Below are 55,939 nucleotides of genomic sequence, written 5' to 3'. Positions count from 1 at the left end.
GCCGCCCGAGCGCACCCGAACCGGCCAACGCCGGTACACCCACCGCGACGTCGCCAGGGTTCGCATCATCCGCCAACTCTTAGCCCTAGGTCTCACCATCGACGACGTGCGCTCTAGCGCTGACCGCCTGCACCTCATCGAGGGCGACACCCTGCCCGACTACGGCACCGGCGTCTGCGCCAGCACGAGCCCGGTCATCCGCCAACGACTCGCGGCCATGGACGCCGAGATCGAACGCCTCACCGACCGCCGCGACCGACTCGCCGCCCAGACCGCCAGGGCTACCGGGGGTAGAGCTTGATCACCTTGCCGTCCGGGTTGGCGATCAGGTAGCCGGCGCCGTACTCGTCGGTCAGGTAGAGCTTCAGCGCCGGGGTGCCGTCGATGATGCTGGTGTCGACGATGATGTAGCGCAGGTCGGGCTTCTCGATGCCGAGTTCCTTGTTCGCCCGCTCCCACAGCCCGGGCAGCGCGTCCCAGTTGACCTTGTTGAGGTCGATCACCGCGCGGTCGGCGTCCACCCCGTCGGCGCCGGACTTGGTGGCGACGCCCTTGCGGTACTGGAAGTTGTCGAACCCGTTCTTGACCGCCGTGGTCGGCGCGGTCGCGTTCGCGTAGTCGGGGTAGATGGTCAGGTCGGACACCTTGGAGGTGCCCATCACCTCGCTGAGCGCGGCGACCACCTTCCGCGCGCCCGCCGGGGTGTGCAGGTCGTCCGTCGCCGCGGCGGTGGTCGTCTTCGGGGGCGCCTTGGTGGGGGTGTTGGCGGTCGGCGAGTTCGCGGTCTTCGGGGGGTTGACCGTCGAGGTGGCCGGTCCGTCGACGCCCTGGGTCGTGGTCGGGCCGGACGAGCCCGCGCCCAGGTCGGTCGGGGTCTCGGAGGACGTCAAGACTCGGACGAGGACCAGCGTGAGCACGAGGACCAGGGCCGCACCGACCCACGCCGACACCACGACGCCGGTGCGCTTGCCCGCAGGCACCTTGACCGGGCCGGAGATGGGGTTGGCCTGCTGGTACGCCGGGTAGTGCGGCTGGTGCTGCGGCTGCTGCCAGGACGCGGTGGGCTGCGGTCGGGGACCGGTGTGGTGCTGCTGCGGCTGCACCGGGAACGCGGGTCCGGCCGGGGTGGGCGGTCCAAGTGGGACGTGCGCGCCGTGCTCGGCGGCACCGAGCATCCGGTCGAGCGCGTCGCCGGTGGGGCGGGCGAGCGGGTCCGGGATGAGCACCGCGCTGAGCACCGGCCCGAGCGCGCCCGCGCGACGCGGCGGCGGGACCGGCTCGGTCATCACCGCGGCGAGAGTGGCCATTGTGGTCGCGCGGCGCAGCGGGTGGTAGCCCTCGACCGCCACGTACAGCAGCATCGCCAACGACCAGAAGTCCGACGCGGTCTTCGTCTCGTCGCCCAGCAGCCGCTCCGGGGCGATGTACTCGGGCGACCCGATGACCTCGCCGGTCGCGGTGAGCTGCCCGGAGTCGTGCAGCGCGGCGATGCCGAAGTCGGTGAGCACGGCGCTGCCGTCCGCTCGCAACAGGACGTTGCCCGGCTTCACGTCCCGGTGCAGGATGCCCGCCGCGTGCGCCGCCCGCAGCGCCCGCAGCACGTCACGACCCAGGCGGGCGGCCTCGGCCGGGGAGAGCACACCGGCGTTGAGCCGCGCGTCCAGGGAGGTGCCCTGGACCAGCTCCATCACGATCCACGGGTACGGCGAGTCCTCGGACTCGATGATCTGGTAGATCGACACGACGTTCGGGTGCTGCAACCGGGCCAGCGCCCGCGACTCGCGCAGCACCCGCTCCCGCTGCTGCGCCGCCAACGCCGGGTTGTGCTCGAACAACGCCGCGTCCGCCGGGCGCACCTCCTTGATGGCGACCTCGCGCTGCAGCCCGACATCCCGGGCCCGCCACACGGTCCCCATCCCACCGCTACCCAGCGGCTCCACCAGCTCGAACCGGCCACCCACCACGCGCCCGGTCTGCCCTCGCTCCGACACCGCGCACACGGTAGCAACCAACCCCCCGGCCCAACCCCGGCGACCTCGCACAGCCACACCACCCGCTGCACGGGGTCACCGGCCGGTCACACACCATCAACAAGGCGGGTCGGCAGGCGGCGCCTCGCCCGGCTTCAGCGGGGCGGGCAGGGTCGTGGGGAGGCCGGTTTGCACAGTGGTGAGTTGGCCCTCGGGCCCGATCTCGATCAAGGGGACGATCGACCCGGTCGGACTGTGCTCCTCGTTGACCGGGTCCTCGTACCGGATCCACCCGGACGCCCCGAACATCGTGTTCGCCGAACTCCCCGCCCCGAGACCGCACTTGACCTGGCTCAGGGTGCCCAGCTGCCCGAGCCGGTCCTGCAGGACACCCGCCGTCCCGATGCGGCGGGCGGCGTGGATCGCCAGGCCGACCGCGTCGTGCGCGATCATCGCCTGCCCGGTCGCCAAGGCCCCCTGCGGGAAGTCCAACGGCTTCGGCTTGGTGTCGGGCGCGAGCGTGGCCGGGTCGACGCCGCAGCTGGTGTCCCCGGTGAACGCCGCCTCGAACATCCGGTACTCGGCGAGGATCTCGGCGGCATGCGCGACGGGCGGCTTGGGGACCACGCCACCGCACGACCCCCACTTGTCCGGACTGGCCAGAGCGGTGTACCTGACCTTGACGGTCCCCTTCTTCACGGCCGTGGTCACCCTCGTGTCGGTACTCGCCTTGACCCCGTCATCCCCGGTGATCAGGAACAGCGGTTTCGTCGAGCAGTTCCCCGAGTCCGTCCAGGTCTGGACGAACGCCGCCAGGTCTGCGCCTCGGCCCGCGAAGAAGACCACCTTGGGTGGTGCCGGGCACAACGCGTCCCGCACACCTGCGAGCTGGCCGAGGATCGTGCTGTCCCGGTTCGTGATCGGCACTGTCGGGTCCGAGGATCGGTAGGGCAGGTCTTTGGCCCCTGGCAAGTGGACCAGGGCGGCTTCGTGGAGGGTCTTGACGTAATCGTCTGTGGCCGACTGGTCCCAGACGATCGCCACGTCGCCGAACGACCCCTGGTTCGGGTTGAACTCCGGGAGCTTCTTGATGTACTCCGCGGCGGCCGTGACGAGGCCCCTGTTCGTCGGGGCTATTCGGTAGAAGCCGTCGAGCTGTTTCTCGTCGAACACGTTGTTGTCCATGTTGTCACCGGTGACCGATCCGCCGATGACGGGCAGGTGGTACGTGGTGGTCAGCCGAGTCACCGCGTTTCGGGTCTCCTTGTTGCTCTGGCTGAGCCCGGCAACGGCGGTGATGTGGTGCTCTTCCTTGGCCGCGTTGATCTGGTCCACTGCGGGTTCCCAGTCCAGGTTGCGGCTCCCGGTGTTGGCGAGCAAGAGCTTCACCCTGGGCACGGGGTCCGCGCCCTTGCCGAAGGCGGAGGTGTGGTTCGCGCGCCACACGGCGGTGATCGCGCCCTGGATGCTGCGGGTGACGTCCGCGAAGGACGCGGTGTCGACGTTGGGGACCGGGGTCATGTTGAGCAGCAGCACGATGGTGACGTAGTTGTCGCCGGTGATCGCGTCGTTGTACTCGGCCACCTGGTCGACCAGGTCGGTCAGCTCCTGCGGCTGGTCCGGGCTGAACTTCTCGCCCGCCAGGTTGATGCCCACGCAGGCCTCGTCGTTCTGGCTGCGTTCCATCCCCTCGCCGCAGCTGAGCCAGCTGACGACGACGAACACGCCCGCCGCGACGAGGGCGACGACGAGCACCGCCGCTGTGCCGGTCAGGACCGGATGCCTCCGCCACCAGGGCGCTGTCTCCACTACGGGCACGATGCTCCTCGATCGGTGGTAGGGGCTCAGAACCGGCGGGCCGCGGCTTCCAGCGCGCTGATGTCGGCTCGGCCGGAGTTGCTGATGAGCCTGCCGAAATCACCGCGGACACGGGCGTGCCAGCGGGCCTCGGCGGCGGTGTACGGGTCGCGCAGCAGCCACAGCAGGGCGGTCAGGTTGGACACGGCGACCTCGATCGGTCCGCGCCCGGGTTGGTGCTCGGGGATGAGCCGCCGGTAGGCCTCGTCGATGGGCTCGGGCCGCCTGCGGGGAGCGCTGGTCGCGGCGTCGAGCAGGCGCACCCAGGCCCCGTGGTCGATCTGGTCGAACTGGGTGACCAGGTTCTGGACGACGTCGTCGAACTTGCCGAGCGCGAGGTCGCGGTACAGGTCGTCCCCGACACCGGGCTTCGTCCTCGCCGTGTGCGCGGTGGTGAACAGCTCGTCCCACAGGCCGGACGAGCCGCTCTCCTGGGCCAGACCGGTCATGAGGCAGCGCGCCAACCACGGGTGCAGCGCGGCGGGGTGCGGCTGGGTGGGGTCCTGGCCGATGCCCCACAACAGGGACTGCGGAGCCGAGAAGGTGCTGATCCACAGGTGCCTGCGCAGACCACGCAGAGTTCGCGCCGCGTCCTTGAACACCGCGGGGGAGAGGTCGTCGCCCGCTCGTGCCCGACCGTCGAGGTGCGCGGCGAACGCCACGGCGACCGGGATTTCCGCCCACGGGCGGCTCGGCGGGATCAGGTCGTCCGGCGGAGTTGCTCGCAGAGTCCGCTCCCACAAAGGAGCTTCACCGTCGACAGTGTCGATGAGGACCCGACTGGGGGCGTCTTCCCGCTCGGCGGACAACTCGGCGATCTGGGCGCGCAGGTGGATCTCGGCCAGCGGATGCCCAGCGGCCAACCGGGACACCAGTTCCCGGGCGCCGGTCCCGGTCAGCCCAGGAGACCCGAGCAGGCGGCGGTCGACTGGCGTGTCGAGCCACACCGGGTACCAATAGGGATTCTCGGCGCCTGCCACGTGCGCGAGCCAGCCGTCCCGGCTTGCCTTGGACCACACCGGGATGGTCGGCCTCCCCGCTGCCTGCGTCCCGCTGTACCAGGGCTCGCACCACGCCGCCCAGTCGGAGCTCCACTCGGACGCGGCGGAGACCACGAGCAGCGGGTCACGGCCGGACCTGCTGTCCGGGGCCTCGTCCACCCGCTCCCGCCGGGCGGTGACCAGTCCGGCCAGGAACCGCCGCGCCACATCGGTGTGCGCGTGGTCGAGCAGCAGCACCCACGCGTGGTCGTGCGCAGCCGCTCGGTCGGCGGGGACCAGGCACCCGCAGCGGCCGCGCGCCGCCCGGTGCTGGCGGTCGAAGGCGTCGATGTCGGCCAGCAGTGCCTTGATCACGTGGACCAGGGCCTGGCCCCGGTCGTGCGTGCTCAACCGGATCAACCAGTCGACCGCCGTCGCCGCCTCGGCCTCGGGAACCGCGCTGTGCCAGCGTTTCGCCTTGCGCAGCGAGAGCCCGGCCAGGCCCCGCACGAGGGCGCCGATGACCGGCTTGGCCTGCTGGGTGATCTGGCTGACCTCGTTGCTGATGCCGTTGACGGCAGTGGCCACGTCGGCGACCGAGAACAGCAGGTTCGCCCCGCCCCGGCCTGCTTTCCCGGTCCGGGTCCGGCTGGCGTACTCGGTGATCCGCTGCTGGATCTGCTCCTCGGCGGTGCGGCGGTCGTGGTCGAGCGGCTCGTTGAGCGCGAGCAGGGCCAGGCCTAGTCGGTGGAAGGTCGGCTTGACCCGCAGGTTCGTCCAGTCCCGCATCAGCAGGAACGCCACGGAGGCGACCGCCGCGATCGGGTCGTCGAGCTGCTCGTCGCCGAAGTCCAGTTGCGCGTGCACGACCGTGCCGCCGCACTCCCGCGACACTGCGGTGAGTGCCGTGCTCTTGCCTGCCCCGCGCGGACCGAGCACAACCACAATCGGCTCCGGCGCGACCGAGTCCCGCTCGCGCCACACCACCCGCCGCAAGAACTGCCGCGCGGCCTCAGCCAACCCGGTCGACGTGGTCATCCACCCCTCCAGACCCATCCCGAGGCGGTCCCCGCACCGACCATCCAGTCGTACACGCTACGCCCGCCCGGCTCCCCGCGAGCCCGGAACGCGCACGAGGAACGACAACGGTTTCATCAAGGCGCGCCGCGAAAGGCGTTGGTACATTCGGGTAATCGCACAGGTTTCGTGTCGGTGCCATTCGCGGCACCGACCATCGAATTCGACTCGTTCGCACAACCCGCCGTCGCGCGTCGAGGGTCCCCGGTAGGTTCATCCCATGGCGGAAAGCGCGGGTGTTCAGACCTTCACGGCCAAGGAGGGCTGGCCCGCCCTGCGTGGCCAGTGGGCGGATCGCCTGTCGGAAGCCGATCTCGCGGCGCTGGACGAGGCGACGGCGTTCGCGGTCGAGTGGCACGGTGGCCAGACCCGGCCCGCGGGCGAGCCGTACCTGGAGCACCTGCTCGAAGCGACGCGTGTGCTCGTCGAGGCCATCGGCATCACCGACGTGGACGTCCTGCGCGCCGCCGTGCTGCACGACGTCGTCGAGGACACCGCCTGCACCCTGGACGAGGTCCGCGACCGTTTCGGTGCCCGCGTCGCAACCCTGGTCGACTGGGTCACCAAACCCCCGCGCCCCGAAGGCTGGACCCGCGAACAATCCCGAGTCGCCTACCTCACCCGCCTCCAGGACGCCCCCGCCGACGCCATCCTGATCAAACTCGCCGACCGCCTCAGCAACGTCCAGCGCCTCGACACCCACCCCAAACCCGAGAAACGCGGCTCCTACTACAACGAGACCATCCGCGCGATCCTTCCGTTCGCCACGCGCCACGCCTGGTTCCACGAGTGGTTCGACACCTGGCGCGCAGAGTTCCGCCACCTCGATTCCACAAACACCCTGGCCCCGTAAGCAAGTTCCCCACATGTCCGGCCGATTGTGGCGTTCCCACCGGGGGAGTGGAAAGCGTCGCCCCGGGGGATGGATCATGAACGGTGGACGACGCCGGGGGGATCTTGAGGTGATCTTGGTCCGCGGCCCGGTGTGGGTGCGGTAGTACCGGGGGCGGAGGCCACGGTCCTCCGGCGAGGGTTCACGCGGGAACGGGACGGAGGCGTCGTCCATACCATCGGACCGTCGAGTGCGCCTCGGGCTTGCGGACCTTCGGGAGTGGACGGGTGCGGGACGAAACGGGCCGGTACCGGATCGAGCGCAAGCTCGGCGAGGGCGGCATGGGTGTGGTGTACCTGGCCAGGGACACGCTGCTCAACGACCGGCCGGTCGCGCTGAAGGTGTTGTCGCCCGCGGCGTTGGCCAACCCGGACCTCAGGGAGCGGTTCGTGCGGGAGTGCGAGGTCGCCGCGAACATCGACCACCCCAACGTGCTGCCCGTGCACGACTACTCCGTGGGCGACCACCCCTACATCGCCATGCGCTACGTCGAGGGCGTGAACCTGCACGCGGAGCTCGAGCGGGTCGGGTCGCTGCCCCCGCGGCGGGCGGTGGACATCGTCGAACAGGTGGCCGCCGGGTTGGACGCCGCGCACCGGCGGGAGTTGCGCCACCGCGACGTCAAGCCGTCCAACATCCTGCTCGAGGCCGGGGCGCGGCGGGGCAGCGACCACGCCTGGCTCTTCGACTGGGGGATCGCCCAGACCATCGAGGCGCAGCCGCTGACCAGGGCGGACGTGATCGTCGGGACCGTGCACTACGTCGCCCCCGAACGGTTGCGGGACGGCGCTTCGGACCACCGCGCGGACATCTACGCGCTCGCCGTCGTGCTCTACGAGTGCCTCGCGGGCCGTCGCCCGTTCGTGGGCCGGGACGTCGCCGTCCTGATGGCCCACCTCGGCCAACAACCACCGCCCCTGCCCCCGCACATCGGGCCGGAGCTGCGGGCGGTCGTGTTCAAGGGGTTGGCCAAGGACCCCGACGACCGGTTCCAGTCCGCCGGTGACTTCGCCGCCGCCGCGCACGCCGCGCTGGAGGCCGAGCGCGAGCGCGAGTTCCAGGGCCACGACAGGTCCGACCGGGCGCGCTCGCGGCGGGCGATCACGTGGACGGAGATCGCGGCCGCGCTCGCGGGTCTGCTCGCCGGGGTCGTGCTCGGTCTGGCAGGCGTGATCCCGACGGCCCAACTCGCCTTGGTGCTCCCCGTGTTGGCCGTCGGTGGCGCGCTGATCGCGTTCGGGTCGCGCGGTCTGACCGCGTCGGACGAGCACGACACTCCACCGGACGCACCACCCCGGCCGGACGACGGGACCTGGACGGGAGGGGTCCCGGACCACCGCCCCTAACGTAGGTCCAAGGGCCACACCAGGAGGGAACCAGCCATGGGGAGATCACCGGGGATGCACGTGCTGGACGCCCACACCCCCAGCCTGTCCCACCACGAACCACTGCTCGACGGACGGCCCGCCCCCGCGCGCACGCTGTTCGTGCTCGGCGAGGAAGGCGGCTACGCGGCGGCTCCGCGCCCCGACACCCGCCTCGTCCTCGGCCGCAACACCCCCGACGTGCACGTCTCCATCGGCGCCCGGGACTGGCACGTCAGCAGGGAACACGCCGTGCTGCGCTGCCAGTCGGACGGCAGTTGGGTGCTGCGCAACGGCGGCAGGCTCCCGATCCGCATCCCGGACGCCCCGGCGCTGCTGCGCGAGCACGAGGCCCCGCTGCCCGGCGGCTACACGCCCCTCTACATCCAGGGAACCCGGCTGCACGTGGTCGAACTGCTGATCAGCACCGGCCACCAGGCGGCCGACGAGGCGCGTCCGGACGCCGGGACCCGGGACCTGAGCTGGCCGCTCAACCCGCGCGAGCGGCTCGTGCTCGTCGCCCTGTTCCAGTCGTACCTGCTGCGCGCCGACGAGGCGCACCCGTTGTCCTGGAGGGAGACCAGCCGGTGGCTCAACGAGGTCCCCGGCCAACGGGGGTGGACCGACCGCAAGGCCGAGCACGTGGTGGACACCGTGCGCCGCCGCTTGGTCGCCGGCGGGGTCGGCGGCATCACCGCGGACTCGGCGCACCCCGAGGCCATCAAGCACAACCTGCTGCGGGTGCTGACCGAGTCGGCCACCATCACCCCGCCGGACCTGCGGCTGCTCGACACCGGGATCGGAGAATGAGGCACAGATGAGCACCCACCCCCGTCCACGCCGCCGCGCCGGTCGCGGCCCGCAGGTGGCCGCGCTGGTCATCGGCGTGCTGCTGATCGTCGCCGTGGTGGTCTACGGCCTCAGCAGCACCACCACCGGGGTGTCCGGGGCGAGCGACTGCGTCGACGACGTCGTCCCGGTGCACGCCATCATCGGCTCCGAGAAGCGCGTCTACTTCGAGGACAGCGCCGTACGGGATCGGCTCAGGTGCCTCGGGTTCACAGTGGACACCGAGGACGCCGGTTCGCTGGAGATGGCCAAGCGCGCCAAGGAGCAGAGCGGGAAGGTCGACGTCGCCTTCCCCGGCAGCGACGCCGCCGCCGACAACATCAAGTCCGAGCTGCGCACCGCCGACGACTTCGCGGTGTTCTCCTCGCCCATGGTGATCGTCAGCGACAACGCGACGGTGGCCGCGCTGCGCGCCGACAAGTCGGCCGAGGTGGTGGGCGGTGTGGCCGTCGTCCGGCTCGAGAAGATCATCGACCTGGTGGCGGCGAACAAGACCTGGGCGGACCTGGTCGGTGATGCGAACGGAACCGACCGCACCAGGCTCGTGCTCAGGTCGACCAATCCGGCCGCGTCCAACTCCGGTCTACAACTGTTGGCCCTCGCGGCCGTCGTGGTCAGCGGCGACGCCGGTCAGGTCACCCCGGCCCAGGTGCCCGACATCGCCAAGAAGGTGTGCCCGCTGTTCTGGGAGCAGGGCGGCAAGCAGATCAAGAGCGACGAGCTGTTCCGCGAGTGGGTCGGCCAGAACAGCAGGATCAGGCTCGCCTTCGTCTACGAGGCGCAGTACCTGGCCGAGCGCAACCTCCCGCAGGACAACGCGCGGCTCTACCCGAACCCCGGCATCTCGTCGGTGCACCGCGTCATCGCCTTCACCGACGCGGGCAAGCGCTTCGGCGGCGCGCTGCGCTCCGACAAGGGCCTGGCCGACCTGATGATCAAGCACGGCTTCCGGCCGATGGGCAACCCGGCCCGACCGTCCGGCGCGGTCGACACGGCCGTCACCCAGGTGACCGCGCCCACGTTCGAGGTCCTGCGCGAACTCAACAACCAGATCACGACGTTGCTCGACAAGGGGAACGGGTGTCCGAAGTGAAGCACCGGGCGTTGACCATCGCACTGCTGCTGTCGTTGGCCGCCTGCACGACGCAGCCCACGCAGCCCACGCCGAGCAGGCAGCCCGTCACCGTGACCCCCGGTCCGGCGACCACGCTCAAGGTGCTCGCGGGCAGCGAACTGCAGGGTATGACCGGCGTGCTCGACCGGGCCAGGGCGGCCACCGGCGTGACCGTGGAGCCGACGTTCACCGGCAGCCTGGACGGCGTCCAGCAGGTCGCGGCGGGCGCGGCCTACGACGCGGCGTGGTTCTCCTCCAGCAACTACCTGCGGACCTACCCGGGGACCCGCGACCGGCTGTCCACATCGGAGCAGATCATGACCTCGCCGGTCGTGCTCGGTCTGCGTGCCGCCAAGGCCAAGGAACTCGGCTGGGACTCCCGGCCGGTGAGCTGGCAGGACATCACCGAGGCGGCCAGGCAGAACCGGTTCACCTTCGCGATGACCGACCCCAACAAGTCGAACTCAGGCTTCTCCGCGCTGCTGGCCATCACCTCCGCTGTGGACGGTGCGAAGCGCGCGCTGACCAAGGACGCCATCGCCGGGGTCGCCCCGCAGGTGTCGACGTTCTTCTCCGTGGAACGGCTCACCGCGACGTCCTCGGAGTGGCTGACCGACGCGTTCGTGGCGCGGGACAAGGAGCCCGCGGGGACGAAGGTCGACGGGCTGGTCAACTACGAGGCGTCCCTGCTGGCGCTCAACCGCGACAAGCGGCTGGGTGAGCCGCTCACCCTGGTGTACCCGACAGACGGCGTCGTCATGGGCGACTACCCGTTGACCCTGTTGGACTCCGCGTCGCCGACCGCCAGGGACGCGTACAAGCGCCTGGTTGAGTACCTGCGCCTGCCGCAGGTGCAACAGGAGATCGTCGCCGAGACGCTGCACCGCTCCGTGCTGCCCGACGTGCCGCGCGCCGACGCCATGCCCGCGGACCTGGCGCAGATCCCGTTCCCGGACAGCTGGGCGGTGGTCGAGGCACTGCTGCACGCGTACAACGACCACCTGCGCCGCCCGTCCCGCGTGGTGTACGTGCTGGACGTGTCGGGGTCGATGGGGGAGGACCCGACCCGGATCGCCGGTCTGAAGAAGGCGCTGCACGACCTCACCGGGACCAGCACGACGCTGTCCGGCGAGTTCTGCGGCTTCCACAAGCGGGAAGAGATCGTGTTCCTGCCGTTCAGCTCGCGCCCTGGCAAGCCGGAGACCTTCACCATCGACGAGAGCGACCCGGAGCGGTCCTTGGCGCGGGTGCGGCGCGCGATCGACGCCCTGACGCCGGCGGGGAACACGGCCATCTACGACAGCCTGATGGTCGCGCACGAACTGGCCAAGCCGACCCCCGACCGCTTCACCAGCATCGTCCTGATGACCGACGGGGTGCGCACTGACGGCGCCGAGGTGCCGGACTACCTGAAGTTCGTGGCCGAGCGCGCCAAGGGAACCACGGCCCAGGTGTTCCCCGTCCTGTTCGCCGATTCCGCCGACCAGGAGATGAAGCAGGTCGCTGACGCCACCGGGGGCACGTTCATCGACGGTCGGTCGGGCCTGTCCGAGGCGTTCTGCAAGATCCGCGGCTACCAGTGACGCGCTACAAGATCTGTAGGGCGTGCCCTAGGATCCAGCGATGGCAACCTATAGCGGACCGGATGACCTGAGCGGCACCGAGTTCATCGAGACGAACTTCGCGGGCAGCGTGTTTCGCGAGGTGGATCTGAGCGGTGTCCGGATCCGCGGTGCCCTGCTCAACGGCGCCAGCCTCGACGGGGTGATCGACGGGTTGCGGGTCAACGGCGTCGAGGTCGCACCGCTGGTCGAGGCCGAGCTGGACCGTCTGCACCCGGAGCGCACGCGACTGCGTCCGTCCACACCGGACGGTACGCGGATCGCGTGGGAGACGGTCGAGGCGTTCTGGGCGCCGACGATGGCGCGGGCGGGATCGATGCCGGAGCACGACGTTCACCGGTCGGTGGACGGGGAGTGGTCGTTCGTGCAGACGCTGCGGCACCTGGTGATGGTCACCGACCTGTGGTTCGGCCAGGCGGTGCTGGGGCGGGACCGGCCGTACCATCCGCTCGGGCTGCCCGCGGCGTACATCACCAACGGCGCGGACCTCGGCATGGACCTGGCTGCCGAGCCGAGCCTCGCCGAGGTGGCGGCGGTCCGGGCCGCCCGTGTGGCCGAGGTGCGGGAGTTTCTCGCCACCGCCACCCAGGAGGACCTGGACCGGGTCCGTGAGCCGGAGGTGCCGTCCGGCTGGCCCTCGCCTGCCCCTCGTGCCGCCTCCGCGTGCCTGCGGGTCATCCTCAACGAGGAGTGGGCACACCACAGCTTCGCCGTCCGCGACCTCGACACGATGGGAGACCCGAAGAGCGTGATCTGACGTCGGCTGCAGATCTTGAATGGCTGGGGATCCGGGCGGATCTCGATCGCCGGTCTGGTGTGCGTCAAGCCCGGGCAGCGATCCCGGCGCATCCACCGCATGACCGTCCACCATGGATGGAAACGCGAACGGCCGCCCACCGGCAACTCGGCGGTCCGGTCGTGCTGAACTGGGACAACCTCGATACGCATATCAGCGTTGCGATGCGGCAACTGATCGCCGCTCGGGACTGGCTACGTCAACAGGGGTGGAGCCTGCTGGGCCGCGGCGCTCGAGGAGGACGGTGTCGCGCCAGGTGCCGTGGTGTTGGGCGATGCGTTCGCGGACCCCTACAGTGCGGAAGCCCGCTGAGTGGTGCAGGGCGATGCTGGCGCGGTTCTCCGGGAAGATCGACGTCTGCAGTGTCCACAGGCGACTCGCATCCGCCGCGGTGACCTGCTTGTGCAGTAGGGCTTTGCCGACGCCGCGGCCCCGGTGGCCGTCGCCCACGTAGACCGAGGTCTCGGCGACGCCCGCGTAGCAGTCGCGGGTGGACGTTGGGGTGGCTGACGCCCAGCCGACGACCTCGCCGTCGATCTCGGCGACCCAGCGGTGGTCGTGCAGCCACTTGGCGTCGAGGGAGCGGCGGCTGGGGGTCTCGGTCTCGAAGGTGGCGTTGCCGGTGGCGATGCCCTCGGTGTAGATCCGGCGGACGTCGGACCAGTCGTCGTCGGTCATGGCGCGCACGGTGACATCGACGGGCAGGTCGCTGGGGCAGCAGGGACGGGTGACGACGGTGCCCATCACCGCGTCGGCGGCGTGGGGCAGGCCCGTGCAGCACGCGGCGTTGACCGACACCAGCGTGGCGGTGCCCTCCTTGCGCAGACGGACGAATCCGACGTCGGCAAGCTTGCGCAGGTGGTGCGAGCAGGTCGGCTGGGTGACCCCGATGACCTCGGCCAAGGCGCCGACGGCGATCTCCCCTGGCGCGGTGGCCACGGCGTGCAGCAGCCGCACCCGCGTCGGGTCGGCCAAGCACGCGAACCACGCGGCGTAGGCCTCGGCGTCCTGGTCCAGCAGTCCGGTTGACGTCACCAACGCAGTGTATAGATCCCCGTCGATGGTTGCATCAATAGAAGCTGGTCGATACAGTCCAGCCTTGTTGATAGACGACTCTCGATGAAATGAGGTCCGCGATGGACGGGTTGCCGGTGGTCGTGGTCGGTGCGGGTCCGATCGGGTTGGCCGCTGCCGCGCACTTGGTGGAGCGCGGGGTGCCGACGGTGGTGCTGGAGGCGGGGGAGTCCGCGGGGTCGGCGGTGGCGCAGTGGAACCACGTGCGGTTGTTCTCGCCCTGGTCGGAGCTGGTGGACTCGGCGGCCCGTCGGCTCTTGGAGGCTGATGGCTGGGTCGCCCCCGAGGCCGACCTGTACCCGACGGGAGCGGAGTGGGCGGCGGAGTACTTGCGGCCGCTGGCTTCGGCGCTCGGCTCGACGGTCCGCTTCGGCTCTCGGGTGGTCGGTGTGGCCAGGCGCGGACGGGACCGGCTGGTGGACTCGGGGCGCGACACCGAGCCGTTGACCGTGCACGTGCGTACCACCGCGGGTGAGGAGCGGATCACTGCCCGCGCGGTCATCGACGCGTCTGGCACCTGGGGGACGCCGAATCCCCTTGGTAGCGAAGGACTTCCGGCGATCGGTGAACGTGAGGTTGGCGACCGGATCGTCTACCGCGTGCCGGACTTGGCGGTAGAGGGTGAACGGTATGCGGGCAAGCGCGTCGCTGTCGCGGGTAGCGGCCACTCGGCGTTGACCGCACTGTCCGGCTTGGTCGATCGGGGCGCGCACGTCACTTGGCTACTCCGACGCGGCGCTGCGGCTTTCGGCGGCGGTGAGGCCGACCAGCTTCCGGCGCGGGGCGCTCTCGGGCTGCGGGCGCAGGAGGCGGTCCGGGCTGGGCGGGTGGAGGTGGTCACCGGGTTCCGCACGGAGTCGGTCGAGCGCGCGGGGGAGCGGGTGGTGCTGGTCGCCCAGGACGGTCGGCGGCTGGACGCGGTGGACGAGGTGGTGGTGCTGACCGGTTTCCGCCCGGACCTCACCTGGCTGTCCGAACTCCGCCTGGACCTGGACCCCGTCCTGCAGGCGCCCACGCGCCTCGCCCCCCTGATCGACCCCAACACCCACTCCTGCGGCACCGTCTACCCCCACGGCGCCGCCGAACTGAGCCACCCAGAACCGAACGTCTACCTGGTCGGCATGAAGTCCTACGGCCGCGCCCCCACCTTCCTGGCCCTGACCGGCTACGAGCAAACCCGCAGCATCGCCGCCCACCTGGCAGGCGACCACACCGCCGCCGCCCAAATAGCCCTAACCCTCCCCACCTCCGGCACCTGCGGCGGCTCAGGCCTGTTCGACGACCCCACAACCCCCCAACCCGCCGGCTGCTGCACCCCCACGACCACCCTCTAGGCCCTGACCTGCGGATCCTTCCCCGCCCCACCCTCAAAGTTCCCTCTTCTGGGCGACAAAAGTTATCCACATGTGGATCTCTGCGGGGCCTGTTTCAAGATCGCCCGTGGGTGGGTCCCGGTAGACTGGCCCAGGGACGCCCCCCGGAGAGGGTGGGGGCCGGGCCCAGGCTTGGGGAGGGCCCCCGGTGACGTCAAGGCGCTTCGCCCGAAGGTGTGACGGGCAGGGTTTGGTGGGGGCGCGGTGGGCCGATGGGTGGCGGTTGACCTGCCTGGGTTGCCGAGTGGCGCGCCAAGGCCACAGTGATCCTTTCCGCAACCCCTGGAACACTGCCGCAGGTGCTCTCATCGCCGCGAAGCCGGGGTGCTCGTCACCGGCCTCGGCGGGTCCGTCGGTCGGCAACGACCGTTGCTGCGCCCCAGAAAGCCGCTGGCGAGCTTGTTGGGGCTGCTGCACGTCAACCGGTACGCCCGCATGAGTCCTTGATCGCGTGGCCCAGCAAGGGAGCCGCGAGAATGGCAGAGACTCGAGTCGTGAAGTGGGTCGATCCGGCCGACCTCGACGGGCCTTGGATCCACCCCTCGACCACGCCTTGGATCCGAGCCGCGCCAGCCCTTACCTGAGCTGAGGACCGTCGATGAGGTCGGCAATCAGGGCCTCGACCAGGGCTTTGATCTCGTCGCGGATGGTGCGGACGCTGGCGACGTCCTGGCCCGCGGGATCGGGGAGTTGCCAGTCTAGGTACCGCTTGCCCGGGAAGACCGGGCAGGCGTCGCCGCAGCCCATGGTGATGCAGATGTCGGTGGTTGCGACGGCGTCGTAGGTCAGCAGTACCGGGGTGTTGGCGGAGATGTCGATGCCAACCTCGCGCATCGCGGCGACCACCGCGGGGTTCACCGTGTCGGCCGGGGCGGAACCGGCGGAGCGGACCTCGATGCGGTCGCCTGCCAGGTGTGACAGCCACGCGGCGGCCATCTGGGAGCGGCCCGCGTTGTGCACGCAGACGAACAGCACCGAAGGGCGAGCGCTCATGGATTACTCCGATGTGGATAGAGGAAGCTCAACAACGGCAACGCAATGACAGCCGCCACGACTTGGGCGAGAACGAAGCTTGGGACCGACGAGGGCGCGATCCCGGCGAAGCTGTCACTGAAAGCGCGTCCAACGGTGATCGCAGGGTTGGCGAAGCTCGTGGAACTCGTGAACCAGTACGCGGCAGCGATGTAGGCGCCCACCGCCGCAGCGGCCTTCTCCGCGCGGCCGGTCCGACTCAAGGAGAAAATCACCAGCAGCAACCCGAGAGTCGCGACAACCTCGGAGATCCCATGGGCCCACGTGGCACGAGACGTCGTGGCAATGCTGACAGGCGCGGCATCGAACAAGACATTGGCCACGACCGCCCCCGACACGCAGCCAACGACCTGCACCGGCACATACACCAAGAAGTGCCGCCAGGAAAGGCCACCCAACACCGCATCCACAAAGGACACCACGGGGTTGAAGTGCGCACCACTGACCGGCCCGAACACCAGGATCAGCGCGTAGAGCCCAACCCCGGTCGCCCCGGCGTTCTCCAGCAACTGCAAGCCGGTATCGGTAGGCGAAAGCCGTTGAGCCGCGATGCCGGAGCCGATCACCAGCGCCGCCAACAGCAAGCTGCCCAGGAACTCCGCGACCACCGCCCGCGGCAGCGACCGCGTCATCCCGGAATCCGCACGGCAGGCGCCAGCCGTTCGACACGGTCAGCAAGGTCCCGATAAGCCAGGTCAAACGCGTCAAGGGTATCGACGGCAGCAGGGTCGGAAACAGACCAATGCAACCGATCCGCAGGCGGAAGTTCCTCGTGAGCGTTGTCGCACACCGCAACCACCAGGTCGTCAGGTCGCGCGACGTCGTCAATGTGGTGGGTGCGGGCGCGGGTCAGTGACAGTCCGTGCGCCTCGGCCGTGGCCACCGCCAACGGGTGCACCGCCGCTGCGGGCCGGGTCCCTGCCGACGCCGACGGCACGCCGCTGCGCTTGGTCCACAACGCCGCCGCGAGTTGCGATCGCGCCGAGTTCCGGGAGCACACGAACACCACCCGGTTCGCCAGTCGCGCCTCCGACGGCACCAGCCCGGTCAACGCCGCGACCCGCAGCCGCAGGTACGTCCGCCGCGCGTCACCCTCCGACCTGGACCGCTCGACCAGCCCCGCCTGACCCAGCAGCTTCACGTGGTGGCTCAACAGGTTGCTCGGCATCCCCAACTCCCGCCCCAGCTCACCCGGCGAGGCGTCACCCAGCACCAACCGGTCCACGATCGCCAACCGCGCGGGCTCGCCCAGCGCCGCGTGCACCCGAGCCCGCGACACCAGGTCGGCAGGCCACTCAGCTTCCATTGAGTCAGTATCTATTGAGGTAACTCGGTGAGTCAAGCGGCTCGCCCAGGTGGAGCTCGTCGGTTCCGCCCCGGGGCCGCGTTCCGGTGTGGAACGATCACGGAATGTCGGACCGACCCAAGTGGCTGCGCTTCGCCGCCCTGATCGCGGCCATCGCCGTGGTGGTGACGGTGGGTGTCGCGGTGTGGTGGGAGCAGGTGCCCACCGAGGACGAACTCAAGGAGGCCGCGGGGCTGCGCGGCCGGGCCGAGCTGCTGGTCGGCATCAAGACCGACATGCCGGGCATCGGCTACCGCGACGAGTCGGGGGAGATCACCGGCTTCGACGTCGAGATGGCCTACCTGATCGGCGCCGACCTGGGGTTCGAGCCGCGCAAGGTGCGGCTGGTGGAGATCGAGAACGAGGACCGCTCCAAGATGCGCGGCGTCAACGGCGAGCGCGTCGACCTGGTCATCGCCACCTACAGCGCCACCCCCGAGCGCGCGGCGGTCGCGGGCGTCACCTTCTCCCAGCCCTACCTGGAGACCGAGCAGTCCGTCGCCACCCGGGTGGGTCACCGCCCGGTGCTCGACCTGACCGAGCTCAAGGGCGAGCGGGTCTGCACGCTGACCACGTCCACCTCGGTGTCGGCTGCCGAACGGGCGGGCGCGCAGATCGTCTACCGGCAGACCATTGCCGCCTGCGTCGAGGCGATGCGCGCGAACGAGGCAGACGCGGTCACCACCGACGCCGCGATCCTGGCCGGGTTCGTGCAGAAGTACCCGACCGAGCTGCTGCACCACGACATCGCCCTGGAAGCCAAGGAGATGTGGGCGGTCAACACCGGCGGCAACGACGCGCTGCGCAAGCTGGTCGACCTGTCGCTCTACCGCTCCGCCAACGACCCCGAGGACAAGCGCTGGGAGGACGCGTTCGCGAAGCACCTGCTGCCGATGGCCAAGCACAGCCTGCCGCAGCTGATCCCGCCGGACCGGCAGCCCGACGTGACAGAGGTGGAGGTGCGCCGATGGCCGTGGGAAAGGCTGGCGGGTCTGATGACGCCCCCGGGTTCCAGTGGACCCTGACGCTGCTGCCCGCCTTCCCGATCGTCCTGCTCGTCCTGCGGCTCTGGCAGCTCAGCGGTCAGGACCTCAACACCATGCTGCTGCTGGTCCAGCACGTGCACGCGCTGGAGCTGGCCAGCTCGCTGGTGATCAGCCTGCTGGAGGTCCCGCCCGCCATCCTGCTCACCGCGCACCTGCTCGGCCTGATGTCGCTGGTCAGCGGCGACCGGGGCCGCACGTCCCGGCTGGAGCGGGCGGCTGAGCGGACCCCGAACTGGCTGGTCGCGGCCTCGGTGCTGTGGTCGCTGCTGGTCTGGGAGCTGCGGTTCGTGCCCACGTTGTTGCTGTTGGGGTGCGCTATCGCCGGTCTGACGGTCCGCAAGCGCGGCCGGGCCGACCTGGTGTTCCCGGTGTGCGTTGTACTCCCGGTGGCCGTGGGCGTGCTCGAGTACCTGTGGTTCTTCCCGGCCATCCTCGACGCCATCGGCACGGGTGACGTCGCGTCCGCCTTGCTGCTGATCGCGCCGCCGCTGCTCGCCCCGTTCCTCACCGGCCCTCTGCCTGAACGCGTCGCCTGGGCGGGCACGCATGGTGTAGCCACCCTGGGCGCCCTGGTCACCCCGTTCGCCCTGCTGGCCATGTTCCTCAACGTCCCGGTCCTCCCCTCCGTAGCCCTCGTCCTCGGCGACGCCGACCGGAAACCGACCGAGGTAGCCCTGGGCAACGTCGTCACCGTCGACGACACCATGACCACCCTCCTCGACAGCCACCGCGACGTCCGCTTCGTCCCCAACGACCGCCTCCTCGACAAAGTCCTCTGCCCCGGCCCCGCCCAGATCCCCCACACCCTCACAACCGCCCACGGCTGGCTCCTCGAAGACGCCGCCCTCGACTGGCTCCTCCCCGCCAAATCCCCCCAAGGCACCACCGACCCCCGCTGCGACGGCCGCATCCCCTGACCGGGCATTTCTGGCCTGGGCAGGTCAGTGGTCGTACACGCTGAGTTCGCCGTAGGTTGAGAGAGTGCCTGCCAGGTCACCGGATCCGTTGCGCAGGACGGTGTCCAGGAACGCGAGACTGGTGGTGGCGACGACGTGCGGTCCCTCACTGCGGCCCAGTGAGCCGACGATTGAGGGGACCGGGGGCAGGAACAGCGGGCCGTCCATGAAGGTGAGGTGGGCGGTGTCGGGGATGGTGAGGCGGTAGTTGGTTGCTGTGCCGTGGGTGAGCACGTCGGTGAGTTGGGGTAGGTAGCGCGGGTCGGTGTCCGGGGTGATGGCCTGGGTGAGTGCGAGCGTCGGCTGGGTGAGGGTGGGGGACAGGGGGCCGCGGGGGTAGCCGTCCAGGTCGATGACGGCGTCGACGCGGCGGTCCTGCCTGGCGGCCTGCAGTGCGGCGGCGCCGCCCATGGAGTGGCCGGTCGCGGCGACGCGGGTGGTGTCCAGGCGTCCGGCCAAGGGGTCGGGGCCCTGGTCGAGAGCCTCCAGCCGGGTCAGCACGAAGCCGAGGTCGGCGGCCCGGATCGCCGTCCAGTCCTCGGCCAGTCGGTCGTCCTCGTCCCGGTCGCCGGTGGAGACGGTCGCGCTGGTGATCGTGCGGCCGTCGTCGAGGACCACCGCGGCGGAGTCGTACGGGTGGTCGAGCGCGGCGACGACGTAGCCGTGGCTGGCGAGGTCCTCCGCCCACGCGGTGTTCTGGGTGCGCACTCCGCTGGACCCCGGCGAGAACAGCACCACCGGGAACCGCCCGTCGGCCACCGGGGCGTCGGCAACCGAGTGGGTCCGGGCGCGCGGAACACCGTCGAACAGGAAGCCCGGCAGGCCGACTCCGCTGGCGAGTGCTTCGGAGACGGTGCGCGCCTCGTCCTCGGTCCGTCCGAGGTACTGGGCACGCGGCACGTCGGCCGGGCTGTTCTGAGCGGGGTACCAGAGCTGGACCACGACCGTGCGCCGGTCCTGCGGGTCAGGGGTGAAGGTCTCGGGGCGGTCCTGGTCGGTCCACTGCAGCACGCGGGTGCCGACCGCATACCTGCCGGAGGGTTCCGGGAGGACGGGAATGGGGAACGCCCAAGCCGCCAGCGGGCCCGTGATGATCAGGCAGGCGCAGGCCACCGTACCCGGCAACGCCAGCCACCAGCGGACCCGTCGAGCATGGCCTCGCACCAGCGGAGAGACTGCGAACGGCGCCGCGACGATCGCCCCCGCCAGCACCGGCAGCAGCTGCCAGCGGAGCCCCGTCACGCAGAGCACCACCACGGACAGCAAGAACACCGCCCCGGCCGCGATGGTGACGCGCGGGCGGGCGTCGGCAGGCAGCCAACGCGCCACAACCAGCGCGAGGGCACTCAGCAAAGTCAGGATTTCCAGCGGGGACAGGTTCAGTCCCGTGATGATGTCAGTCACCAGGCAATATTCGGTTCCGGCCCCGCGCGCCCACATCGCTCCCCAGACGCGACCTCGTGCCGCCTCCAGTGGCAATCGCGCACCCCGGATCAGCGGCCGGACTACGACCGCAGGAGGTATCGGGACTCCTCCCGTGGTCGTAATCCGGCCCGCCGCAGTCAGACGCCAGGCTCATGTGCGCGGCGCGACCGTCGACCTACCATCGCCCTGTGATGACCGAGCGGCGCTGGGCGTCCCGGCTGCCGCAGGCGGTGTGGGACTCGCTGCTGCCTGCGCTTCTCCTGCTGAACGTCCTGACCATGTGGACACCCGCCGAGTTGCCGTTGGCCGCCGCACTCACCGTCGCACTCGCGCTCCCGTTGGTCTGGCGGCGCCGGGCCCCGCTCGCGGTGTTCGGCGCGGTGGCGACCGCTGCCTTCGTCCAGTTGCTGGTGGACATCCAGTTGCCAGCGGCCATCGCACTGCTGGTCGCTCTGTACACAGTGGCCGCGACCTCGAGCAGGCGCGTCACGCTCGTCGCCGTCACCGTCGTGGAGATCGGGGCCGCCTTCGCCTGCCTGCGCTGGGCGACGGATGGCGCGTTCCTGACCCCGTTCGCCGCGCTCACCGCCGTGGTCGTCGCCGCGGCCGTCCTCGGTGTGAACGCCCGAACCACCCGCGCCTACCTGGAAGCCGTGCGGGACCGGGCCGTTGCCGAGGAGAGAGCCAGGATCACCCGGGAGATGCACGACATCGTCACCCACAACCTGTCCGTCATGGTCGCGCTCACCGACGCCGCCGTCCACGCGCAACACCGGTCGCCGGACAAGGCCACCACCGCGATGCTCCAGGTCTCCGAGACCGGCAGGCAGGCACTGACCGACATGCGGCGCTCACTCGGCGTCCTGCGCACCGACGAACCGGACGCGGCGCGCCACCCGTTGCCCGGCATCGCGCAACTGGAGACCCTCGCGGGCCAGATGTGCGCCGCCGGACTCCCGACCAGCCTCGACATCGACGGCGGCCACGCGCACATACCCGCGACCGCGCAACTGACCGTCTACCGCCTGGTGCAGGAAGCGTTGACCAACACCCTCAAGCACACACCGACCGGCACGCAGGCGAAGGTCCGGATCGAGTGCGGTGCCGAGACCGTGACAGTCGACGTCACGGACACGGGCCCGGCTTCCCTCGCGACCCCTGCTGGCCACGGCATCACCGGCATGCGCGAGCGTTCGGCGGGCTATGGGGGGACGGTGCTTGCCGGACCGCTTCCCGGTGGCGGCTGGGGCGTGCACACCCGCCTCGTGCTCGGCGGCGATCTAGCGGTGTCCGCATGACGATCCGCGTCCTGATCGCCGACGACGAGGCACTGCTGCGCATGGCGTTCAGCATGATCTTGGAGGCCGAACCGGACCTGGTGCCGGTCGGCGAGGCAGTGGACGGCGCCACCGCCATCCGCCTGGCCGCCGACCTGCGCCCCGACGTCGTCCTCATGGACGTCCGCATGCCGGGAACCGACGGGATCGAGGCGACCCGGGAGATCACCCGGACCTGTCCGCAGACCAAGGTGCTGATCCTCACCACCTTCGACCTGGACGAGTACGCCTTCGCCGGGCTCAAGGCCGGGGCCTCGGGCTTCCTGCTGAAGAACACCCGCCCCCAGGAACTCCTCACCGCGATCCGCACCGTGGCCGCGGGCAACTCGGTGGTCTCCCCGCGCATCACCCACCGCCTACTGGAGAAGTTCCGACCCCACATCCCCGACCCCACCACCACCGCCCGCGACGCGCGCCTGAACCGACTCAGCACCCGCGAACGCGAGGTGCTCATCCAGGTCGCCTCCGGCCTATCCAACGCCGAGATCGCCACCACCCTGAACCTCGCCGAAGCAACCGTGAAATCCCACCTGGGCCGCATCCTCCCCAAACTAGAACTCCGCGACCGCATCCAGGCCGTCATCTTCGCCTACGAAACCGGCCTCATCCACCCGGCTTGACGTTCACGTGATGAAGCAGCGCCTTCATCGCAGCGGTCTCGATAGGCTCGGACCATGGGGTACTCCGATGTTCGACGGCAGGACGTGCTCAACGCCATCGCGCGATGTGACAACATGGGACGTACTGCCTTCCTTGCCCACTACGGGTTTCATCCCGCTCGCGAGTACGTGCTGGTCCACGGCAGCGGGGAGTACGACTCGAAGGCGATTGTCGGGGTCGCTCACGAGTTCTTGGACGGGAAGGTGCTGGCATCCGACCAGTTCAGCGGGGGGCGTGCGACCGTGGGGCGGCACCTGGAGAGTCTGGGCTTCCTGGTGCGGAGCAAGGAGCCGCACGCTGCTCCCGAAGGTGACGGCGGTAGGCGTACCCCGGAGCAGCGTGAGAGATCGCGGGCGAAGTTCACCGGACAGCTGAGAAAACTCAACCGTCACCATCTTGGCGGACGGGCGAGCAGGCACCAGCCGCTGAGCCTGCTCTGGGCGATCGGCAGGCTGGCCGCGGGTGCGCCTCGGATGCATGCCTGGGTGGACTTCCGTCGCGAGGTGGGCGCACTTCTCCGTGCCTTCGGCGGCGAGCACGCCGCGACACCGGAGTACCCGTTCTGGCACCTGCACAAAACCGGGTTCTGGGAAGTGGACGGCGTCGAGGCGACGCCGGGATACAAGCCGCGGGCGACCAGGTTCGACGAGTTGCGGCCCAGTGCCGGATTCACCGAGGAGACCTTCCAGCTGCTGCGCGCTGACACCGCCCTGCGTACGAGGGCCGTCAACATCCTGCTTGCCGAGTACCTCGACGACATCGTGGACCGCTCGCCGCTGCTGGTGGCCGTCGGGCTCGCCGATCAGGAGACCGCTGCCGGAAGTGTTTCCGACAACGGGACGAGTGAGCCCGCGGGGAGGCGGTCGACCACCCGGTCGGTCATCATTCGCAACTCGGTGCTCGTCCGCGAAGTGAAGGCGTTGCACGACGACAGGTGCCAGCTGTGCGGCGACCGACTGCGCACAGCCGTCGGGTACTACAGCGAAGCGGCTCACATCCGAGGGCTCGGCGCTCCGCACCACGGACCCGACGAGCTGTCCAACCTGTTGTGCCTGTGTCCGCGTTGCCACATCCTGTTCGACACATTCACCATCTACATCGACGAAGAAGAAACGGTCCGGTTCATCTGGGATGGGCACGTTCTCGGGACGCTGCGCCGGAACACGAACCATTCGCTCGACGAATCCCATATCGAATACCACCGCGCCGCCTGCGCTATTTCTGTAGGCGACACACTGCACTAGGTCAGTCTGCGGCGCTACGAAGACACTCGCGGGCCAGTGTGGGCAGGCGCTGCTGACTCGTCGGGGTGTCACCGCGACGGCGTGGCCTCCGCCGGTTCGCGCTTGGCGGTCTGGTCGACCCGGGCTCGGATGGTCACGAAGTACAGGCCCGCGAGCACGACCAGTGCGCCTGCCAGCATGGGCAGGGTGATGACGTCGCCTTCGACCAGCCAGCCGGTGGGGATGCCGACGACGGGGATCAGCAGGGCGAACGGCACGACCTTGTGTGCGGGGTAGCGGCCGAGCAGCATCGACCAGACGCCGAGGGCGAGGATGGTGGCGAACACGACGACGTATCCGAGGGCGAGCCAGGTGGTGATGTCGGCGTCGGCGATCGCCGTGAGGCCGCGGTCGGCGCCCTCGGCCGCGATCGAGAGCAGGAACAGCGGGACGGGCGGGATGAGGCACGACCAGATGGTGAGGCGGAATCCGTCGTCGGGTTGGGCGATCCGGGTGCAGACGTTGCCGATCGCCCAGCTCCCGGCCGCGGCGAGTACCAGCAGGAGCGCCACCAGCGGCACGGTGCCACCGCGGTCGAGCGCCCGGTTGGTCGACGGTGACTTGGTGATCGGTGGGGTGCCCGCCACCCGGCTGGCGGCGCGGTTCGGCACGCCGTGCCAGGTCGTGGACGAGGCCGAGGTCCGGCGCCGGGTTCGCGCGTTCCGGGAAGTGCTGCCGGAGGCCGAGGTCGTGTTCGCGGGCAAGTCCCTGCCGTGTCGCGCGGTGTACGGGTGGATGGCGTCGGAAGGCTTGTCGCTGGACGTGTGCTCGGCGGGTGAGTTGGCGGTGGCGCGGTCGGTGGGTTTCCCGGCTGAGCGGGTCGTGCTGCATGACAACGTCAAGATCGCCGAGGACCTGAAGGCCGCCTTGGCGTACGGGGTGGGCAGGATCGTCGTGGACTCGTTCGACGAGATCGCCCAGTTGGGTGCGTTGGCAGGCCCTGGGCAGCGCGTGATGGTCCGGGTGACCCCCGGCGTCGACGCGCACACCCACCGCGCGATCGCGACCGGTGTGGAGGACCAGAAGTTCGGGTTCTCCCTGGCCTCCGGTGCCGCGCTGGAGGCCGTGCGGTGCGTGCTGGAGCAGCCCGGCCTGCGGTTGGCGGGCCTGCACTGCCACATCGGCTCGCAGGTCCGCCGGGTCGCCGCGTACGAGGAGGCGGTCCGCCGGATGGTGGGTCTCATCGCCGCGGTCCGGTCCTCGCACGGTGTCGAGGTCGCCGAACTCGACCTCGGCGGCGGCTTCGCGGTGCCCTACCTGCCGGGGGAGGACACGTTCGACCTGGTCGGCTTCGCGCACCGGCTGCGTGTGGCGCTGAACTATGAGTGCGCCGCCCACCGCGTCCCGGTGCCGCGGGTCCTCGTCGAGCCCGGTCGGTCCCTCGTGGCCAACGCGGGCGTGACGCTCTACCGCGTCATCACCGTCAAACGAGGGGTCTCGCGCACGTTCGTCGCCGTCGACGGCGGGATGAGCGACAACCCGCGCCCCGCGCTCTACGGGGCCCGCTACGCGGTGCGCGTGGTCGGCAGGCCCACGCCGCTTCGACGAGCCCCGGCCACCGTCGTCGGGCGGCACTGCGAAGCCGGGGACGTGCTGGCGGAGGACGTGTCGCTGCCTGCCGACATCCACGCGGGCGACCTGCTCGCCGTGCCGGTCACCGGCGCCTACCACCACGCGCTGGCCTCGAACTACAACCTCGTCGGCAGGCCACCGATCGTCGGCGTCCTGAACGGCGAGACGCGACTGCTCGTCCGCCGCGAAACCGAGGAAGACCTGCTGCGCCGCGACATGTAGCCGAACCCGCACAGCTGAGGCGTTCCCGCGTGTGGGGAACGCCTCAGCTGTGCGCGGGGTCAGCGTCAGGTCCCAGCAGGGGTCGGCTGGCGCTGCGCGGAATTGTGCACGCCCCTCTCGCACCTCACCACCGTCGGAGCCGGTCCGTCCTTGACGGAACCTCAACAGGCGCGGCCCGATCCAGTGCGCTGTCTTGAGATCAGAGCTCGAACCGGTAGCCCATGCCGGGCTCGGTGATCAGGTGCCGCGGCTTCGACGGAACGGGCTCCAGCTTGCGTCGAAGCTGGGCCAGGTACACGCGCAGGTAGTGGGTTTCGGTGGTGTAGTCCTCGCCCCAGACCTGGTGCAGCAGTTGCTTCTGGGTCACCAGTTTGCCGTTGCTGCGAGCCAGGACTTCCAGCATCCCCCACTCCGTGGGCGTCAGGTGGACCTCGACCCCGTCGCGGTGGACGCGTTTGGCGGTCAGGTCGATGCTGAACGACGCCGTGCGCACGACCGGCTGGTCGATCTCGTGCTGCGCGGAGCGGCGGAGCGCGGCCCGGAGCCGGGCGAGGAGTTCGTCCATTCCGAACGGTTTGGTGATGTAGTCGTCGGCTCCGGCGTCCAGCGCGCGGACCTTGCCCTCTGAACCGGAGCGCGCGGAGAGCACGACGATGGGCACTCTGGTCCAGCCGCGCAGCCCGGCGATGACGTCGGTGCCGTCCATGTCGGGCAGGCCGAGGTCGAGTACGACGAGGTCCGGTTTGCCCTCGGCCGCCTGGTGCAGGGCGGTGGCGCCGTCGTGGGCGGTGAGGATGTCGTAGCCGCGGGCCGTGAGGTTGATGCGCAGGGCGCGGACGATCTGGGGCTCGTCGTCGACGATGAGCACGGTTGTCACTGTGCCGCCTGGTCGTTCGGGGCTGCCACTGGCAGCGAGATGACGATGGTGAGGCCACCGCCGGGGGTGTCCTCGGCGGTGATCGTGCCGCCCATGGCGTCGGTGAAGCCCTTGGCGACGCTGAGGCCCAGGCCGACACCGGGGATGTTGTCGCGGTCGCCGAGGCGTTGGAACGGGGCGAACACCGCGCTCGCGGCGTTCTTCGGTAGGCCGTGGCCGTGGTCGACGACACGGAGTTCGACGCGGTCGAGGTAGGTGCTGGCGCGGATGGCGATCTCGGGTTCGTCGGCGGTGACGATCCCGTCGCCGTCCACGTCGACCTCGCGGCGCGGGCTCAGGCGGCCGTGGCGCAGGGCGTTGTCGATGACGTTGGCCACGACGCGTTCGAGCAGGCCGATGTCGGCGATGACCGGGGGCAGGTGTTCGGGGACGTCCACGGCCAAGACGTCGCGCTCGTCGATGCCTGCCAACGCGCGCGCGACGGCTTCGTCGTAGGTGACCGGCCGCAGCCGCGGTGAGACAGCGCCGGTGGCCAGCCGAGAGGAGTCGAGCAGGTTGTCGACCAGTCCGGTCAGCCGGTCGACGGAGATCTCGACTGTCTCCAGCAGATCCGCGGTGTCCTGCTCGGACAGCACCAGGTCGGGCGTGCGCAGGCTGCCGACCGCGGCCTTGATCGAGGTCAGCGGGGTGCGCAGGTCGTGCCCGACGGCGGAGAGCAGCGCGGTCCGCAGTTCGGTGGTCTCGGCCCGTTGCCGCGCTTGTCTGGTCTCGGCGGCCATGCGTTGCTGTCGCAAAGCCAGCAGTGCCTGCCCGGCGGCGGCCTCCAGGGCGCGTTGGTCGCTGGCGGGCAGCGCGCGTCCGCGCAGCGCGAGTTGGACGTCGGCGGTGACCGGCACGGTGACATCGGCGTCGTCGGGTTCGCCGCACGGTCGCGGCCCGACGCACGCGACTCGATGCCATTCGCCGTCGCCGCGTTCGAGCAGGGCGACGGACTCCAGGGCGAAGTTCTCCCGGACCTTGTCCAGCAGCCGGTCCAACGGGTGCGGGTGGGTCAGCACCGTGCGGGCGTAGGAGGCGAGCAGTTCCGCCTCGGTGCGGGTCCGGGCGCCCTGCTCGGCCAGTCGTGCGGCCCGGTCGACGACGAGCGCGACCAGGACGGCGACGATGAGCATCGCTACGAGGGTGACCAGGTTCTCCGGGGTGTTGACCGCGAGGCTGTAGTAGGGCTCCGTGAAGAAGTAGTTCAACAGTCCCGCCCCGAGCAGCGCGGCTCCGACCGCGGGGCCGAGGCCGCCGACGAGGGCGACGATGACGGTGGCGAGGAAGAATCCGATGAGGTCGGTGGAGAAGGCCACCTCGCTGCGGGTGATCAGCCCGATGCCGGTGACCACGAGGGGGAGGATCACCGCCGACGCCCAGCCTGAGACCTTCCGCCGCGGGGTCAGCGCGTTGTGGCCGACCTCCCTGCGGCGGGCCCCGCGGGCCTCGTCGTGGGTGACCATGTGCACGTCGATCGGGCCGGACTCCCGCACGACGGCAGAACCGATGCCTTCGTCGAAGACACGGGCCAGCCGGGACCGGCGAGAGGTGCCGAGGACGAGCTGGGTGGCGTTCACACCGCGGGCGAAGTCGAGCAGCGCGCTGGGGACGTCGTCGCCGACGACGCTGTGGAAGGTCGCGCCGACGTCCTCGGTGGTCTTGCGGAACCTGGCGACTGATTCGGCGGGCGGTCCGGTGAGTCCGTCGCCCCGCATGATGTGGACGACCATCAGCTCCGCCCCGGCTCGGAGGGCGATCCGCCGGGCGCGGCGGATGAGGGTCTCGCTCTCGGGGCCGCCGGTGATGGCGGCGACGACGCGTTCGCGGGCTTCCCAGGTGTCGGTGATGCGCTGCTCGGCCCGGTAGCGCTGCAGGGCGACGTCGACCTGGTCGGCGACCCACAGCAGCGCCAGCTCGCGCAGCGCGGTGAGGTTCCCGACGCGGAAGTAGTTGCCCAGGGCGGCGTCGATCTTGTGGGCGGCGTAGACGTTGCCGTGCGCGAGGCGTCTGCGCAGTGCTTCCGGGGTGAGGTCCACGAGTTCGACCTGTTCGGCGCGGCGCACCACCTCGTCGGGCACGGTCTCGTGCTGCTCGACGCCGGTGATGCGCGCGACGACGTCGTTGAGCGACTCCAGGTGCTGCACGTTCACCGTGGACAGCACGTCGATCCCGGCGGCCAGCAGCTCCTCGACGTCCTCCCAGCGTTTGGCGTTGCGGGAGCCGGGGACGTTGGTGTGCGCGAGCTCGTCGACCACGGCGACCTCGGGGGCGCGGGCGAGCAGGGCGTCGATGTCCATCTCGGTGAGGTCGAGGCCGCGGTGGTGCACTCGCGCCAGGGGCAGCACGTCCAGCCCGGCCACGAGCTGAGCGGTCTTCTCCCTGCCGTGGGTCTCGACCAGGCCGACGACCACGTCGGTGCCGCGTTCCCGGCGGCGGTGGGCCTCGCCGAGCATCGCGAACGTCTTGCCGACGCCGGGGGCGGCGCCGAGGTAGATCCGCAGTTCGCCGCGTTTGCGCTCGTCCATCGTGTCCATCTCCCGAAGCGGGCGGGTCGCCGGTGGGCGACCCGCCCGCGTTTGTCACTTCGCGGTCTCGTCGAGCGCGCGGTTGAGCGCGGTGACGTTGACACCCGGTTCACCGAGGATGCCGAGGCCGCGGCCGTCGGTGTGCTCGGCGACGAGCGCGCGGACCGCATCGTCGGACAATCCGTTCGCGCGTGCCACCCGGGACACCTGCAGCTGCGCGTAGGCGTCGCTGATGTGCGGGTCCAGCCCCGAGGCGGACGCGGTGACCGCGTCTTGGGGCACGAGGTCCTCCGCGACCCCTTCCCGCTGGGCGACCTCCGCGCGGCGCTCGGCGATGACCGCGGTGTAGTCCTCGTTCAGCTCGCCCTTGTTGGAGCCCCCGGACGCCGGGAGGGTTGCCGCCGACGGCCGGGGGAAGAACCACCCGTCACCTTCCCGGGTGACTGCGACCAGCGTGGTGTCCACCGCCTCGGCGTTGGCCTGCAGCCCCGGTAGCCGGGAGACCGCCCACACCGCGGCCGGGTAGAGGATGCCGGTGATGAGAGTGAGGACCAGCAACACGCGCAGCCCCGCGAGTGCCTGCTTGCCGAAGTTGGTCATGTCAGCCGATCCCGGGGATGAGTCGTACGAGCAGGTCGATGAGCCAGATCCCGGCGAACGGGGTGACGATGCCGCCGAGACCGTAGACGAGCAGGTTGCGCCGCAGCAGCGCCGAGGCGCTGGAGGGCTTGTAGCGGACGCCGCGCAGGGCGAGCGGGATGAGCACCACGATGATCAGCGCGTTGAAGATGACCGCGGACAGGATCGCCGAGTTGGGCGAGTGCAGCCCCATGACGTTGAGCCCGCCGAGCTGCGGGTAGATGGCGGCGAACATGGCCGGGAGGATCGCGAAGTACTTCGCGAGGTCGTTGGCGACGCTGAAGGTGGTCAGCGCGCCGCGGGTGATCAGCAGCTGCTTGCCGATCTCCACGATCTCGATGAGCTTGGTCGGGTCGGAGTCGAGGTCGACCATGTTCCCGGCCTCTTTGGCCGCCGAGGTGCCGGTGTTCATCGCGACGCCGACGTCGGACTGGGCCAGGGCGGGGGCGTCGTTGGTGCCGTCGCCGGTCATCGCGACCAGCTTGCCGCCCTCTTGCTCGGCGCGGATCAGGGCCATCTTGTCCTCGGGCTTGGCCTCGGCGAGGAAGTCGTCCACTCCGGCCTCGGCCGCGATCGCCTTCGCGGTCAGCGGGTTGTCGCCGGTGACCATCACCGTGCGGATGCCCATGGCGCGCAGCTCGGCGAACCGGTCCTTCATGCCGGGCTTGACCACGTCGGACAGGCGGATGACGCCGAGCACCGCGTCGTTCTCCGCGACCACCAGCGGCGTGCCGCCCTGGGCGCTGATCTCGTCGACCACCCGGCGGGTCTCGTCGGAGGTGACGAACCCGCTGGCCGCGCCCTTGCGGATCCGGCGGTCGCCGAGGTCGATGCCGCTCATCCTGGTCTGCGCGGTGAACGGGACGAACTCGCCCGTCTTCTCCCGGTCGGTGGGCTCGGCGGCGCGGCCGTACTCGGTCACGCACAGGTCGACGATGCTGCGCCCCTCCGGGGTGCCGTCGGCCAGACTGGCGAGCCGGACCGCGTCGACCAGGGTGTCCACCGACGTCCCGCCGACCGGGATGAACCCGGTGGCCCGGCGGTTGCCCCAGGTGATGGTGCCGGTCTTGTCCAACAGGAGGGTGTCGATGTCGCCCGCGGCTTCCACCGCCTTGCCCGAGGTCGCGAGGACGTTGCGCTGCACGAGCCGGTCCATGCCCGCGATGCCGATCGCCGAGAGCAGGGCGCCGATGGTGGTGGGGATCAGGCAGACCAGCAGCGCGGTCAGCACGATCACCGACTGCTCGCCGCCGGAGAAGATCGCGAACGGCTGCAACGCGACCACGGCGAGCAGGAAGATGATCGTGAGGGTCGACAGCAGGATGGTCAGGGCGATCTCGTTGGGCGTCTTCTGCCGTTCGGCGCCTTCGACCAACGCGATCATCCGGTCCACGAAGGACTCGCCGGGTGTGGTGGTGATCCGCACGATGATCCGGTCGGACAGCACGGTCGTGCCGCCGGTCACCGCTGAGCGGTCACCGCCGGACTCCCGGATGACCGGGGCCGACTCGCCGGTGATCGCCGACTCGTCGACAGTGGCGATGCCCTCGACCACGTCGCCGTCGCCGGGGATCACCTCGCCCGCCTCGACCACGACCAGGTCACCGATCTTCAACTCGGTGCCGGGCACCGTCTCGCCGGTCGTGCGCCGCGCGACAGCGTCCTTCTTGGTCTTGCGCAGCGACTCCGCCTGCGCCTTGCCGCGCCCCTCGGCGACGGCCTCGGCCAGGTTGGCGAACAGGACGGTCGCCCACAGCCACACCGCGACCGCGGTGGTGAAGACGCTCGGGTCACCGACAGCGAACACCGTGACCAGGATCGACCCGACCCAGACCACGAACATGACCGGGTTGCGGAGCTGGTGGCGGGGGTGGAACTTGCGCAGCGCGTCCGGGAAGGACACGAGCAACTGCCGGGGGTTGAAGATGCCCGCGGACACCTGGTGGCCCAGGTTGGCGGCGTGGCGGTCGCGGATCTGTTCGGGAGTCCGCCGGGTTGTTGTCGGAGTGGTCACAGCAGGGCCTCCGCGATGGGACCGAGAGCGAGAGCGGGAACGAAGGTCAACGCGGCGACCAGCACGATCGCCCCGGTCAACAGGGTCGCGAACAGCGGACCCGTCGTGGGCAGCGTGCCCGCCGTCGCGGGCACCTTCTTCTGCTTGGCCAGCGACCCGGCCAGGCACAGCACCGCGATGATGGGGATGAACCGGCCCAGCGCCATGCAGACGCCGAGCGAGGCCTGGAACCAGTCGTTGGTGACGGTGATGCCCGCGAACGCGCTGCCGTTGTTGTTCGAGGCCGAGGCGTAGGCGTAGAGGATCTCCGAGAGCCCGTGCGAGCCGTGGTTGTTCAACGCGCCTTGCGTGGCGGGAACGACGGCCGCGATACCGGCACCGATGAGCACCACCGTCGGCATCGCCAGGATCGAGATCGCCGCCGCGGTCACCTCGCGCTTGCCGAGTTTCTTGCCCAGGTACTCCGGGGTGCGCCCGACCATGAGCCCCGCCAGGAACATCGCGATGATCGCCATGACCAGGATGCTGTAGAGGCCGGTACCGACACCGCCCGGTGTCATCTCGCCGAAGAGCATGTTCAGCAACGTCCCACCGCCGCCCAGGCCGGTGAAGCTGTCGTGCATCGCGTTCACCGCACCGGTGGAGGTCGCGGTGGTCGTGTCGGCGAACAGCGCGCTCGACGGGATGCCGAAGCGGGTTTCCTTGCCCTCCAAGGGGCGCAGGCCGTTCGCCTCGGCGGTCCAGATCACCGCGAGCATCGCCGACCACAGCACACCCATGACGCCGAGCAGGACGTAGCCCTGCTTGCGGTTGCCGACCATCGTGCCGAACGTGCGGGTCAGGCAGACCGGGATGAGCAGGATCAAGAAGATCTCGATCAGGTTCGACCAGCCGTTCGGGTTCTCGAACGGGTGCGCCGAGTTCGCGTTCAGGACGCCGCCGCCGTTGGTGCCCAGCTCCTTGATCGCCTCTTGCGACGCGACCGGCGCGGTCGCGACCGTCTGACCGTCCACAGTGACCCCGGACCTCAGGCTCATCACGACACCCGTGGCCACCAGCACGACGGCGAAGACACCGGCCACCGGCAACAGGATCCGGATGGTTCCCCTGGTGAGGTCGACCCAGAAGTTGCCCAACCGGTCGCTCTGGTCGCGGGTGAACCCGCGCACCAACGCGACGGCAACCGCCATGCCCACGGCGCCGGAGACGAAGTTCTGCACCGTGAGCCCCACCATCTGCACGGTGTGGCCCAGGACGGACTCGGGGACGTAGGACTGCCAGTTCGTGTTGGTCACGAAGCTGATCGCGGTGTTGAACGCCATCCCCGGCGACACGGTGCCACGACCGTAGTCGAACGGCAGGATCGACTGGACCCGTTGCAGGATGATCAGCAGGACCACGCTGACGAACGAGAACCCGATCACGGCTTGGGCGTAGGTGCCCCACCGCTGCTCGGAGTCCGGGTCGACCCGCGCGGCGCGGTAGACGGCGTGCTCCACCCGGGAGTGCTTGGTGCTGGTGTACACCCGCGCCATGTAGTCGCCGAACGGCCGGTACACCACGGCCAAGGCGACCACCAACACGCCGACCTGGAGCAGGCCTGCCACAGTCGAGGGCATCAGAACTTCTCCGGCCTGATCAGCGCGACGAACAGATACCCGATCAACACCAGGGCGAGGACGCCACCGACGACGTTCGCCACGACACCCGTGCCGCTCACAACTTCTCCAGACCGCGCACCGTCAACGCCAACACCAGGAACACACCAACCAGCAGCAACGCGTAACCGAGATCCGCCACGGCGCGCTCCTCTCCGACCTCAAGCGGTCCACCGGATGGACCGCGACGCCGGAAGAGTGCACGAGAAAACGCCCCGTTCAGCGATGCCTGACGACTCCTTGACGCGCGCGACCGGGTCCTTTACGCGATGTTGACGGCGCTGCGACCCACGTCTCCTCCGGCGACCCGGTCGTGACCACCTAGGAGAGCTGAACGACTACACGTCGTGGTCATGACGACGCGTTCCTGCGTGCGGCGGTTCCGGCAGAATCGGCTCAGCCGTGCCGGTGGGGTGATGGAGCTTGGTCCAGTCGTGGACTCGGGTATTCGGTTGGGGGCGGGGGAGTGGGTGGCCTAGAAGGCTGTGATCGTGGTTGGGGCTCGTTCGGCGCGGGTGAGGGCTCGGATTAGGGCTACTGGGCCGTGTTTGCGGGTGGACAGGGCGGTGAGGAGGTCGATGACGACGGTGTTGGTGTGGTCGGGGAAGGGTGGGGTTGGGGTGCCGACGCTCACCGCTAGGTCGTCGGCGTGGACGACGAGTTCCATGGTGCGGGTGATGAGCAGGTCGGACAGGGCGAGTGACCAGGGGCCCCACAGTCGCATTCGGACAGTGCGGTCGGGGAGGGCGGGGAGGGTTTCCGCGAGCGAGTCCAGGGTGGTCTCGAACCGGTCCGCCAGGGCCGCGAGGCCGTCGGCGGCTAGTTGGTCGCCGCCTGCGCGGATGTTGGTGTTGATGGGGCTGTCGACGCCGGAGTCGACCCAGGCGGCGCGGCTGTAGTGGTCGAGCAGGGAGATCCGCGGCTCCTCCGGCGGCGGGTCTGCCAGCACCTCGGCGACCACCAGCACCTCGTAGGCCAGGTGGCCCGCCAGACCGGCGACGCCGAACTTGGGCAGGGCGCTCGGTTTGTCCCACGCCGCTGCCACTGCCGGGTCGCGGAGCAGGGCGAGGGATACCTGGGCGGCGTCCAGGAAGGCCTGTGTGCTCATTCCTCGATCGCCCCGCCCACGGTGCGGAGGTGTTCGCGGAAGGAGACTGGTGGGTCGGTGGCTAGGTAGCGGCTGAAGTCGACCTGGGAGCGGAGGCTTGTGCCCGCGCGGATGCGGTCGGCTTGGGCGCGTTCGGTGTCGCGGATGGACTCGGCCAGGTCGAACAGGTCCTCGGCGTGGGTGGCGGGGATGAAGAGGATGCCGTCGTCGTCGCCGAGGACCAGGTCGTCACGCGTCACGGTCCACGGGCCGACATCCGCCGACTCGAGGGCGTCAGGGCGGCGGACCTCGGGCACCAAGGGGCCGGTCGGGATGGAGCCGAGGCTGAACACGGGGAGGCCGATGACGCGGATGTCGGCGGTGTCGCGGTGCAGGCCCCAGATGACCACCCCGGCGATCCCGGCGCCCTTCCCCTCCAGCACGACCAGGTCACCCACGCAGGCGTGGTCCCGTCGGCCGCCGTTGTCGACCACGAGGACGTCACCGGGCTGGGCGGACTCGAAGGCCTCCAGGAAGATGTCCACGCTGCCCGCGTGTCGAGCAGGCAGGACCCGCCCGAAGACGCGGTCGGCCGGGTGCACCCCCACCAGTGAGACCGTCCGCACCTCGACGCCCGCGCGCACGCACGCGTCGGTGAAGTGGGCCGTGGTCAGTTGCGCGAACCGGTCGGCGAGGTCGCTCACGTCAGCTCCAGGGCGTGGCCGGTGGTGGCGTCGACGTGGTCGGGGACCTCGTCGTGGTCGTCGCCGACCGAGAGGGTGCCGGTGGGCTCGACCAGCAGGACCTGGGCGCCACCAGCGGACGACGGCTTGTGGAAGGTGCCGCGCGGGACGACGAACAGCGAGCCCTGCGGCAGCACCACGGTCCGCTCGTCCGGGTCGCGCAGGGCGATCTCGATCTCGCCCGCGATCACCAGGAAGAACTCGTCGGTGTCGTTGTGCACGTGCCAGACGTGCTCACCGGCGAACCGGGCCAGCCGGATGTCGTAGTCGTTGACCTTCGCCGCCAGTCGGGGGCTCCAGGCCTGGTCGAACGCCGCGAAGGCCGTGGCGAGGTCGATCGGTGTGTTCACCCCGCCCATGGTGGTGGTGCGCGCGGGGGTCGGCGAGTGCTAGTAATCGCACATGTCGAAAGGATCCTCGCACCGGGTGGTGGCCATCGTCGACGCGGGCTCCAACCCGTTCGAGCTGGGCGTGGCCACGGAGTTGTTCGGTCTGCGCAGGCCGGAGCTGGAGCGGCCGTGGTACGAGTTCGAGCTGTGCGCGGCCGAGCCGACCGTCCGGATGCACCTGGGTATGTTCACCCTGTCGGGGGTCGCGGGGCTCGACGCGGTGGACCGGGCGGACACGGTGATCGTGCCGAACCGGCCGGACCCGGTGGTGCCCGTGCGACCCGAGGTGCACGCCGCGATCCGCCGGGCCGCCGACCGGGGTGCCCGGCTGCTGAGCTTCTGCACCGGCGCGTTCACCCTTGCCGAGGCGGGGGTGATCGAGGGGCGGCGGGTGACCACGCACTGGCGGTGGGTGGAGGAGTTCGCGCGCCGCCACCCGGGGGTGCTGCTGGAGCCGGACGTGCTGTTCGTCGACGACGGGGACGTGCTCACCGCCGCCGGGAGCGCCGCCGCGCTGGACCTGGGGCTGCACGTCATCCGCCGCGACCACGGCGCCGAGATCGCCAACATCGTCAGCCGCAGGCTCATCTTCGCGGGCCACCGTGACGGCGGCCAACGCCAGTTCGTCGACCGCCCCCTCCCGCCCCGCCTGGACACCTCCCTCGCCCCGGTCCTGACCTGGGCCCGCGCCCGCCTCGGCGACCCCATCACCGTCGCCGCCCTCGCCGCCACGGCCGCCACCAGCCAAGCCACCCTGCACCGCCGCTTCCAGGCCGAACTCGGCACCACCCCCCTGGCCTGGCTCACCACCGAACGCATCACCCTCGCCTGCCGCCTCCTCGAGAACGACTCCCTCTCCCTCGACCACGTAGCCGCCGCTGCGGGCCTGGGCACGGCCACCAACCTCCGCACCCAACTCCGCCGCCACACCGGCCTCACCCCCTCCGCCTACCGCCGCCGCTTCGGCCCCCGCCGCTGACACCCATGCTGCGGGCCTACCTGGCTTGGGCGGCGGCGGAGGGCGAGCCGCGAGGCATCGAGGGGTGATCGGGGTGAGGCGGGACACGGGTGGGAGCAGGGGCGGGGGTTTCGGCGTTGTAGTCGGTGATGAGCACATTCCACTTTGCCGTTCTTGGGGACTCGCTGGCCGCTGGGGTTGGGTGCAGTCATCCCAGTCAGACGTTGGGGCACCGCCTGGCTGCGGTGGTGCGGGGCACGGGGCGCCAGGTCGCGCTCAACGTCCGTGCGGTGTCCCGGGCGCGTTCGGCTGACCTCGCTGCTCAGGTGCCTGCGGGGCCGGTAGATCTCGCCCTGATTGTCGTCGGCGCCAATGACCTGACCTCCTTCACCCCGCCGCAGGTGGGGGCCAGGTTGCTCGGACAAATCGTGGCGAGTCTGGTCCACAAGGGAGCGCGGGTGGTGGTCGCCACCGCCCCGGATCTGAGCATCGTCTCCGGGGTGCCGCCCGCCTATCGCGACTTCGTCCGGCAAGCCAGCGCGCTCTACGCCCAGGCCCAAGCCGATGCCGTCCGGGCCGCAGGTGGGATTGTCGCCGACATCGATCCGGCGCTGTTCGACCGGTTCCGCGCGGACCCCAGCCTCTTCTCCGCCGACCGCTTCCACCCCTCGCCCGCCGGGTACGCCCTCATCGCCGAAGCGTTAGCGCCGAGCGTCAGTGCTCCACTCAGGACGGAACGGTTGTAGACGCGTACTTGCTCAGGGCGATGCGGTTCGGCTCCCCGGTCTTCGCGATGAGGCTCGAGACGTGCTTCTCCACGGTGCGCGGGGAAAGGTGAAGTGCGTCGGCGATTTCGCGGTTGCACAGGCGGTCCACGAGTAATCGGAGGACCTCGTACTCCCGCACGGTCACCCCAGCGGACCGCAGTGCGGCCGGGATCTCGTCCGTGCCCTCCCGGCGCTGGCTCACCGTCGCGCCGCCCTTGCGCAGCAACGTTCGGCAGGCGCCCGCGACCGCTGGAACACCGGTGCGGTGGAAGTGTTCCTCCGCCGCCCGCAGCCAGTCGATGGGCTGACCCCAGTTCCCGGTCAACGCGATCGGGGCGACCAGACGCAACCCGAGATGCCGTGCCATCGCATACGGAGCACCAGTAGCGATCGCCCGGGCCGCGGCGGCGCTAGCGTCCTCCGGACGACCCGCGCGCGAAGCCAGCACAGCCGCCGCGAAGTCAGAAAACACCCGGTCCCACCGTAACCGACTAGCCGGAGCCGACGTCTTGGTGGCGAACTCCTCGGCGGTCAGATCGCCGGAAACCGCGCGTAGCAACAGGTCCAGGCCATAGCGGCCCGAGAGGTGGAACGTGGTCGGGTTCCGGTTCTCAGCGTGGATCGCGGCCGCACACTCCGACCGGGCCAGGTCGTGGTTTTCCTCCATCAACGCGCAAAAAGCACCCGCCAGGCCGTGGATGCGCGGCGCGTGGTGGGCCTGGTCGCCGCCCCAGTGCCGCACCTGTGCCAGCGCCTCGTCCATGTCCGCGCGTCGGCCCCGGTGCGCGGAGAGAACCGTGCGGTGCAACAACATGTACTGCGTCGTCTCGACCAGCTTGAGCCGCGTGGTCGCCGTCAACACCTGCGCCGTCAGCCGGTCCGCCTCGTCGAAGTCACCGCGCAGGATCAGTTGCAGCGCGATGTTGACCTCGGCCTGGTACCGGGCGGTCACCGCGCCGATGCGGGACGCCGAGTCGCGGGCCACCTCCAGCCGCTCGATGCCGCCGTCGCGCAGCGCGTCGTCGTGGCCGAGGCGAACAAGCGCGTGCACCTCCCAGATCGGCAGGTTGTGCTCCACCGCGATCACCCGGCTGCGCTCCAGCAACGCCGTCGCCTCGGCCGGGTCCCGCTGCCGGGTCAACGCCCCGACCAACTGCCACGCCTGACACGCGACGGCGGGCAACCCGGCGGACTCCGCCACGACCGCCGCCCGGCGCGCCATCTCCTCCGCCTTGTCGAGTTGGTTGGGCCCGGGCACGTCGATCTCCAGGTGCGCGGCGACCACATCGATGGCAGCCGTGTCCGCGTCCGGCGCGCCCGACCCCAGCAACGCCCGCGCGGCCGCCACGGACTGCAACCCCACTTCCGGGCGGCCGGCGTGCACCGCCACCCACGCCAACCGCGTGTGCAGTCGGGCGCGGCGGTCCGGCGGGAGCCCGGTGACCTCGTCGAGCAGGTACACCATCGCCAACGCGCGGTCGACCTCGCCTGCCTCGGCCAACGCGTGCAGCTGCGACTCCAACGCCGCCGCCCGCTCACCGGTGTCCGGCGCCAACAAGTCGCACGCACGCGCCAACAACGCCACCGCGGACTGCGCGGCGCCCTGCCCGAGCGCGCGTTTGCCTGCCATGGCCCACAATCGGCCTGCCGCGACCGCCTGACCGGAGTCCAACCGCAGCGCGGCGGTGACTTGGCACCACTCGCCGGGCAGCCCCGGGTACACCGACTCGACCGCGTCGGCGACCTTCCCGCTGAGCGCGGCGCGTTCCGCGGCGGGCACGAGCGTCAACAGCGCGTCGACGATCAGCGCGTGCTGGAAGGCGTACCAGTCCGGGGTTTGCTCGTCCGGGGCGACCAGGTGCGCCGCGTTGTCGCCGTGCAGGTGGCTGAGCAGGTCGCGGTACGTCAGTCCCGTCGCCTCTTGCAGCACCGTGAGCGGGAACCGCTTGCCCAGCACCGCGCAGGTGAACAGGACCTCGCGGGCGGTCGGTTCCACGGACTCGAGCCGGGCGCCGACGGTGCGCAGCAGGGTCGCCGGGGGAGTGGGCCGGTTCGAGTCGGTGACCCGCCAGCCCGCCTCGGTGCGCGCCAAGAGCCCGCTGTCGACCATGCCGTCGAGCATTTCCTCCACGCGGAACGGGTTCCCGCCGCTGCCCGCCCACAGCAGGTCGGCCACCGCGTCGGGCACCTGGGTCGGTTCGACCGACAACCGCGCCGCGGCCAACCGCCGGACGTCGGTCCGGTCCAGCCGCCCGAGTTCCAGCAGCGCGCATGCGCCGCGCACCCCAGCGGCCCTGGCGAAGCTGAGCGCCTGCCCTTGGTCGGCGCGGATCGTGCCGACGAGCAGCGTGCCCTGCCCGGCGAGGTTGTCGGTCAGGTAGTCCACGACCGCCAGCGTCTCCAGGTCGGCGTCCTGCAGGTCGTCGAGGATCAGCAGGGCGCCGCGGCCCTCACCGGCCAGCGCGGTCAGCCGCAGCACCGCCTCGGCCAGGATCACCAGCGAGCCCGGTTCTTGGTCGGCCGGAGCCGGACCGAGGTCCGGCACGAGCGCGGCCAGGATGGGCCGGTACGGGCCGAGCGCGTCGAGGTCGATCGGGCCGCCGGTGCGCACCAACGACAGCAGCGCCTCGGTCAGCGACCGGTAGGGCACGGTGGGTCCGAGCACGCTGCCGCGGCCGCGCAGCAACCGCATCCCGGCGCTGTAGCCGATGTCCGCGGCGGCGGCGGCGAGCCGGGTCTTGCCGATGCCGCTCTCGCCGACCAGGAACACCGCGCCACCACGCCCGTCGCGGGCGGCGGCCACCGCGTTCTCGATCGTCCTGAGCTCATCGTCGCGACCCACGACCAGCGACGACCGATTCACCACGAGCCGTGACAGTAGCGGCGAGCCGATTTCCGGTCTATCCACCAAACGGCAGTGCGAATGCTCATCACGGCCCCCGATAATCGCGTGGCGCGGTCACCGGCGGATCGGTAGCGACCACCGAGAGTTCCGCCGGTCGCGCCACGCGAGTGATCGGCACCCGTTTCTCTAGTTGGGGAGCTCCGGGCAGCAGGTAGTGCTACCCGGCCAGTTGGCCGCCACGGCGGCGGGGTCGTCGAACGCCCCGAACGCCACCGCCGACGCCGCTCCCGCGGTGATCACCAGACCGGCCAGCGCGGCCGCCCGGACACCGAAGGTCACCGCGGGCAGTGCCCGCCACGACCCGCCGCGGACCTGGTCGAGGAAATCGCCGTCACCCATATCCGTCCACTCCCCTTCGTCACGTGCCATTGCCAACCACCGGAACCCCTGGTTCCAGCGTCACCACCGAGGGCACCCGGTCGGCGAAAGCCAACCGCAGCAGCCCGTAGCCCACACCGGCGACCCCACGCAGCAGGCCGGGTGTGCTGACCCCGCCCGGTGTGCCGCACACCGGGCCGTGCCGTTCGAGCGCGTCGAGCAGCAGCGCGGCGCGCCCCCGCAGGGTCGAGCGCGGGCACCGGTCGGCCGAGGCGAGCACCAGCAGCGCTTCGGTGATCCCCGACTCGCCGTGGCACAGGCTCAGGTCGGCCGGTACCGCCCGCTCGGTCCCGCCGAGCAGCGACAGCACATCACACCCGATCCCGGCCGCCGCTGCCCCCACGGCCATCCCCGCGGCCCCCTGGCACCACCCGACGTCGTCGGTGGGTGCCGCCGCGGTCGCCACGACCTGCCTCGCCGCCGCCATCGCCGCAGCTGAGGCCGCCTGGTCGGGCTCCCACGCCGCGTACCTGGACAGGGCCAGCGCCATGCCCGCCGCGCCGTCGGCGAACCCCACGCGTTGGGGTTCGTCGACCACCGCCAGGTACCGCTGGAGCGTCGCGGCGCGGGCTGCCCCAACCCGCGCCGCCTCCGGCAGTCCCAGTTCGGTGTGCACGGCGAGCATGGCGGCCAGGCAACCCGCGGTGCCGGCGTCCCAGCCGTGCGGGTCACCCGGCGTGGTGGCGTGCGCGGTCAACCCGACCGCGTGCGCCGCCCAGCCGCGTACCTCGTCGTCGTCGAGCAGCCGCGCCAGCCGCGCCAGGGCGTAGGCGATGCCACCCAGCCCCTGCTGTGCGCCGCCACCGATCGCCGCGACGAGGTGCGGCGCCCCAGCCAGGGTGTCGAGGAGCCCGGGCACCGCGGTGATCGCCTCCGCCGCGACCTCCCGGTACCGGGCGATGCCGCTGGTCTCGGCCAGCTGCGCCAGGAACAGCGCGACCCCGAGGTAGCCGCTGCCCAGCGCGGCGCCCATCGGCAGCACCAGCCACTGCCGCTCGTCGACCAGGTCGAGCCCGAGCCAGTTGACCCGGCCCTGGCGGGCGTGGCTGGCGGCGATGAGCTGGTCGCCGAGCCCGCACGCGGCCGCGAGCAGCCGTTCCGGGTCCGCGGCCGTGCCGACCAGCGGACCGATCGACGGCGCGGGGCAGTGGTGGTCGGTCCCGGGGTGCGTGGTCGCCATGGTCGCGGCGATGACCCACGCCTGGTCGCGCCGGTCGGTCTCGCTCATCGCGGCGACCTTGTCCAGCGCGCAGTCCAGGCCGGTCCTGGTGATGGCCCCCGTGATCACCGAGCCGTCGGTCGCGGTGATCTCCCGGTCGCCCGCGCGGCAGGTGAACAGCGGGATGTCACCCGCGAGCAGGTCGGCGCGCTCGGACGGCAGGAGCCCGGGGGCGGCGAACGCCTGCTCCCAGCTCGCCGCGTCGCGCAGCAGCGCCGGGTCCGTGGTCTCGGCCAGCAGCGCCGCGTAGGACCGGGTCGGGCGGGCCACGACGCGGATCGGCAGGTCGGCGCACGCGGTGATCAGCCGCACGTAGTCGGCGCGGTGGCGCAGGACGGCGTCGTAGGCCAGCCGGAACCCGGCGACGATGGCCGGTTCGTGCGGCAGCGGGTCGAGCTGGCGGCCCGCGTGGGTCGGCCGGTTGTCGCCACCGGCGAAGACGAGGGGGCGGCGGACGGGGCGCATGGCGTCGGTGCCCGGGTCGGCCCAGTCGAGTCCGGTGCCCGGCCAGAACCCGCCCCGGGCGGCGCCGATGCCGGAGATGTCGATCGTGCCCTGGTCGCCGACGGTCGGGACGGGCAGCAGCGCGGTGCGGTGCACCGAGTCGGTCAGCGTCGCGGCCGCCGGGCAGCCGGTGTCCTGCTGGCCGATGACGGGGTGCAGCAGCGTCTCGACGTCGACCATGACCGGCTGGTCGCCGCAGGCCACGACGTTGCCGTAGTGCAGGTCGGTGGCGTGCAACAGGTGCAGCAGGGCCAGCAGCGCGCCTTGTCGGCGGTAGAACACCGTGGCGGCGTCGGGGTCCGGCAGCGGGGCTGGGCTGACGTGCTCGACCCAGCCGTAGTCGGCGCGCACGACCGTGTTCAGGGCGCGTAGGCCGAGGTCGGGCAGGTGCGCGTTGAGCTGGTCGACGAACCGCTTGAACGTGACGTGCGTGCCGACCTCGCGCGGCCGGTAGATCACGGCGCGGCCATCGGCGAAGACGAGTTCGGCGACCGTCCGGCCGCCGCGGTGCGGGTCGCCGAGGCCGGGGCGCAGCCGGACCAACTGGCCGGGATCGGCGCCGCCGAGCAGGTGCTCGACGATGTCGTCGCGGTCGCGGGCGAACCTGACGAGCAGCTCGGTGGTCGCCTCCCGTGCCGCCGCGCAGGTCTGGGCGAGCAGCCGGGCGAGGACGGGGTAGGCGGTGAACAATTCGGCTAGTCCGGTCGGCGTAGACAGCTCCCGGACGAACTGGACGAACCGCTCACGGCCGTCAGTGCCGATGAGCCGCTTGGCGTGCATTGTGTCGACCACCGCGCGGCTGGACAGCGTGACGAGGCGTCGACCGAGCCAGTCGGCGTACGCGGAACCCACCGCACCAGCGTCGACGTACTGGTTGGTCAGCGACGGGGTGGCGGCGTTGACCAGGGGGTGCAACGCCCCGGCGATCGCGGCGCGCCAGTCGGGATCGACCGTCGCGCGGGGTGCCGCGGCGCGGGTCACGACCTCGATGGCGGACACCCACGGTGGTCGCTCCGACTCGCCAGGCGCGGCCGGGAGCCACCAGTTCGGCGTGTACTCCTGCGCCGACTGGCGGGTGCCCGGTTCGGCCGCCTGTCTCATCACCCGTGCACCCTGACACGGTCAAGGGGAGCCGATATAGGTAGAACCTACCTAATTTCTCGCTCCCAGCCGGTGGGCACGGGGACGTCCCCCTCGTCCTCGTCGGCGAACTCGGCGAGCTGGTCGTCGGTCACCTCGGGTAACGCGGCGGCCGTGGGGGTGAGGTCCACCGGGACCGCCCGCGCCGCCAGCAGCGCGATGGTCTGGTGCTCGAAGACATCTCGCACGGTGATCGCCAGACCCGCCTCGTGCGCGCGGGCGACGACCTGCAGCGCCAACACACTGTCCCCGCCGGCGTCGAAGAACCCCTCGTGCGCGCCGACCCCCGGTTTGCCGAGCACGGCCGCGAAGACACCGGTGAACACGCGCTCCCGGTCCTCGGTCATCGGTTCCCCTTTCGTCTGCCCGCGACAGTCCCAGATATTCCTGATCACCCGCTGACGCGCCGGTGATCCCCTTTCGGTGTCAGCGGAATGCGGGTGCTTTGTCAGCGCGGTCGGGCAGGGTTGTCCTCAGCGGGCCGGAACTCGAAGGCCCGAGGAGAGGTGCCCGGAGCGGATTATCGGGGCCGGTCTCGACCGGCGGGCGCGAGCCCACGCAGGTTCGAATCCTGCCTTCTCCGCGAGGAATGTACTGGGAGAGGTGTCCCGGAGTGGCTTATCGGGGCTCGCTGTGCGCGAGCGGGGTGACACCCACGCAGGTTCGAATCCTGCCCTCTCCGCTGGAGCAGCAGCGAACGGAAAGACCGGGGTCCGATGACGACTGACCGACTGGAATCCACCCTGTCGCGCTACCCGGGCGTCGCCCGCGCCCGGGTGGACCGCGCGCCCGACGGGCGGCTGACCGCGCGGGTGCTGCCGTGGTCGGTCCAGGACAGCGTGCACGGCCTCGCGGAGGTCTCACCCACCGAGACCCGCTTCCTGCACGACGAGATCTTCCTCGGCGAGACCTACCTGCAGGGCGGCATCGTCCTGCGCGCGAACGCCGTGGTCTTCGACGTCGGCGCCAACATCGGCATGTTCGCCCTGTTCGTCGCCGCCCGCTGCCCCTCGGCCACGGTGCACGCGTTCGAACCGGTCCCCGAGGTCTTCGCCAAGCTCCGCGCCAACGTCGACAGGTACGGGGTCACGGCCCACCTGCACGAGATCGGCCTGTCAGCCCGCGACGAACGCATCCGCTTCAACTACTACCCCGAGATCTCCATCATGTCCTGCCGCACGGACTACGCGGCCTTCGACAACGAGAAGCACCTGATCAAGAACTACATCGACCACCAGCGCGTCTCCGGCCCCCAGGGCCGCGAGGACCACCTGGCGGCGGTGGAGGCCATCCTGGCCAAGGAGTTCGAGTACGACTACCGCACCTGCCAGCTCCGCCGCACCTCGTCGCTCATCACGGAGAGCGGGGTGCCGGTGATCGACCTGCTGAAGATCGACGTGCAGCGCGCGGAGCTGGACGTCCTGCGGGGCATCGACTCCACGCAGTGGGACCTGGTCCAACAGGTGGTGATGGAGGTCCACGACGAGGACGGCTTACCTACCGCGGGCCGCGTCGGTGTGGTGCGAACCTTGTTGGAGGAGCACGGGTTTGACGTCACAGTGTCGGAGTCGGAGATCTTGACAGGTGCGGGCCGGTTCGCGGTCCAGGCCATCCGCCCCTCGTACGCCGCGGATCCCCGGCCGGTGGTGGCGGCATTGGGGAATGCGGGGGAGCTGAACGGCGCGGCGATCATGGCCTGGCTGAGGGAAAACAGCGACGAGCTCCCGGACGCCGTGACCGTGGTGTCGTCCCTGTAGTGGATGTCTTGTCACCGCGCCCCCACGGGCTCGCAGTGGTCCGACTAGGGTGCTGGCCATGGATCGTGTCGCGGGGTCGTTGTACGGGTTGGCTTTTGGGGACGCTTTGGCGCGGCCCACGGAGTTCCTCACGGTCGCCAAGATCGAGGAGTGGTACGGGCCCACCGGTCCCAGCGACTTAGAGGGCGATCCTGCCCTGGTCACCGACGACACCCAGATGGCGCTGGCCGTGGCGTGGTCTCTGCGCGACATCGCCCCGAACTACACCGCGGCGGCGTTGGAACCCCGGCTGCGCGAACGGTTCGTGGAGTGGGCCTACAGCCCGGACAACAACCGGGCGCCGGGCAACACTTGTATGCGAGCGTGTGCGGGGTTGCGAGCCGGGCTTCCCTGGGGCGAGGCCACCGTCGTGAGCTCCAAGGGGTGCGGCGCCAACATGCGCGTCACGCCCATTGGCCTCATCCCGGACCTGCCGTACGAGCAGTTGGCTGCTATGTCCCAACTCCAGGCCGCCATGACCCACGGCCACCCCACCGCGCTCGCCGCGTCCGAGCTGACCGCGCTGGCGACCAGGCTCCTCATCGACGGGATGCAGTTGTCCGACATCCCCACCACCCTCCTGCACCGCTGCGCCCTCCGCCGCGAGGTCTACCTGCACGACTGGCTCGGCTCCCTCTGGCAGACCGCCCCCACGCCGTCCGCGTTCATCACCCAAGGCTGGGACGAGTGCGCCGCCGCGCTGCACCGCCTCCAGGAAGCCCTCACCCACCCCGACGACAACACCGACGCCTGCCTGGCCACCGGCGAGGGCTGGATCGCCGAGGAAGCCCTGGCCACGGCCCTCTACTGCGCCATCCGCCACCACGACAACCCCGTCGCCGCCATCACCCGAGCCGCCCGAACCAGCGGCGACTCCGACTCGATCGCCGCCCTGGCAGGCGCCTTCCTCGGCGCCACCCACGGCCTGGCCGCCTGGCCCACCACCTGGGTCAACCGCATCGAGTACGCGGACCAACTGGCCGCCTTGAGCCAGCCCGTGTGATCTTCGCGGTACGCCAGCGGGCTGGTCCGTGGTTACGGTGAACGCCATGAGCAGGCGACCTCTTGCGTTGATCACTGGTGCGTCGCGTGGCATTGGCGCTGCTGTCGCACGCGCGCTCGGGCACAGTCACGAGTTGCTGCTTGGCGGCCGGGATGGCGACGCGTTGCGGGAGCTGGCGGAGGAGTTGCCTGCGGCCACGCCGTGGGCGGTGGATCTCGCTGATGGGGCCGCGGTTGCCGCGGCGACGCGGGACATCGAGACGTTGGACGTACTCGTGCACTCGGCTGGGATCGTCGAACTGGGGGCGATCGCGGATGCCGGGGCGGAGGTGTGGCGGCGGCACTTCGAGGTCAACGTCATCGCGGTGGCCGAGTTGACCCGGTTGGTGCTGCCCGCACTGCGTGCCGCGAGGGGGCACGTCGTGGTGATCAACTCGGGCTCCGGGCGCTCCGCGAACCCGGGGCGAGGACCCTACGCGGCGAGCAAGTTCGCGGTGCGCGCGTTCGCGGACGTCTTGCGGGCCGAGGAACCGGAACTGCGGGTCACGACCGTTTACCCGGGCCAGACCGCCACCGACATGCAGCGGGGGATGCGCGCCGCCGAGGGCCGCGAGTTCGAGCCGGACAAGTACCTACGACCCGAATCCGTCGCGACAGCAGTGCACAACGCCATCACCACCACCGACGACGCGCATCCCACCGAACTCATCCTGCGCCCGCGCGCACACTGACCCGCGCCAAGGCCTCGGTTGGCTGACGTCGGTGGTGGTGTTGCCGCTGCCGACGGTCGCCAGCAGGGGGTAGGTCAGCTGGGAGTCGGGATAGTACTTCCACTGCCACGGCACCCAGTCGGCGCCGTTGGGGACCGCGGAGAACCTATGCTCCCGGCTGAGCCAGTAGGTCTTGGTGAAACCTCGTTGTGGGAGCGGGGATCACTTGCCGGAGTGGTCGATCACGTTGCCGTTGGAGCAGTTGTTGACGTGGTCGCTGACGTAGTCGCCCAGGACGGGGACGACGGCGACCTCCTGGAGGCAGACCGCGGCGGCTGTGAAGTTCCAGTTGTTGGCCGCGTTGACGCCGCCGCCGAAGTTGGTGTCGAGGTCGACGCCGACTGTGGGGCCGGACGCCATGGCTGGGGTGGTGATCAGCGCGGACAGGCCCGCGGCGAAAACAGCGGCGGCGGCGAAAGTCGTGCGTGCGGACACGAGACTCCTCTGAGTTCATCTGTTGTCACTGAGAGTAGCTGGCCCTCCGACCTCCGGACGACCTCCCGCGAACGGTCTACCGGTGGACGACAGGATCGCGTCGTAGCGACAGGCGAGGTTCAGCCGATCGGGAGTGGTCTCACCGATCGGGTGATGTCCCGCTCTTGCGTGGGGCCGCGCCGCCCCGGCTTGAACTGGTCTGAGTGCCGGGCAAGGTCGAGCAGCATGGCGTCCCGCTGAACACCAGGGACGCGACCCGATCCGGCGCCCGCTGGGTGAGCACCTCGGCGAGCATGCCGCCCGCCGACTGCCCCACCACGTGCGCCCGGTCGACCCCCTCGGCGTCCAAGAGCGCGACCAGGTCGTCGGCCAGCGAGGCCAAGGTCATGGCGGTGGGCGGGTAGTCGAGCGTGATCGTCCGGTACTCGCCGCGCAGGGCGAGCGCGAGATCCACCCAGCTGACCCCGACCCCCGCCCCTCCGGGCAACATAAACACGGACTCGCCCGCGCCGCCCGTGTAGTACCGCAGCCCGGCCAACTCCTTGGTGCCGTGGACCCGCCCGAACTCCGCCGCCCGCTGCTCAATCGTGCGCATTCCCCACCCTCCCAGACCACCCGCGGCGCGGTCCAAGAGTGCAAGGGTCGCGGCAGCAGGCTCCGCTACCTCTCTCTCGCCACGACCCTGTCCTCGCTCGCCGACCGGCTGGTCGCGCCCAGGGGCGCCGACGGTGCGGTGCGGGGCCAGGTCCAGGCCCAGCGCAGGATGATGACGAGAAGGATCACTTCCAGCGCGACGCCGAGGCCGTAGAAGAGGGTCCAGGGCTCGCCCACCACGTTGAACCCCGCGTAGGGGATCTGCACCGAGGCCACGACGAGGTTCGTGACCCGGTTGGCCCGGGCGGGCAGCGTCATCGACAGGACGACCATGAGGATTGGGATCGCCATGAGCACCAGGAACGTGGTCAACAGCGCCTGGCTGACCTCGAACTCCCAGACGCGGCCCGCCAGGATGTTGTCGACGACGCCGGGCTTGAAGAAGGCGATGATGTCCACATAGGCGTACAGGAACATGATGCTCGTCCACGCCGCGGCGATCTTGGCCTTCACCGGGATCCGAGGGTCATCCAGTGTGGATTGTGGTGTTCTCATCGTGGGCTCCGTTGTCGTGGTGAAAATCGGTAGGCCAACGATCTCCGAGCCTGGCGGCGGGCACATCGTTGTCGAGGCCGGACCCATCTCCGCCTTTGGGAGGGGCGGCGTCTCGTTCTTTCGGTCGGTACCCGGCGCCTCGGCGGTCCCTAGGCTGGGTGGGTGACCACCAACGCCCTGACCTCTCTGTGGACCGAGCCCCGCGCCACGGCCGCTCCCAAACGGGTGTCGCGTGACTGGGTGCTGGTCGGGGTGGCGGTGGTGGCGGCGCTACTTGAGGGAGTCCTCCGGGACGACGTCGCCTGGCGGCCGGTGGCGACGATCGTCGCGGTAGGACTCGCGCCGGTGCTGCTGTGGCGGCGTACCCACCCGTTGGCGTGCGTCCTGGTGGCCTTCGGCACCGCGATGGCGTTGGGACTGGCGAACCTGCTCGGCGTGGTCCCGAGGCTGGGGCTCGACACGATGGTCTACGTCCTCGTGCTCGTCTACGCGCTGGTCCGCTGGGGCTCGGGGCGCGAGATCGTGATCGGGCTGGCGGTGGTGGCGGTCGCCGCGGTGATCGGTACGGTCGCCGACTACACCGGGCCTGCCGACGTCATCGGCGGGTTCGCCGTCGTGGCGGCCGCGGCGGGCGGAGCGGCGTACCGCTACCGCGCCGAGAGCTGGCGCCGGGCGCTGGACCAGAGCCGCAGCGAGGAGCGGGTCGGCCTCGCGCGCGAGCTGCACGACATCGTGGCCCACCACGTCTCCGCGATCGCCGTGCAGGCGCAGGCGGGCCGGGCGATGGCCGGGCAGCGACCCGAGGCGGCGCTCGACGCGCTGGCGGCCATCGAGGGGGAGGCGTCGCGGACGCTCGCGGAGATGCGGGCGATGGTCCGGGTGCTGCGCGACGGGGCGCCCGCGGGGTACGCCCCGCAGCCCGGCGTCGCCGACCTGGTGTCCCTCGCCCGACGCGCCCCGGTCCCGGTCATCGACGTAGAGTTGCCGGATGACCTGGCCGAACTCCCGCCCCAGGTCGACGCGGCGGTCTACCGGCTGGCGCAAGAGGCGCTGACCAACGCCCTGCGGCACGCCCGCGACGCCTCGCGCGTGGAGATCCGGGTGGTAGCGGGTGCGGGAAGGCTGCGACTGCGCGTGACCGACGACGGACGGATCGACCCGGCACGGACGGTGAAACACGGCTTCGGGCTGCTGGGGATGACCGAGCGCGCGCACCTGCTCGGCGGCACGCTGCGTGCCGGGCCCGCGCCCGAGGGCGGGTGGGCGGTCGACGCCGAACTACCGACGGAGGTACCCCGATGACAGTGCGCGTGCTGGTGGCCGACGACCAGGACCTGGTGCGCACCGGCTTGTCGATGATCCTCGACGCGCAGCCCGACATCGAGGTCGTCGCCCAGGCCGCCGACGGCCACACCGCCGTCGAGCTGGCGCACCGGCTCCGCCCCGACGTGTGCCTGGTCGACATCCAGATGCCCGGGCTCGACGGCATCGAGGTGACCAAGCTCCTCGCGGGCCGCGCCGTCCCGGACCCGATCGCGGTAGTGGTGATCACGACCTTCGACCTCGACGAGTACATCCACGGCGCGCTCCGAGCAGGCGCCCGCGGCTTCCTGCTCAAGGACGCCGGGCCAGCGCTGCTCGTCCAAGCCGTCCACGCCGCAGCCATCGGCGACGCCCTGATCGCCCCGAACGTCACCCGACGGCTACTGGCCACCCTCGCCGCCAGAGAACCGTCAAGCCGACGGCCCCAACCGATCGAGCCACTCACCGAACGCGAGGAAGAGGTGCTGTCCCTGGTTGCCCGCGGCCGCACCAACGCCGAAATCGCCGCCGACCTGTTCATCGGCCTCACCACCGCCAAGACCCACGTCGCCAGCCTGCTGACCAAGATCGGCGCCCGGAACAGGGTCGAGATCGCGATGTGGGCCTACGACACCGGCCGCGTGGGGGACTGACCCGAACCTGGTCGGGCAGGCGCGGTCATCCTCCCACCGCCCTGGCCACGACCCGGCTTCACCGGGTGTCGCGGGCATCGACCGCCGACACCGCGACCCGCAGCGCCACCCACCCCAGTCACCACCACTAGGACCGGCGACGGCGCGGGGACCGTGCTGCCGAGTAGCCGCCAGAACTCACCGCTGGCGTCGGTGGGCACGCTCACGTGCACCGGTTGCGCCGCACGACGGGTGTGGATCATCCGACCGGTCGGGTGGGATCCGGGCAAGCTGGGTGGGTGGACGTGGAAGAGGTCAGCAGGCGGTTCGGGGTGGGCGCGGGCGTGTGGCTCGCGGGGCTGGGGGCGAGGTGGGGGCTTGAGGTGGGGGAGGTCTTCGCCAGTGGGGGGTCGTCTGTTGTGTTGCGGTGCCGGTGGGGTGACGGGCGGCGGGCGGTGCTCAAGGTGAGTCCGGATCGGGCGTTGTTGGGCAGGCAGGCGGAGATGCTGCGGGTGTTCGGGGCGTCGGGGCGGGTGCCTGCGGTGTTGGCGGTCGACGCGGAGGTGGGGGCGATGGTGCTGGAGGAGGTCGTCCCCGGTGCCGAGGCCGTGGACACGCCGTTGCTGCCGGGGCTGTGGGGGGACCTGCTTGCCGCGCTGCACGCCGTCAAGCCGCCCACGCGGTGGCCGTGGGACCTGCGTGGGCGGCTCGATGAGGCTTTCGTCCGGATCGGCAAGCGGCTGGCGGAACCGGAGATCGGGGCGCGGGTCGGCCTGGCCGCGTGGGAGCGGGCGGCACGGCGTTGTGGGGAGTTGCTGGACACCCAGACCCGCACGGTGCTGCTGCACGGCGATCTGCACCTCGGCAACGCGTTGGACGGCGGGACACGGGGGCTCGTCGCGATCGATCCGAAGGCGTGCGTGGGTGATCCGTGCTTCGATGCCGTCGACTACGTGGTGGACGGTGCCGGGCACGACGGCGTCGCGGCTCGCTGTGAGCGGGTGGCGAGCGCGTGTGGGCTTGATGGGGACAGGTTGTACGCCTGGAGTCGGGTGGTCGCGCCGATGTTGGTCATCTCGTACCTCACCCATGGCGGTCCGGAACGGGCGATCGACGAGCTGATCGGGCTCACGGCTTGCTGAGGACCAGGACCGCGTTCTGGCCGCCGAAGCCGAAGGAGTTGCTGACGGCCACCTCGGGGTTCGCCGAGCGAGCGGAACGGGCGACGTCGATGTCGATGGCCGGGTCGAGTGCTGTGAGGCCCGCGGTCGGGGGGATGACGCCGTGGTGGAGGGTAAGCGCGGTGAGGCAAGCCTCGATGGCCCCCGAGGCGCCAAGGGTGTGACCGGTGACGCCCTTGGTGGAGGTGACCACCGGCCGGGTTCCGAAGATCTTGCGGAGGGTCGTGGCCTCGGTGACGTCGCCTACAGGTGTAGACGTCGCGTGCGCATTGACGTGGTCCACCTCGTCCGGAAGGACTCCCGCGTCAGCCAAAGCAGTGTGGATGGCGGCAGCAGCACCGATGCCGTCGGGATGGGGTGTGGTGGCATGGTGAGCGTCAGCGGTGGCGCCGTGGCCGCGCAAGCGGGACCAGACCCGGGCGCCACGGGCGGTGGCGTCGGCCAACCGTTCCAGCACAAGGACTCCAGCGCCCTCCGCGATCACGAAGCCATCGCGAGACACGTCAAACGGACGAGAGGTTCCGCTGCGGGACAGGGCCTTCATCTTGGCGAACGACGAAACGATCGTAGGCGTCAAGCTGGCCTCAGCGCCCCCGGTGATGACGACATCGCAGGCACCAGAGCGGAGCAACGACATCGCGACACCGATGGCGGTGGCTCCGGAGGCGCAGGCGGTGGCGGTGGCGAAGTTGGGGCCGCGCGCGTTGTGGTCGATGGCGACGTACCCGGCCGCCATGTTCACCCCGAGCATGGGGATCAGCAGCGACGACACCTCGTTCGCCCCACCGTCGAACAGGTTGCGGTGCTCGCGCTCGAACGTCCCGATACCCCCGATCGCCGTCCCCAGCACCACGCCGACCCGGGCCCCGTCCCACGTCTTCGGGTCCAGCCCCGAGTCCGCGACCGCCGCCCGCGCCGCCGCCATGGCGAGTTGCTCGTACCGGTCGAGCCGCCACGCCAACCGCCTGCCGATCTCAGTGTCCACATCGAACCCCGGCACCCGGCAGTCGACGTCCACCGGCAGCCCGGCCAGCGCCGGGTCTGGTGCCGCCACCGACCGCCCCGCGAGCACGCCCGCCCACGTGCTCGCCACGTCCAGACCGGCGGGGGTGATCAACCCCATCCCGGTGATCGCCACCTCGGTCATCAGACGTGTGCTCTCTTGCCCGCGATGAGCGAGACGACGTCCTCCAGGGTGAAGTCCTTGGTGATCTCCTCCTCGTCGATGGCGACGCCGAACTCCTTCTCGGCGATCAGCGCGAACTCGACCAGGGCCAACGAGTCCACGTCCAGCTCGGCCAGGGTGACCCCGGGGCCGACCTCCTCCGCGGCGACGCCGAAGCTCGCCACCAGCACGGCGCGGACCTTCTCCAGGGTGATGGTCATGGGTGTCTCCTTCAGGCTTGGCCGACGGCGGGCCAGCGCAGGGCGGTGGAGCCCCAGGCCAGACCGCCGCCGAACGCGGTGAGCAGGACGTTGTCACCCGGCGCCAACGGGCCGCCGGACGAAGTGGGATCAGGGGCCAGGGCGTCGGCGATGGCCAGCGGGATGGACGCGGCGGAGGTGTTGCCGACCCGGTCGATGTTGCTGACCAGCCGCTGCCGGGGCAGGTCGACGGCGTCGGCGAGCGCGTCGAGGATGCGGCGGTTGGCCTGGTGCCCGACGAGCCAGTCCACGTCGTCGGCCCGCCACCCGCGCGCCTCGAGCACGGCCTGCGACGAGGTGGCCATCCGGCGCACCGCGTGCTGGAACGTCGCCTTGCCCTGCATGGCGAAGTACCGGTCGCCCGGCTCCGGTGCGGGGTCGCGCGACCCGCCTCCGGGGATCATGATCAGGTCTGCCAACTCTCCGTCGCTGCCCAGGTCGAACGGACCCAGCGCCCCGAGTTCAGCGGAATCGCCTGCCCGCAGGACGAATGCTCCCGCGCCATCGCCGAAGATCATGGCCGTGCCGCGATCAGCGGGGTCGAGGATGCTGGAGAACGTGTCCGCCCCGATCACCAACACCGACTCGGCCACCCGGGCCCCGATGAGCCCGGCCGACACAGCCAGGGCGTAGACGAACCCCGCGCACACGGCCCCGACATCGAACGCCGCGACGGGGCCAAGCCCCAGCCGAGCGGCGACCTCAGGCGCCGACGCCGGGCACAACCGGTCCGGTGTGGTCGTCGCCAACACCACAGCCCCGACCTCGGTGACCCCGGCGGACTTCAACGCCCGCTCGCCCGCCAACACCGCCAAGTCGACGGTCGAGGTCCCCGGCTCGACCCAGTGCCTGGTGCGCACCCCGGTGCGGGTGGCGATCCACTCCTCGGTCGTGTCCAGCCGCGCGGCCACCTCGGCGTTGGTCACGACCCGGGGCGGCACCCAGCCGCCGACCCCGGTCACCACCGCGGCGGTCATCCGACATCCAGTCCCATGTAGACCAACCGCTTGTGCTTCATGTCGTCCGCCCACCGCTCGGCCGCGTCCAAGCGCTCGTCGGGCGTCGTGTCGATCAGCCGCCGACCCGGCCAGATCTCGTAGTCGCCGACCACTGCCGCCTGCTCCAGCATGCCTTCCTGGAACAGTTGCTCGCGCCGCAGCACCATCTCGTGGGTCGGCAGTTGCGACCACAGCCGCATGCCCCGCTGGATCAGGTCCAGCACCCTCGGGCGCTCGTGCGGGTTGTCCAGCAGGTACTGCCGGGCGATCGCGGCGCCGACGGTGAGGTGGCGGATCTCGTCGATCCCCGCGCCCTTGTCGATGTCGGCGGCGGCCGGGTCCAGCGGTCGCCACTTGCGCTCGCTCAACTCCGCGGCGGGGGCTAGCGCGCCCTCCAGGATGATGGCCATCATCACCACGCCGCCGATGAAGTCCCGGTCGTCGCGCATGATCCGCAGCGCCATGTCCTCCAACGGCGCCAGTACACTGCCCAGGTAGGACCCGGCGAACCGGGGGATGGCCTCGGCGATCTCCGCCTCTGGTGTCCCCAGCGCGATGAGGTGCTGGCGGAAAACCATGGCGTGGCGGCATTCGTCGAACACCTGGGTCGTGTAGAACTCCATGGTGTCGGTGTCGGGCGCGATCGGCACCAGGTACGCCAGCCCCCTGGTCGCCTTCTCCTCGGCCACCGACCGGAACGCGTACTCCTGGGTGATCGCCTGCCACAGCGGCCCGGAGCGCATGTAGTCCGGCACGACCAGGTCCGGGGCGTGCCCGTCGAGCCTGCCGCGCAGCGTTCCCTCCGGCACCGCCGCCAACCAGTACCGCAGGGTGCAGTCCCGCGCGGTGAGTTCCAACTCCATCGCGCCGTCGATCAACGTGGGCGCGGTGTCCCAGTCGGCTTCTGTCGGGATCGTCATGGCTCCTCGCTCTGGAGAGGGTGCAGCGCACCGGCGTAGTACAGCAGCGGACGGCGCTCGGGATCGGCGCCGATCCCGGTCACACGGGCGACGACCAAGTCGTGATCACCGACTCGGATCACTTGGCTTGACAGGCAATCCAGCCAGCACACGGTGTCGGCAAGCCGGGGAACCCCCGCTGCCCCGGGAGTCCAGTCGATACCGTCGAACTGGTCGGTGCCCCGCTCCCGGCTGGCGAATCGGCGCGCGAGCGACCCCTGGTTCCCGGCCAGCACGTTGACGGTGAAGCCCGCACGCAACAGCTCCAACACCTTGCTGCCGCGCCGCAAGCACACCGACACCAGTGCTGGTTCGTGGGACAGGAAGCAGAACGCGCTGACGGTCGTCCCGCGCGCGGTGGGGCCGGAGCCCGCTGTCACCACCGACACCCCGGTGGGGAAGCGGCGCGCGACCGTCCACACCGCGTCGGTGAGCAGCCCGGTCAACTGGGCAGCGCGACCGCGGACGGCGCGGGTGCCGTCGGCGTGGTCGGGGTCTGCACCCGCTCCTCGAGCTGCGCGAACGCCGGGTGCGTGACGGGTTCGAAGGTCACCGAGAACGGCTTGAGGAAGTTGCCGAACAGCGCCCGGTCCCCGCACAGG

The 55,939-nt window shown here is 70.7% G+C and carries 53 protein-coding genes and 2 tRNA genes (2 of these 55 cut by a window edge); 24 read left to right on the top strand and 31 right to left on the bottom strand.

Annotated features, from left to right (window positions below):
- On the top strand, positions 1 to 301 hold the 3' portion of the coding sequence (locus LV79_RS16815; protein WP_253837756.1) for a MerR family transcriptional regulator. It extends 80 nt beyond the left edge of the window; 301 of the gene's 381 nt are visible here — the last part of the coding sequence; its start codon lies off the left edge, out of view; its stop codon occupies positions 299 to 301.
- On the opposite strand, the gene LV79_RS16810 is transcribed toward LV79_RS16815, so the two are convergent.
- From LV79_RS16810 to LV79_RS16800, 3 genes are all read right to left on the bottom strand, one after another.
- Positions 282 to 1,991: a serine/threonine-protein kinase gene (locus tag LV79_RS16810; RefSeq protein WP_253837754.1), complete on the bottom strand. Its 1,710-nt coding sequence runs from the start codon at positions 1,989 to 1,991 to the stop codon at positions 282 to 284. The two genes, LV79_RS16815 and LV79_RS16810, sit on opposite strands and share 20 nt — an antisense overlap.
- 96 nt (positions 1,992 to 2,087) lie before the next feature.
- Complete coding sequence (locus LV79_RS16805) at positions 2,088 to 3,788, bottom strand: ABC transporter substrate-binding protein (RefSeq protein WP_253837752.1); 1,701 nt, start codon at positions 3,786 to 3,788, stop codon at positions 2,088 to 2,090.
- 26 nt (positions 3,789 to 3,814) lie between these two features.
- Entirely contained in the window at positions 3,815 to 5,845 is a 2,031-nt protein-coding gene (locus LV79_RS16800) for a hypothetical protein (protein ID WP_253837744.1), read from the bottom strand.
- Positions 5,846 to 6,104: 259 nt separating this feature from the next.
- On the opposite strand from LV79_RS16800, the gene LV79_RS16795 reads away from it, so the two are divergent.
- The 6 genes from LV79_RS16795 (at position 6,105) to LV79_RS16770 (ending at position 12,482) form a co-directional block, all read left to right on the top strand.
- Positions 6,105 to 6,737 carry an HD domain-containing protein gene (locus LV79_RS16795; RefSeq protein ID WP_253837742.1) on the top strand — a complete coding sequence of 211 codons (633 nt, stop codon included), beginning with the start codon at positions 6,105 to 6,107 and terminating at the stop codon, positions 6,735 to 6,737.
- A gap of 266 nt (positions 6,738 to 7,003) precedes the next feature.
- Positions 7,004 to 8,122 carry a serine/threonine-protein kinase gene (locus LV79_RS16790; RefSeq protein WP_253837740.1) on the top strand — a complete coding sequence of 373 codons (1,119 nt, stop codon included), beginning with the start codon at positions 7,004 to 7,006 and terminating at the stop codon, positions 8,120 to 8,122.
- 36 nt (positions 8,123 to 8,158) lie between these two features.
- Positions 8,159 to 8,950, top strand: a complete 792-nt coding sequence (locus tag LV79_RS16785) for an FHA domain-containing protein (protein ID WP_253837738.1) — start codon at positions 8,159 to 8,161, stop codon at positions 8,948 to 8,950.
- Between the two features lie 7 nt (positions 8,951 to 8,957).
- On the top strand, positions 8,958 to 10,082 hold the full coding sequence (locus tag LV79_RS16780) for a hypothetical protein (protein ID WP_253837729.1): 1,125 nt from the start codon (positions 8,958 to 8,960) through the stop codon (positions 10,080 to 10,082).
- Positions 10,070 to 11,686 (top strand): substrate-binding domain-containing protein, encoded by a 1,617-nt coding sequence (locus tag LV79_RS16775; RefSeq protein ID WP_253837727.1) that lies wholly within the window; start codon positions 10,070 to 10,072, stop codon positions 11,684 to 11,686. The genes LV79_RS16780 and LV79_RS16775 overlap by 13 nt, the downstream gene beginning before the upstream one ends.
- A 40-nt stretch (positions 11,687 to 11,726) precedes the next feature.
- Entirely contained in the window at positions 11,727 to 12,482 is a 756-nt protein-coding gene (locus tag LV79_RS16770) for a DinB family protein (protein WP_253837725.1), read from the top strand.
- 192 nt (positions 12,483 to 12,674) lie between these two features.
- Here LV79_RS16770 and LV79_RS16765 read toward each other — a convergent pair whose 3' ends face one another.
- Positions 12,675 to 13,556 (bottom strand): helix-turn-helix domain-containing GNAT family N-acetyltransferase, encoded by an 882-nt coding sequence (locus tag LV79_RS16765; RefSeq protein WP_253837723.1) that lies wholly within the window; start codon positions 13,554 to 13,556, stop codon positions 12,675 to 12,677.
- A 101-nt stretch (positions 13,557 to 13,657) separates the two neighbouring features.
- Here LV79_RS16765 and LV79_RS16760 point away from each other — a divergent pair, with 101 nt between their 5' ends.
- Entirely contained in the window at positions 13,658 to 14,929 is a 1,272-nt protein-coding gene (locus LV79_RS16760; RefSeq protein WP_253838541.1) for an FAD-dependent oxidoreductase, read from the top strand.
- Between the two features lie 615 nt (positions 14,930 to 15,544).
- Here LV79_RS16760 and LV79_RS16755 read toward each other — a convergent pair.
- Genes LV79_RS16755 through LV79_RS16745 form a run of 3 tightly spaced genes read right to left on the bottom strand, consistent with a single transcriptional unit; the run spans position 15,545 to position 17,306 of the window.
- A complete protein-coding gene (locus LV79_RS16755) occupies positions 15,545 to 15,961 on the bottom strand; it encodes an arsenate reductase ArsC (protein WP_253837715.1) in 417 nt (138 codons plus the stop codon).
- Positions 15,958 to 16,632, bottom strand: a complete 675-nt coding sequence (locus LV79_RS16750; protein WP_253837713.1) for an aquaporin — start codon at positions 16,630 to 16,632, stop codon at positions 15,958 to 15,960. The genes LV79_RS16755 and LV79_RS16750 overlap by 4 nt, the downstream gene beginning before the upstream one ends.
- Positions 16,629 to 17,306 carry an arsenate reductase/protein-tyrosine-phosphatase family protein gene (locus LV79_RS16745; protein ID WP_253837711.1) on the bottom strand — a complete coding sequence of 226 codons (678 nt, stop codon included), beginning with the start codon at positions 17,304 to 17,306 and terminating at the stop codon, positions 16,629 to 16,631. The genes LV79_RS16750 and LV79_RS16745 overlap by 4 nt, the downstream gene beginning before the upstream one ends.
- A gap of 104 nt (positions 17,307 to 17,410) precedes the next feature.
- Here LV79_RS16745 and LV79_RS16740 point away from each other — a divergent pair, with 104 nt between their 5' ends.
- The gene (locus LV79_RS16740; RefSeq protein WP_253837709.1) at positions 17,411 to 18,370 is read left to right on the top strand and encodes a transporter substrate-binding domain-containing protein; all 960 of its coding nucleotides are present in this window, start codon (positions 17,411 to 17,413) and stop codon (positions 18,368 to 18,370) included.
- A complete protein-coding gene (locus LV79_RS16735; RefSeq protein ID WP_253837707.1) occupies positions 18,313 to 19,308 on the top strand; it encodes a hypothetical protein in 996 nt (331 codons plus the stop codon). Before LV79_RS16740 ends, LV79_RS16735 begins: the two co-directional genes overlap by 58 nt.
- Before the next feature lie 24 nt (positions 19,309 to 19,332).
- On the opposite strand, the gene LV79_RS16730 is transcribed toward LV79_RS16735, so the two are convergent.
- A complete protein-coding gene (locus LV79_RS16730; RefSeq protein WP_253837705.1) occupies positions 19,333 to 20,751 on the bottom strand; it encodes an alpha/beta hydrolase family protein in 1,419 nt (472 codons plus the stop codon).
- 212 nt (positions 20,752 to 20,963) lie between these two features.
- Here LV79_RS16730 and LV79_RS16725 point away from each other — a divergent pair, with 212 nt between their 5' ends.
- From LV79_RS16725 to LV79_RS16715, 3 genes are read left to right on the top strand one after another with little or no spacing between them, the layout of a single operon-like run.
- Positions 20,964 to 22,070: a sensor histidine kinase gene (locus LV79_RS16725; protein WP_253837703.1), complete on the top strand. Its 1,107-nt coding sequence runs from the start codon at positions 20,964 to 20,966 to the stop codon at positions 22,068 to 22,070.
- Positions 22,067 to 22,729, top strand: a complete 663-nt coding sequence (locus tag LV79_RS16720; protein ID WP_253837701.1) for a response regulator transcription factor — start codon at positions 22,067 to 22,069, stop codon at positions 22,727 to 22,729. The genes LV79_RS16725 and LV79_RS16720 overlap by 4 nt, the downstream gene beginning before the upstream one ends.
- A gap of 54 nt (positions 22,730 to 22,783) precedes the next feature.
- A complete protein-coding gene (locus LV79_RS16715) occupies positions 22,784 to 24,013 on the top strand; it encodes a phosphorothioated DNA-binding restriction endonuclease family protein (RefSeq protein ID WP_253837699.1) in 1,230 nt (409 codons plus the stop codon).
- A 68-nt stretch (positions 24,014 to 24,081) separates the two neighbouring features.
- On the opposite strand, the gene LV79_RS16710 is transcribed toward LV79_RS16715, so the two are convergent.
- Entirely contained in the window at positions 24,082 to 24,564 is a 483-nt protein-coding gene (locus LV79_RS16710; RefSeq protein ID WP_253837698.1) for an EamA family transporter, read from the bottom strand.
- Here LV79_RS16710 and lysA point away from each other — a divergent pair.
- Positions 24,515 to 25,846, top strand: a complete 1,332-nt coding sequence (gene lysA / locus LV79_RS16705; RefSeq protein WP_372495358.1) for a diaminopimelate decarboxylase — start codon at positions 24,515 to 24,517, stop codon at positions 25,844 to 25,846. The genes LV79_RS16710 and lysA overlap by 50 nt on opposite strands.
- A 199-nt stretch (positions 25,847 to 26,045) precedes the next feature.
- Here lysA and LV79_RS16700 read toward each other — a convergent pair whose 3' ends face one another.
- From LV79_RS16700 to LV79_RS16660, 9 genes are all read right to left on the bottom strand, one after another.
- Positions 26,046 to 26,723: a response regulator gene (locus LV79_RS16700; RefSeq protein WP_253837694.1), complete on the bottom strand. Its 678-nt coding sequence runs from the start codon at positions 26,721 to 26,723 to the stop codon at positions 26,046 to 26,048.
- Positions 26,720 to 29,287 (bottom strand): DUF4118 domain-containing protein, encoded by a 2,568-nt coding sequence (locus LV79_RS16695; protein WP_253837692.1) that lies wholly within the window; start codon positions 29,285 to 29,287, stop codon positions 26,720 to 26,722. The genes LV79_RS16700 and LV79_RS16695 overlap by 4 nt, the downstream gene beginning before the upstream one ends.
- 54 nt (positions 29,288 to 29,341) lie before the next feature.
- Positions 29,342 to 29,887 carry a potassium-transporting ATPase subunit C gene (locus LV79_RS16690; protein WP_253837690.1) on the bottom strand — a complete coding sequence of 182 codons (546 nt, stop codon included), beginning with the start codon at positions 29,885 to 29,887 and terminating at the stop codon, positions 29,342 to 29,344.
- 1 nt (position 29,888) lies between these two features.
- The gene (kdpB, locus tag LV79_RS16685; protein ID WP_253838540.1) at positions 29,889 to 31,901 is read right to left on the bottom strand and encodes a potassium-transporting ATPase subunit KdpB; all 2,013 of its coding nucleotides are present in this window, start codon (positions 31,899 to 31,901) and stop codon (positions 29,889 to 29,891) included.
- A gap of 35 nt (positions 31,902 to 31,936) precedes the next feature.
- On the bottom strand, positions 31,937 to 33,559 hold the full coding sequence (gene kdpA / locus LV79_RS16680; RefSeq protein ID WP_253837682.1) for a potassium-transporting ATPase subunit KdpA: 1,623 nt from the start codon (positions 33,557 to 33,559) through the stop codon (positions 31,937 to 31,939).
- A complete protein-coding gene (gene kdpF / locus LV79_RS16675) occupies positions 33,559 to 33,660 on the bottom strand; it encodes a K(+)-transporting ATPase subunit F (RefSeq protein ID WP_121392537.1) in 102 nt (33 codons plus the stop codon). Before kdpF ends, kdpA begins: the two co-directional genes overlap by 1 nt.
- A gap of 413 nt (positions 33,661 to 34,073) precedes the next feature.
- Positions 34,074 to 34,706 carry a maleylpyruvate isomerase N-terminal domain-containing protein gene (locus tag LV79_RS16670; RefSeq protein WP_253837680.1) on the bottom strand — a complete coding sequence of 211 codons (633 nt, stop codon included), beginning with the start codon at positions 34,704 to 34,706 and terminating at the stop codon, positions 34,074 to 34,076.
- Entirely contained in the window at positions 34,703 to 35,389 is a 687-nt protein-coding gene (locus LV79_RS16665) for an RraA family protein (protein ID WP_253837671.1), read from the bottom strand. Before LV79_RS16665 ends, LV79_RS16670 begins: the two co-directional genes overlap by 4 nt.
- Positions 35,386 to 35,787, bottom strand: coding sequence for a cupin domain-containing protein (locus tag LV79_RS16660; RefSeq protein WP_253837669.1), 402 nt, complete (start codon positions 35,785 to 35,787; stop codon positions 35,386 to 35,388). The genes LV79_RS16665 and LV79_RS16660 overlap by 4 nt, the downstream gene beginning before the upstream one ends.
- A gap of 43 nt (positions 35,788 to 35,830) precedes the next feature.
- Between LV79_RS16660 and LV79_RS16655 the strand changes: the two genes are divergently transcribed.
- Together LV79_RS16655 and LV79_RS16650 are read left to right on the top strand one after the other, a co-directional pair.
- Positions 35,831 to 36,796 carry a helix-turn-helix domain-containing protein gene (locus LV79_RS16655; RefSeq protein WP_253837667.1) on the top strand — a complete coding sequence of 322 codons (966 nt, stop codon included), beginning with the start codon at positions 35,831 to 35,833 and terminating at the stop codon, positions 36,794 to 36,796.
- Positions 36,797 to 36,924: 128 nt separating this feature from the next.
- A complete protein-coding gene (locus LV79_RS16650; RefSeq protein WP_253837665.1) occupies positions 36,925 to 37,521 on the top strand; it encodes an SGNH/GDSL hydrolase family protein in 597 nt (198 codons plus the stop codon).
- On the opposite strand, the gene LV79_RS16645 is transcribed toward LV79_RS16650, so the two are convergent.
- The 4 genes from LV79_RS16645 to LV79_RS16630 form a co-directional block, all read right to left on the bottom strand.
- Positions 37,502 to 40,408 carry an ATP-binding protein gene (locus LV79_RS16645; RefSeq protein WP_253837662.1) on the bottom strand — a complete coding sequence of 969 codons (2,907 nt, stop codon included), beginning with the start codon at positions 40,406 to 40,408 and terminating at the stop codon, positions 37,502 to 37,504. The two genes, LV79_RS16650 and LV79_RS16645, sit on opposite strands and share 20 nt — an antisense overlap.
- A 165-nt stretch (positions 40,409 to 40,573) precedes the next feature.
- A complete protein-coding gene (locus tag LV79_RS16640) occupies positions 40,574 to 40,786 on the bottom strand; it encodes a hypothetical protein (protein ID WP_253837660.1) in 213 nt (70 codons plus the stop codon).
- 19 nt (positions 40,787 to 40,805) lie between these two features.
- Positions 40,806 to 43,649 carry a type 2 lanthipeptide synthetase LanM family protein gene (locus LV79_RS16635; RefSeq protein ID WP_253837658.1) on the bottom strand — a complete coding sequence of 948 codons (2,844 nt, stop codon included), beginning with the start codon at positions 43,647 to 43,649 and terminating at the stop codon, positions 40,806 to 40,808.
- Positions 43,650 to 43,696: 47 nt separating this feature from the next.
- Positions 43,697 to 44,035, bottom strand: coding sequence for a phosphopantetheine-binding protein (locus tag LV79_RS16630; RefSeq protein WP_253837656.1), 339 nt, complete (start codon positions 44,033 to 44,035; stop codon positions 43,697 to 43,699).
- 153 nt (positions 44,036 to 44,188) lie between these two features.
- Between LV79_RS16630 and LV79_RS16625 the strand changes: the two genes are divergently transcribed.
- The 5 genes from LV79_RS16625 (at position 44,189) to LV79_RS16605 (ending at position 47,217) form a co-directional block, all read left to right on the top strand.
- Positions 44,189 to 44,271 (top strand) — tRNA-OTHER (locus LV79_RS16625).
- A gap of 14 nt (positions 44,272 to 44,285) precedes the next feature.
- Positions 44,286 to 44,370 (top strand) — tRNA-His (locus tag LV79_RS16620).
- A gap of 34 nt (positions 44,371 to 44,404) precedes the next feature.
- Positions 44,405 to 45,445, top strand: a complete 1,041-nt coding sequence (locus tag LV79_RS16615; RefSeq protein WP_253837654.1) for an FkbM family methyltransferase — start codon at positions 44,405 to 44,407, stop codon at positions 45,443 to 45,445.
- Positions 45,446 to 45,503: 58 nt separating this feature from the next.
- Positions 45,504 to 46,487 (top strand): ADP-ribosylglycohydrolase family protein, encoded by a 984-nt coding sequence (locus tag LV79_RS16610; protein WP_253837652.1) that lies wholly within the window; start codon positions 45,504 to 45,506, stop codon positions 46,485 to 46,487.
- A gap of 46 nt (positions 46,488 to 46,533) precedes the next feature.
- Entirely contained in the window at positions 46,534 to 47,217 is a 684-nt protein-coding gene (locus LV79_RS16605; RefSeq protein ID WP_253837642.1) for an SDR family oxidoreductase, read from the top strand.
- Positions 47,218 to 47,418: 201 nt separating this feature from the next.
- On the opposite strand, the gene LV79_RS16600 is transcribed toward LV79_RS16605, so the two are convergent.
- From LV79_RS16600 to LV79_RS16590, 3 genes are all read right to left on the bottom strand, one after another.
- Positions 47,419 to 47,691 carry a hypothetical protein gene (locus tag LV79_RS16600; RefSeq protein WP_253837640.1) on the bottom strand — a complete coding sequence of 91 codons (273 nt, stop codon included), beginning with the start codon at positions 47,689 to 47,691 and terminating at the stop codon, positions 47,419 to 47,421.
- A gap of 139 nt (positions 47,692 to 47,830) precedes the next feature.
- A complete protein-coding gene (locus LV79_RS16595) occupies positions 47,831 to 48,286 on the bottom strand; it encodes an alpha/beta fold hydrolase (RefSeq protein WP_253837632.1) in 456 nt (151 codons plus the stop codon).
- Between the two features lie 65 nt (positions 48,287 to 48,351).
- Entirely contained in the window at positions 48,352 to 48,840 is a 489-nt protein-coding gene (locus LV79_RS16590; protein WP_253837630.1) for a DUF6326 family protein, read from the bottom strand.
- A gap of 162 nt (positions 48,841 to 49,002) precedes the next feature.
- Here LV79_RS16590 and LV79_RS16585 point away from each other — a divergent pair, with 162 nt between their 5' ends.
- From LV79_RS16585 to LV79_RS16575, 3 genes are all read left to right on the top strand, one after another.
- Complete coding sequence (locus LV79_RS16585) at positions 49,003 to 50,142, top strand: sensor histidine kinase (protein WP_253837628.1); 1,140 nt, start codon at positions 49,003 to 49,005, stop codon at positions 50,140 to 50,142.
- Positions 50,139 to 50,795, top strand: coding sequence for a response regulator (locus LV79_RS16580; protein ID WP_253837626.1), 657 nt, complete (start codon positions 50,139 to 50,141; stop codon positions 50,793 to 50,795). The genes LV79_RS16585 and LV79_RS16580 overlap by 4 nt, the downstream gene beginning before the upstream one ends.
- A gap of 278 nt (positions 50,796 to 51,073) precedes the next feature.
- Positions 51,074 to 51,916, top strand: coding sequence for an aminoglycoside phosphotransferase family protein (locus LV79_RS16575; protein WP_253837624.1), 843 nt, complete (start codon positions 51,074 to 51,076; stop codon positions 51,914 to 51,916).
- Here the strand turns inward: LV79_RS16575 and LV79_RS16570 are convergent.
- The 6 genes in view from LV79_RS16570 to LV79_RS16545 are tightly spaced (at most 11 nt apart) and all read right to left on the bottom strand, a layout consistent with a single transcriptional unit that may run on beyond the window.
- Positions 51,903 to 53,102, bottom strand: coding sequence for a beta-ketoacyl-[acyl-carrier-protein] synthase family protein (locus LV79_RS16570; RefSeq protein WP_253837622.1), 1,200 nt, complete (start codon positions 53,100 to 53,102; stop codon positions 51,903 to 51,905). The genes LV79_RS16575 and LV79_RS16570 overlap by 14 nt on opposite strands.
- Positions 53,102 to 53,341, bottom strand: a complete 240-nt coding sequence (locus LV79_RS16565) for an acyl carrier protein (RefSeq protein ID WP_253837620.1) — start codon at positions 53,339 to 53,341, stop codon at positions 53,102 to 53,104. The genes LV79_RS16570 and LV79_RS16565 overlap by 1 nt, the downstream gene beginning before the upstream one ends.
- An 11-nt stretch (positions 53,342 to 53,352) precedes the next feature.
- On the bottom strand, positions 53,353 to 54,357 hold the full coding sequence (locus tag LV79_RS16560; protein WP_253837618.1) for a beta-ketoacyl-ACP synthase III: 1,005 nt from the start codon (positions 54,355 to 54,357) through the stop codon (positions 53,353 to 53,355).
- Complete coding sequence (locus LV79_RS16555) at positions 54,354 to 55,298, bottom strand: VlmB-like protein (protein WP_253837616.1); 945 nt, start codon at positions 55,296 to 55,298, stop codon at positions 54,354 to 54,356. The genes LV79_RS16560 and LV79_RS16555 overlap by 4 nt, the downstream gene beginning before the upstream one ends.
- Positions 55,295 to 55,783 (bottom strand): flavin reductase family protein, encoded by a 489-nt coding sequence (locus LV79_RS16550; protein ID WP_253837614.1) that lies wholly within the window; start codon positions 55,781 to 55,783, stop codon positions 55,295 to 55,297. The genes LV79_RS16555 and LV79_RS16550 overlap by 4 nt, the downstream gene beginning before the upstream one ends.
- Positions 55,780 to 55,939, bottom strand: the 3' portion of a protein-coding gene (locus tag LV79_RS16545) for a hypothetical protein (protein ID WP_253837612.1). 329 nt of this gene lie beyond the right edge of the window; the window shows 160 of its 489 coding nt (coding positions 330-489); its start codon lies off the right edge, out of view — the gene reads right to left on this strand; its stop codon occupies positions 55,780 to 55,782. The genes LV79_RS16550 and LV79_RS16545 overlap by 4 nt, the downstream gene beginning before the upstream one ends.

Source organism: Actinokineospora globicatena, assembly GCF_024171945.1.
Classification (GTDB): domain Bacteria; phylum Actinomycetota; class Actinomycetes; order Mycobacteriales; family Pseudonocardiaceae; genus Actinokineospora; species Actinokineospora globicatena.
Note: the sequence above shows the minus strand (reverse complement) of the source record. Positions and strands in the feature narration are given on the sequence as shown.

What these genes read in the sequence shown, in the direction of transcription:
- LV79_RS16650 (WP_253837665.1), top strand. Translation starts at nt 36,925, where the DNA reads ATGAGCACATTCCACTTTGCCGTTCTTGGGGACTCGCTGGCCGCTGGG.
- LV79_RS16610 (WP_253837652.1), top strand. Translation starts at nt 45,504, where the DNA reads ATGGATCGTGTCGCGGGGTCGTTGTACGGGTTGGCTTTTGGGGACGCT.
- LV79_RS16695 (WP_253837692.1), bottom strand. Translation starts at nt 29,287, where the DNA reads ATGGACGAGCGCAAACGCGGCGAACTGCGGATCTACCTCGGCGCCGCC.
- LV79_RS16750 (WP_253837713.1), bottom strand. Translation starts at nt 16,632, where the DNA reads ATGACGCGGTCGCTGCCGCGGGCGGTGGTCGCGGAGTTCCTGGGCAGC.
- LV79_RS16630 (WP_253837656.1), bottom strand. Translation starts at nt 44,035, where the DNA reads ATGACCGAGGACCGGGAGCGCGTGTTCACCGGTGTCTTCGCGGCCGTG.
- LV79_RS16720 (WP_253837701.1), top strand. Translation starts at nt 22,067, where the DNA reads ATGACGATCCGCGTCCTGATCGCCGACGACGAGGCACTGCTGCGCATG.
- kdpA (WP_253837682.1), bottom strand. Translation starts at nt 33,559, where the DNA reads ATGCCCTCGACTGTGGCAGGCCTGCTCCAGGTCGGCGTGTTGGTGGTC.
- LV79_RS16570 (WP_253837622.1), bottom strand. Translation starts at nt 53,102, where the DNA reads ATGACCGAGGTGGCGATCACCGGGATGGGGTTGATCACCCCCGCCGGT.
- LV79_RS16555 (WP_253837616.1), bottom strand. Translation starts at nt 55,298, where the DNA reads ATGACGATCCCGACAGAAGCCGACTGGGACACCGCGCCCACGTTGATC.
- LV79_RS16780 (WP_253837729.1), top strand. Translation starts at nt 8,958, where the DNA reads ATGAGCACCCACCCCCGTCCACGCCGCCGCGCCGGTCGCGGCCCGCAG.
- LV79_RS16770 (WP_253837725.1), top strand. Translation starts at nt 11,727, where the DNA reads ATGGCAACCTATAGCGGACCGGATGACCTGAGCGGCACCGAGTTCATC.
- LV79_RS16560 (WP_253837618.1), bottom strand. Translation starts at nt 54,357, where the DNA reads ATGACCGCCGCGGTGGTGACCGGGGTCGGCGGCTGGGTGCCGCCCCGG.
- LV79_RS16740 (WP_253837709.1), top strand. Translation starts at nt 17,411, where the DNA reads ATGTCGGACCGACCCAAGTGGCTGCGCTTCGCCGCCCTGATCGCGGCC.
- LV79_RS16760 (WP_253838541.1), top strand. Translation starts at nt 13,658, where the DNA reads ATGGACGGGTTGCCGGTGGTCGTGGTCGGTGCGGGTCCGATCGGGTTG.
- LV79_RS16660 (WP_253837669.1), bottom strand. Translation starts at nt 35,787, where the DNA reads ATGGGCGGGGTGAACACACCGATCGACCTCGCCACGGCCTTCGCGGCG.
- LV79_RS16565 (WP_253837620.1), bottom strand. Translation starts at nt 53,341, where the DNA reads ATGACCATCACCCTGGAGAAGGTCCGCGCCGTGCTGGTGGCGAGCTTC.
- LV79_RS16725 (WP_253837703.1), top strand. Translation starts at nt 20,964, where the DNA reads ATGACCGAGCGGCGCTGGGCGTCCCGGCTGCCGCAGGCGGTGTGGGAC.
- LV79_RS16605 (WP_253837642.1), top strand. Translation starts at nt 46,534, where the DNA reads ATGAGCAGGCGACCTCTTGCGTTGATCACTGGTGCGTCGCGTGGCATT.
- LV79_RS16655 (WP_253837667.1), top strand. Translation starts at nt 35,831, where the DNA reads ATGTCGAAAGGATCCTCGCACCGGGTGGTGGCCATCGTCGACGCGGGC.
- LV79_RS16755 (WP_253837715.1), bottom strand. Translation starts at nt 15,961, where the DNA reads ATGAGCGCTCGCCCTTCGGTGCTGTTCGTCTGCGTGCACAACGCGGGC.
- LV79_RS16635 (WP_253837658.1), bottom strand. Translation starts at nt 43,649, where the DNA reads ATGAGACAGGCGGCCGAACCGGGCACCCGCCAGTCGGCGCAGGAGTAC.
- LV79_RS16785 (WP_253837738.1), top strand. Translation starts at nt 8,159, where the DNA reads ATGGGGAGATCACCGGGGATGCACGTGCTGGACGCCCACACCCCCAGC.
- LV79_RS16670 (WP_253837680.1), bottom strand. Translation starts at nt 34,706, where the DNA reads ATGAGCACACAGGCCTTCCTGGACGCCGCCCAGGTATCCCTCGCCCTG.
- LV79_RS16590 (WP_253837630.1), bottom strand. Translation starts at nt 48,840, where the DNA reads ATGAGAACACCACAATCCACACTGGATGACCCTCGGATCCCGGTGAAG.
- LV79_RS16715 (WP_253837699.1), top strand. Translation starts at nt 22,784, where the DNA reads ATGGGGTACTCCGATGTTCGACGGCAGGACGTGCTCAACGCCATCGCG.
- LV79_RS16615 (WP_253837654.1), top strand. Translation starts at nt 44,405, where the DNA reads ATGACGACTGACCGACTGGAATCCACCCTGTCGCGCTACCCGGGCGTC.
- LV79_RS16640 (WP_253837660.1), bottom strand. Translation starts at nt 40,786, where the DNA reads ATGGGTGACGGCGATTTCCTCGACCAGGTCCGCGGCGGGTCGTGGCGG.
- LV79_RS16795 (WP_253837742.1), top strand. Translation starts at nt 6,105, where the DNA reads ATGGCGGAAAGCGCGGGTGTTCAGACCTTCACGGCCAAGGAGGGCTGG.
- LV79_RS16595 (WP_253837632.1), bottom strand. Translation starts at nt 48,286, where the DNA reads ATGCGCACGATTGAGCAGCGGGCGGCGGAGTTCGGGCGGGTCCACGGC.
- LV79_RS16745 (WP_253837711.1), bottom strand. Translation starts at nt 17,306, where the DNA reads ATGGAAGCTGAGTGGCCTGCCGACCTGGTGTCGCGGGCTCGGGTGCAC.
- LV79_RS16580 (WP_253837626.1), top strand. Translation starts at nt 50,139, where the DNA reads ATGACAGTGCGCGTGCTGGTGGCCGACGACCAGGACCTGGTGCGCACC.
- LV79_RS16800 (WP_253837744.1), bottom strand. Translation starts at nt 5,845, where the DNA reads ATGACCACGTCGACCGGGTTGGCTGAGGCCGCGCGGCAGTTCTTGCGG.
- LV79_RS16735 (WP_253837707.1), top strand. Translation starts at nt 18,313, where the DNA reads ATGGCCGTGGGAAAGGCTGGCGGGTCTGATGACGCCCCCGGGTTCCAG.
- LV79_RS16690 (WP_253837690.1), bottom strand. Translation starts at nt 29,887, where the DNA reads ATGACCAACTTCGGCAAGCAGGCACTCGCGGGGCTGCGCGTGTTGCTG.